Source organism: Glycomyces sp. NPDC021274 (genome assembly GCF_040641195.1).
GTDB lineage: Bacteria > Actinomycetota > Actinomycetes > Mycobacteriales > Micromonosporaceae > Glycomyces.
Map to the genome: position 1 here is coordinate 57,672 of NZ_JBFADC010000001.1, position 56,426 is coordinate 114,097.

The 56,426-nt window shown below is 69.6% G+C and carries 54 protein-coding genes (2 of these 54 cut by a window edge); 8 read left to right on the forward strand and 46 right to left on the reverse strand.

Translation table 11 applies throughout. The features are described from left to right. The 6 genes from yvcK to AB0I03_RS00255 form a co-directional block, all read right to left on the reverse strand. A protein-coding gene (gene yvcK, locus AB0I03_RS00230; RefSeq protein WP_360403909.1) for a uridine diphosphate-N-acetylglucosamine-binding protein YvcK crosses the window boundary here: on the reverse strand, positions 1-441 show its 5' portion. The gene continues 477 nt to the left of window position 1, outside the view; 441 of the gene's 918 nt are visible here — the first part of the coding sequence; it begins with the start codon at positions 439-441; its stop codon lies off the left edge, out of view. A 97-nt stretch (positions 442-538) separates the two neighbouring features. Further along, a complete protein-coding gene (gene rapZ, locus AB0I03_RS00235) occupies positions 539-1,432 on the reverse strand; it encodes an RNase adapter RapZ (RefSeq protein WP_360403912.1) in 894 nt (297 codons plus the stop codon). Between the two features lie 99 nt (positions 1,433-1,531). Further along, a complete protein-coding gene (gene uvrC / locus AB0I03_RS00240) occupies positions 1,532-3,433 on the reverse strand; it encodes an excinuclease ABC subunit UvrC (protein ID WP_360403915.1) in 1,902 nt (633 codons plus the stop codon). A gap of 37 nt (positions 3,434-3,470) precedes the next feature. After that, complete coding sequence (locus AB0I03_RS00245; protein ID WP_360403918.1) at positions 3,471-4,400, reverse strand: RIO1 family regulatory kinase/ATPase; 930 nt, start codon at positions 4,398-4,400, stop codon at positions 3,471-3,473. 221 nt (positions 4,401-4,621) lie between these two features. Continuing rightward, positions 4,622-5,407, reverse strand: a complete 786-nt coding sequence (locus AB0I03_RS00250) for an ABC-2 family transporter protein (RefSeq protein ID WP_360403921.1) — start codon at positions 5,405-5,407, stop codon at positions 4,622-4,624. Position 5,408: 1 nt separating this feature from the next. After that, positions 5,409-6,227: an ABC-2 family transporter protein gene (locus AB0I03_RS00255; RefSeq protein ID WP_360403924.1), complete on the reverse strand. Its 819-nt coding sequence runs from the start codon at positions 6,225-6,227 to the stop codon at positions 5,409-5,411. Positions 6,228-6,401: 174 nt separating this feature from the next. On the opposite strand from AB0I03_RS00255, the gene AB0I03_RS00260 reads away from it, so the two are divergent. Together AB0I03_RS00260 and AB0I03_RS00265 are read left to right on the forward strand one after the other, a co-directional pair. Beyond that, entirely contained in the window at positions 6,402-6,701 is a 300-nt protein-coding gene (locus AB0I03_RS00260; protein ID WP_360403927.1) for a type II toxin-antitoxin system prevent-host-death family antitoxin, read from the forward strand. Further along, the gene (locus tag AB0I03_RS00265; RefSeq protein WP_360403930.1) at positions 6,698-7,090 is read left to right on the forward strand and encodes a type II toxin-antitoxin system VapC family toxin; all 393 of its coding nucleotides are present in this window, start codon (positions 6,698-6,700) and stop codon (positions 7,088-7,090) included. The genes AB0I03_RS00260 and AB0I03_RS00265 overlap by 4 nt, the downstream gene beginning before the upstream one ends. A gap of 19 nt (positions 7,091-7,109) precedes the next feature. Here the strand turns inward: AB0I03_RS00265 and AB0I03_RS00270 are convergent, their stop codons facing one another. The 18 genes from AB0I03_RS00270 to AB0I03_RS00355 form a co-directional block, all read right to left on the reverse strand. After that, complete coding sequence (locus AB0I03_RS00270; RefSeq protein ID WP_360403933.1) at positions 7,110-7,910, reverse strand: ABC-2 family transporter protein; 801 nt, start codon at positions 7,908-7,910, stop codon at positions 7,110-7,112. Then, positions 7,900-8,688: an ABC-2 family transporter protein gene (locus tag AB0I03_RS00275; protein WP_360403936.1), complete on the reverse strand. Its 789-nt coding sequence runs from the start codon at positions 8,686-8,688 to the stop codon at positions 7,900-7,902. The genes AB0I03_RS00270 and AB0I03_RS00275 overlap by 11 nt, the downstream gene beginning before the upstream one ends. A gap of 1 nt (position 8,689) precedes the next feature. Further along, positions 8,690-9,511, reverse strand: a complete 822-nt coding sequence (locus AB0I03_RS00280; RefSeq protein ID WP_360403939.1) for an ABC-2 family transporter protein — start codon at positions 9,509-9,511, stop codon at positions 8,690-8,692. After that, complete coding sequence (locus AB0I03_RS00285; protein WP_360403942.1) at positions 9,504-10,301, reverse strand: ABC-2 family transporter protein; 798 nt, start codon at positions 10,299-10,301, stop codon at positions 9,504-9,506. The genes AB0I03_RS00280 and AB0I03_RS00285 overlap by 8 nt, the downstream gene beginning before the upstream one ends. A 55-nt stretch (positions 10,302-10,356) precedes the next feature. Beyond that, a complete protein-coding gene (locus AB0I03_RS00290; protein ID WP_360403945.1) occupies positions 10,357-11,355 on the reverse strand; it encodes an ATP-binding cassette domain-containing protein in 999 nt (332 codons plus the stop codon). A 51-nt stretch (positions 11,356-11,406) separates the two neighbouring features. After that, positions 11,407-12,360, reverse strand: coding sequence for an MFS transporter permease (locus AB0I03_RS00295; RefSeq protein WP_360403948.1), 954 nt, complete (start codon positions 12,358-12,360; stop codon positions 11,407-11,409). Next, complete coding sequence (locus AB0I03_RS00300) at positions 12,357-12,818, reverse strand: hypothetical protein (RefSeq protein WP_360403951.1); 462 nt, start codon at positions 12,816-12,818, stop codon at positions 12,357-12,359. The genes AB0I03_RS00295 and AB0I03_RS00300 overlap by 4 nt, the downstream gene beginning before the upstream one ends. Before the next feature lie 43 nt (positions 12,819-12,861). Then, positions 12,862-13,779: an MFS transporter permease gene (locus AB0I03_RS00305; RefSeq protein WP_360403954.1), complete on the reverse strand. Its 918-nt coding sequence runs from the start codon at positions 13,777-13,779 to the stop codon at positions 12,862-12,864. Beyond that, positions 13,776-14,237, reverse strand: a complete 462-nt coding sequence (locus tag AB0I03_RS00310; RefSeq protein ID WP_360403957.1) for a hypothetical protein — start codon at positions 14,235-14,237, stop codon at positions 13,776-13,778. The genes AB0I03_RS00305 and AB0I03_RS00310 overlap by 4 nt, the downstream gene beginning before the upstream one ends. A 45-nt stretch (positions 14,238-14,282) precedes the next feature. Further along, positions 14,283-14,672, reverse strand: coding sequence for a DUF393 domain-containing protein (locus AB0I03_RS00315; protein WP_360403960.1), 390 nt, complete (start codon positions 14,670-14,672; stop codon positions 14,283-14,285). 12 nt (positions 14,673-14,684) lie between these two features. Then, positions 14,685-15,518, reverse strand: a complete 834-nt coding sequence (locus tag AB0I03_RS00320; protein WP_360403963.1) for a shikimate dehydrogenase — start codon at positions 15,516-15,518, stop codon at positions 14,685-14,687. After that, a complete protein-coding gene (locus tag AB0I03_RS00325) occupies positions 15,518-16,822 on the reverse strand; it encodes an endolytic transglycosylase MltG (protein WP_360403966.1) in 1,305 nt (434 codons plus the stop codon). Before AB0I03_RS00325 ends, AB0I03_RS00320 begins: the two co-directional genes overlap by 1 nt. Beyond that, entirely contained in the window at positions 16,798-17,277 is a 480-nt protein-coding gene (gene ruvX / locus AB0I03_RS00330) for a Holliday junction resolvase RuvX (protein WP_360403969.1), read from the reverse strand. The genes AB0I03_RS00325 and ruvX overlap by 25 nt, the downstream gene beginning before the upstream one ends. Next, the gene (alaS, locus tag AB0I03_RS00335; protein ID WP_360403972.1) at positions 17,278-19,959 is read right to left on the reverse strand and encodes an alanine--tRNA ligase; all 2,682 of its coding nucleotides are present in this window, start codon (positions 19,957-19,959) and stop codon (positions 17,278-17,280) included. A 29-nt stretch (positions 19,960-19,988) separates the two neighbouring features. Continuing rightward, the gene (locus tag AB0I03_RS00340) at positions 19,989-20,279 is read right to left on the reverse strand and encodes a hypothetical protein (protein ID WP_360403975.1); all 291 of its coding nucleotides are present in this window, start codon (positions 20,277-20,279) and stop codon (positions 19,989-19,991) included. 37 nt (positions 20,280-20,316) lie between these two features. After that, complete coding sequence (locus AB0I03_RS00345; protein WP_360403978.1) at positions 20,317-20,808, reverse strand: DUF948 domain-containing protein; 492 nt, start codon at positions 20,806-20,808, stop codon at positions 20,317-20,319. 284 nt (positions 20,809-21,092) lie between these two features. Further along, on the reverse strand, positions 21,093-21,644 hold the full coding sequence (locus tag AB0I03_RS00350; protein ID WP_360403981.1) for a hypothetical protein: 552 nt from the start codon (positions 21,642-21,644) through the stop codon (positions 21,093-21,095). After that, complete coding sequence (locus AB0I03_RS00355; protein WP_360403984.1) at positions 21,634-23,052, reverse strand: replication-associated recombination protein A; 1,419 nt, start codon at positions 23,050-23,052, stop codon at positions 21,634-21,636. The genes AB0I03_RS00350 and AB0I03_RS00355 overlap by 11 nt, the downstream gene beginning before the upstream one ends. A gap of 163 nt (positions 23,053-23,215) precedes the next feature. Here AB0I03_RS00355 and AB0I03_RS00360 point away from each other — a divergent pair, with 163 nt between their 5' ends. Continuing rightward, positions 23,216-24,961 (forward strand): carbon starvation protein A, encoded by a 1,746-nt coding sequence (locus AB0I03_RS00360; RefSeq protein WP_360403987.1) that lies wholly within the window; start codon positions 23,216-23,218, stop codon positions 24,959-24,961. 51 nt (positions 24,962-25,012) lie between these two features. Here the strand turns inward: AB0I03_RS00360 and AB0I03_RS00365 are convergent, their stop codons facing one another. The 3 genes from AB0I03_RS00365 to AB0I03_RS00375 form a co-directional block, all read right to left on the reverse strand. Continuing rightward, a complete protein-coding gene (locus tag AB0I03_RS00365) occupies positions 25,013-25,867 on the reverse strand; it encodes a hypothetical protein (protein WP_360403990.1) in 855 nt (284 codons plus the stop codon). Positions 25,868-26,057: 190 nt separating this feature from the next. Further along, positions 26,058-26,948 (reverse strand): hypothetical protein, encoded by an 891-nt coding sequence (locus tag AB0I03_RS00370; protein ID WP_360403993.1) that lies wholly within the window; start codon positions 26,946-26,948, stop codon positions 26,058-26,060. Between the two features lie 96 nt (positions 26,949-27,044). Continuing rightward, positions 27,045-29,246 carry an immunoglobulin-like domain-containing protein gene (locus AB0I03_RS00375; RefSeq protein ID WP_360403996.1) on the reverse strand — a complete coding sequence of 734 codons (2,202 nt, stop codon included), beginning with the start codon at positions 29,244-29,246 and terminating at the stop codon, positions 27,045-27,047. 258 nt (positions 29,247-29,504) lie between these two features. Here AB0I03_RS00375 and AB0I03_RS00380 point away from each other — a divergent pair, with 258 nt between their 5' ends. Beyond that, positions 29,505-30,575 carry a PQQ-dependent sugar dehydrogenase gene (locus AB0I03_RS00380; protein ID WP_360403999.1) on the forward strand — a complete coding sequence of 357 codons (1,071 nt, stop codon included), beginning with the start codon at positions 29,505-29,507 and terminating at the stop codon, positions 30,573-30,575. A gap of 49 nt (positions 30,576-30,624) precedes the next feature. On the opposite strand, the gene AB0I03_RS00385 is transcribed toward AB0I03_RS00380, so the two are convergent. The 6 genes from AB0I03_RS00385 to metF form a co-directional block, all read right to left on the reverse strand. Further along, positions 30,625-32,007, reverse strand: a complete 1,383-nt coding sequence (locus AB0I03_RS00385; RefSeq protein WP_360404002.1) for a protein kinase — start codon at positions 32,005-32,007, stop codon at positions 30,625-30,627. A gap of 185 nt (positions 32,008-32,192) precedes the next feature. Beyond that, positions 32,193-33,980 (reverse strand): aspartate--tRNA ligase, encoded by a 1,788-nt coding sequence (gene aspS / locus AB0I03_RS00390; protein ID WP_360404005.1) that lies wholly within the window; start codon positions 33,978-33,980, stop codon positions 32,193-32,195. 374 nt (positions 33,981-34,354) lie between these two features. Then, the gene (locus tag AB0I03_RS00395; RefSeq protein WP_208498367.1) at positions 34,355-34,783 is read right to left on the reverse strand and encodes an SAV_6107 family HEPN domain-containing protein; all 429 of its coding nucleotides are present in this window, start codon (positions 34,781-34,783) and stop codon (positions 34,355-34,357) included. A gap of 348 nt (positions 34,784-35,131) precedes the next feature. Continuing rightward, the gene (locus AB0I03_RS00400; RefSeq protein WP_360404008.1) at positions 35,132-35,512 is read right to left on the reverse strand and encodes a tetratricopeptide repeat protein; all 381 of its coding nucleotides are present in this window, start codon (positions 35,510-35,512) and stop codon (positions 35,132-35,134) included. 271 nt (positions 35,513-35,783) lie between these two features. Continuing rightward, a complete protein-coding gene (locus AB0I03_RS00405; RefSeq protein WP_360404011.1) occupies positions 35,784-36,392 on the reverse strand; it encodes a hypothetical protein in 609 nt (202 codons plus the stop codon). Positions 36,393-36,513: 121 nt separating this feature from the next. Continuing rightward, a complete protein-coding gene (gene metF / locus AB0I03_RS00410) occupies positions 36,514-37,419 on the reverse strand; it encodes a methylenetetrahydrofolate reductase [NAD(P)H] (protein ID WP_360404014.1) in 906 nt (301 codons plus the stop codon). Positions 37,420-37,557: 138 nt separating this feature from the next. Here metF and AB0I03_RS00415 point away from each other — a divergent pair, with 138 nt between their 5' ends. Both AB0I03_RS00415 and AB0I03_RS00420 read left to right on the forward strand, forming a co-directional pair. Further along, on the forward strand, positions 37,558-38,568 hold the full coding sequence (locus AB0I03_RS00415) for a polyprenyl synthetase family protein (RefSeq protein WP_360405861.1): 1,011 nt from the start codon (positions 37,558-37,560) through the stop codon (positions 38,566-38,568). A 149-nt stretch (positions 38,569-38,717) separates the two neighbouring features. Continuing rightward, positions 38,718-39,392, forward strand: coding sequence for a hypothetical protein (locus AB0I03_RS00420; protein WP_360404017.1), 675 nt, complete (start codon positions 38,718-38,720; stop codon positions 39,390-39,392). A 158-nt stretch (positions 39,393-39,550) separates the two neighbouring features. Here AB0I03_RS00420 and AB0I03_RS00425 read toward each other — a convergent pair whose 3' ends face one another. The 8 genes from AB0I03_RS00425 to AB0I03_RS00460 form a co-directional block, all read right to left on the reverse strand. Further along, a complete protein-coding gene (locus tag AB0I03_RS00425) occupies positions 39,551-40,750 on the reverse strand; it encodes a PrsW family glutamic-type intramembrane protease (RefSeq protein WP_360404020.1) in 1,200 nt (399 codons plus the stop codon). Beyond that, positions 40,747-41,340 carry a hypothetical protein gene (locus AB0I03_RS00430; protein WP_360404023.1) on the reverse strand — a complete coding sequence of 198 codons (594 nt, stop codon included), beginning with the start codon at positions 41,338-41,340 and terminating at the stop codon, positions 40,747-40,749. Before AB0I03_RS00430 ends, AB0I03_RS00425 begins: the two co-directional genes overlap by 4 nt. A gap of 176 nt (positions 41,341-41,516) precedes the next feature. Then, on the reverse strand, positions 41,517-42,614 hold the full coding sequence (locus tag AB0I03_RS00435) for a branched-chain amino acid aminotransferase (protein WP_360404026.1): 1,098 nt from the start codon (positions 42,612-42,614) through the stop codon (positions 41,517-41,519). A 180-nt stretch (positions 42,615-42,794) separates the two neighbouring features. Beyond that, positions 42,795-43,832, reverse strand: a complete 1,038-nt coding sequence (locus AB0I03_RS00440) for a 3-isopropylmalate dehydrogenase (RefSeq protein ID WP_360404029.1) — start codon at positions 43,830-43,832, stop codon at positions 42,795-42,797. Positions 43,833-44,049: 217 nt separating this feature from the next. Further along, on the reverse strand, positions 44,050-45,648 hold the full coding sequence (serA, locus tag AB0I03_RS00445; RefSeq protein WP_360404032.1) for a phosphoglycerate dehydrogenase: 1,599 nt from the start codon (positions 45,646-45,648) through the stop codon (positions 44,050-44,052). A 456-nt stretch (positions 45,649-46,104) separates the two neighbouring features. After that, the gene (locus tag AB0I03_RS00450; RefSeq protein ID WP_281846871.1) at positions 46,105-46,530 is read right to left on the reverse strand and encodes a regulatory protein RecX; all 426 of its coding nucleotides are present in this window, start codon (positions 46,528-46,530) and stop codon (positions 46,105-46,107) included. A gap of 85 nt (positions 46,531-46,615) precedes the next feature. Beyond that, positions 46,616-47,668, reverse strand: a complete 1,053-nt coding sequence (recA, locus tag AB0I03_RS00455) for a recombinase RecA (protein WP_344473136.1) — start codon at positions 47,666-47,668, stop codon at positions 46,616-46,618. 151 nt (positions 47,669-47,819) lie between these two features. Next, on the reverse strand, positions 47,820-48,023 hold the full coding sequence (locus AB0I03_RS00460) for a DUF3046 domain-containing protein (RefSeq protein WP_289956048.1): 204 nt from the start codon (positions 48,021-48,023) through the stop codon (positions 47,820-47,822). 112 nt (positions 48,024-48,135) lie between these two features. Between AB0I03_RS00460 and AB0I03_RS00465 the strand changes: the two genes are divergently transcribed. Both AB0I03_RS00465 and AB0I03_RS00470 read left to right on the forward strand, forming a co-directional pair. After that, entirely contained in the window at positions 48,136-48,708 is a 573-nt protein-coding gene (locus tag AB0I03_RS00465; protein WP_289956049.1) for a TetR/AcrR family transcriptional regulator, read from the forward strand. A 262-nt stretch (positions 48,709-48,970) separates the two neighbouring features. After that, on the forward strand, positions 48,971-49,429 hold the full coding sequence (locus AB0I03_RS00470; RefSeq protein WP_360404037.1) for a DoxX family protein: 459 nt from the start codon (positions 48,971-48,973) through the stop codon (positions 49,427-49,429). Between the two features lie 383 nt (positions 49,430-49,812). Here the strand turns inward: AB0I03_RS00470 and AB0I03_RS00475 are convergent, their stop codons facing one another. From AB0I03_RS00475 to AB0I03_RS00495, 5 genes are all read right to left on the reverse strand, one after another. After that, a complete protein-coding gene (locus AB0I03_RS00475) occupies positions 49,813-51,984 on the reverse strand; it encodes a DEAD/DEAH box helicase (RefSeq protein ID WP_360404040.1) in 2,172 nt (723 codons plus the stop codon). Between the two features lie 245 nt (positions 51,985-52,229). Beyond that, the gene (locus AB0I03_RS00480) at positions 52,230-53,264 is read right to left on the reverse strand and encodes a GNAT family N-acetyltransferase (protein WP_360404043.1); all 1,035 of its coding nucleotides are present in this window, start codon (positions 53,262-53,264) and stop codon (positions 52,230-52,232) included. 72 nt (positions 53,265-53,336) lie between these two features. Then, positions 53,337-54,359: a GNAT family N-acetyltransferase gene (locus tag AB0I03_RS00485; RefSeq protein ID WP_360404046.1), complete on the reverse strand. Its 1,023-nt coding sequence runs from the start codon at positions 54,357-54,359 to the stop codon at positions 53,337-53,339. Between the two features lie 94 nt (positions 54,360-54,453). Next, positions 54,454-55,473, reverse strand: a complete 1,020-nt coding sequence (locus AB0I03_RS00490) for a GNAT family N-acetyltransferase (protein ID WP_360404049.1) — start codon at positions 55,471-55,473, stop codon at positions 54,454-54,456. Further along, positions 55,470-56,426, reverse strand: partial view of a GNAT family N-acetyltransferase gene (locus AB0I03_RS00495; RefSeq protein ID WP_360404052.1) — the 3' portion only. Its footprint extends 72 nt past the window's final position; 957 of the gene's 1,029 nt are visible here — the last part of the coding sequence; its start codon lies off the right edge, out of view — the gene reads right to left on this strand; it ends in the stop codon at positions 55,470-55,472. Before AB0I03_RS00495 ends, AB0I03_RS00490 begins: the two co-directional genes overlap by 4 nt.

A 56,426-nucleotide genomic window follows, 5' to 3' on the forward strand; every position in this document is an offset into this window, starting at 1 on the left:
CTGGCCGACGATGGTGCGGGTGCCGCTGCCTTCGAAGAGGTCGGCCTCGATGTCGAGCGGGGTGCAGGACATGGGGAGGACGCGGGTGCGGGAGCCGAGGAGGCGGGCGGCGAAGTCGAGGGCGTCCACGGGGTTGGCGTGGAGTTCGAGGAGGCCGGTGAGGACGACGTTGCCGACAGGGTGGCCGGTGAGGAAGTCCTGGCCGCCGAAGCGGTGGGAGAAGAGGCGGGCGGTCTCGGACTTCGCCGTGTCGGCGGTGGCGATGAGGGCTTTGCGCAGGTCGCCGGGGGGCAGGACCGGGCGGGTGGCGCGAATGTCGCCGGTGGAGCCGCCGTCGTCGGCCACGGTGACCACGGCCGTAATCTCGACGTCGAGCCTGGAGAGGGCGCGGAGGGCGGTCGAGAGGCCCCGTCCGCCGCCGAACGCGACGACGCTGGTCATGCGGTCACCTCGGGAGTGCGGCGCTCGGGGCGGGGAGGTGGGGCGTCCGGGGGACCCGCGTCGGCGGTGGCCTCGGCGGGTCCTGGGGGCGCGTCGGTCACTCGTTGCCCCGGTCGCGGTGGTGGGTGTTCGCGGGGAAGCCGGCGGCGCTGAGGCGCTTCGCCAGCGATTCGGCGATGGCGACGGAACGGTGCTTGCCGCCGGTGCAGCCGATGGCGATCGTCATGTAGCGCTTGCCTTCCCGCTCGAACCCTTGGGTGGTGCCGAGCAACAGGGACGCGTAGGCGGCGACGAATTCCTCGGCGCCGTCCTGGCCGAGGACGTAGTCGGAGACGTCCTGGTCGGTCCCGGTGTGCTCGCGCAGGGTGGGAACCCAGTACGGGTTGGGAAGGAATCTTACGTCGGCCACGTAGTCCGCATCGCGCGGGATGCCGTACTTGAACCCGAATGACATGCAGGTGAACTGGAGTCCCGGGGTGGAGGGCGCGAGGAAGGCCTCCTCGACGCGCGACCGCAGCTGGTTCTCGTTGAGGTGGGTGGTGTCGAACAGGGTGTCGGCCGAGCCGCGGGCCGGTTCGAGGATGCGGCGCTCGGCGGCGATGCCGTCGGCGAGCATGCCGTCGCCCTGGAGCGGGTGGGCTCGGCGGACCTTCTCGAAGCGGCGGATGATGATGTCGTCGTCCGCGTCGACGAACACGAGGTGCGGTTTGAAGCCGCCCTTGCGGAGGTCCTCGATGACGCCCACGAGGTCGGTCATGAACGCGCGCGAGCGCACGTCGAGGACCATCGCGGTGCGCCGCACCTCTTCTCCCCCGGCCGCGGCCAGCTCGGCGGCCTGGCCGACGAGCGATTCGGGGAGGTTGTCGATGACGTAGTAGCCGACGTTCTCCAACGCGCGCGCCACGGTCGAGCGCCCGCCGCCCGAGATGCCGGTGACGATCACGAGGTCCAATTCACTGCGGTCGGTCTTGCCTGCCTGCACTGCTGCCACACCCATAAGTCAAGTATCCCCGAGTTCGTTCCTGCCGCCGTGGTGACACGGCTTCGACGTGCTTGCCGAACTGACAAGCGTATTACTACCCGCCGCGTCTCAAGCCCCGTTGTCGCCGGGATTACGCAGATGTGTCTGCAAAGCCTCCGCCAGTTTCGGGCCGATGCCCGGCACGGCCTCCAGATCGGACAGTTCGGCCTCGCGGATGCGCTTGACGGAGCCGAACTGCTTGAGGAGCGCCTTGCGCTTGGACTCGCCCAGGCCGGGCACGCCGTCGAGGGCGGAGGTGATGAGGCTCTTGCGTCTCCTGGTGCGGTGCAAGGAGATCGCGAAGCGGTGGGCTTCGTCGCGGACGCGCTGCATGAGGTACAGCGCCTCGGAGGTGCGCGAGAGGATCACCGGGTAGTCCTCGCCGGGGAGCCAGATCTCCTCGAGGCGCTTGGCGAGGCCGGCGAGGTTGATCGTGTCGATGCCGAGCTCGGCGAAGACGGCCTCGGCGGCGGCGACCTGCGGCTGGCCGCCGTCGACGACGAGCAGCTGCGGCGGGTAGTGGAAGCCGCGGCGGGGCTCGGCGGCCTCTGCGGGTTCCTCGCCCTCCTCGACGGGCGAGCCGGTGGGCTGCTCCGCGAGTTTGGCGAGGCGGCGTCGCAGGGTCTCCTGGAGGCTCGCGAGGTCGTCCTTGCGCTCGCCCTTGATGACGAAGCGGCGGTACTCGCTCTTGCGCGGCAGGCCGTCCTCGAAGACGACCATCGACGCGACCACGTCCTCGCCCTGGGACTGCGAGACGTCGTAGCACTCGATCCGCAGCGGGGCCTCGGGCAGGTCGAGGGCGTCCGCGAGCTCTTCGAGGGCCTTGGAGCGGGCGGTGAGGTCGCCGGCGCGCTTGAGCTTGTGGCGCTGGAGATTCTCGATCGCGTTCTTCTCGACGGTCTCGGCCAGGGCGCGCTTGTCGCCGCGGCGGGGCACACGCAGGTCGACCTTCGCACCGCGGCGTTCGGAGAGGAGTTCGGCGAGGGCGGGGGCGTCGCCTGGCAGGGCCGGGACGAGCACTTCGCGGGGCACGACCTCGTTCTGCTCGCCGTAGAACTGGAGGCAGAAGCTCTCCACGATGCCGGGGAGGTCGATGGGCTCGGGCTTGTCGATGACCCAGCCGCGCTGGCCGCGGATGCGGCCGCCGCGCACGTGGAAGACCTGCACGGCGGATTGGAGCTCGTCGTCGGCGACGGCCATGACGTCGCAGTCGACGTCCTCGGCGAGGACCACGACCTGCTGCTCGAGGACCTTGTCGAGGGCGGCGAGGTCGTCGCGCAGGCGCGCGGCCCGCTCGAACTCGAGCGCTTCGGAGGCCTCCTGCATCTCCTTGAGGAGGCGGCGGCGGACCGGGGCGTGGTCGCCGGACATGAAGGCGCAGAAGCCGTTCACGAGTTCGCGGTAGTCCTCCGCGGAGATGCGGCCGACGCAGGGGGCGGAGCACTTGCCGATGTCGGCGAGGAGGTTGGGGCGACCGATCCGGTTGCAGCGCTTGTACTCCGAGTCGGAGCAGGTGCGGATCGGGAAGACGCGGGTGAGGAGGTCGAGGGTCTGGCGGATCGCCCACGCGGAGCCGAAGGGCCCGAAGTAGCGCACGCCCTTGCGGCGGGCGCCGCGCATCACCTGGGCGCGGGGGAACTCCTCCCCCACGGTGACGGCCAGCCAGGGGTAGGACTTGTCGTCCTTGAACATGACGTTGAAGCGCGGGTCGTACTCCTTGATCCAGGTCCACTCCAGTTGGAGGGCCTCGACCTCGGTGGCGACCACGGTCCACTCGACGCTGCGGGCGGTGTTGACCATCCGCCGGGTGCGCTCGTGCAGTCGCGTCTCGTCGGCGAAGTAGGAGTTCAGCCGGTTGCGGAGGTTCTTGGCCTTGCCTACGTAGATGACCCGACGGTCGCGGTCGCGAAAGCGGTAGACGCCCGGTGCGGTCGGGATGGTGCCGGGGGCGGGACGGTAATCAACTGCCACACCACAAGGATATGACCCGCCCCCGACACACTGGTGACTACGGCATGGCCGCCAAGGCCTTCAGCTCCGCTTGGAGGTCCTCGACCTCGTCGCGGCCGATGCCGCGCGCGGTGAACCACGAGCCGAGGTTCTCCACGTCACGCTCCAGGAAGCCCATCCCGAGCGGGTTCGCGTAGATGTCCACGACCTGCGGGAGGTCGAGGACGACGAGGCGGCCGTCGTGGACCACGGTGTTGTACGGCGAGAGGTCGCCGTGCGCGAAACCGAGTTCGGTCATGCGCCGCAGCGACTCGCAGGCCTGCTCCCACAGGCTGTCGAGCTCGTCCGCGTCGGGTCTGGTCTCGGCGAGCCGCGGCGCGGCGGTGCGGCCGTCGCCGATGAACTCCATGACCACTTCGCGGCCGAGGACCTGGACCGGGTACGGGACCGCGACCCCGGCGTTGTGGAGGCGCTTGAGCGCGTCGAACTCCGCGGCGGCCCAGCGTCCCGCGGCCTGCTCGAGGCCGAACGTGGTGCGCTTGGCCATGGCGCGGACGTCGCGCGAGCGCTTCGCGCCGCGTCCGGCCATGTAGTCGCCGGCCCGGTTGAACTGGGTGTGCTCGGCGCTGCGGTAGCGCTTCGACGCGAGGATCACGGCCCGGTCGGTGCCCGGGACGGCGCGTTCGATGAGGAAGACATCGGCTTCCTTACCGGTCTTGAGGACGCCGAGTTCGTAGTCGACGGCCCCGTGGTCGGTGATGACCCACGCCGGCCGGGGTTCCGGGCCGCGCTGCAGCGGCTCGGAGTCCCACCAGATCGACCACCGGTCGCCCGTGGGCGGGCCGTCGTCCTGCGGCATGTCGTCGTCGAAGTCGGTGCGCATCTCCTCGAACCGGGCCTGGTCCTCGTCTGAGAAGACCCGCATGTTCTTGGACTTGCGGCTTTTGATGGATTGGAAGGATTCGGAGAAGTCAGACTTGCGTGCCAAGGTGGCGAGCTCCTGGAGGAAGGTCCGTCGCTCGCTGCGGAATCAGCGCGAGCCGACGGGAGGTGAACTGAGTTTCAAGGCATGAACGCGGACAACGACAGCCATCAGTAACACCTCCAATCCTCAAGAGCCCCAAGGCGACACGCCTCGGGCAACAGCGAGAAGCCTAGCGGAACCCTCGCGAGCCGCGCAACTGGTTTTTCAGCGTGTGCCGCGCCACATCAGTGGCCGGCGGACTCGTACCGCTTCATGCCCGCTCTCGCCACGAGGGCGCAGACGCCGACCAGGGCCAGGGCGATCGCGGGCGGGAACGCGAGCCACCACTGCGGGAGCCGGCCGGTGAGGATCCCGACCGGGATGAAGTTGACGAAGGCGAGGGGCACGGCCCAGGTGAGGAGGGCGCGGACCGCCCGCGGGTAGATGGTCAGGGGGAAGCGCGTGGCGGTCTCCTGGGTCTGGGCGGTCAGCCAGGCGAAGATCGGGCTCGGGCCCTTGATCCAGAAGTTCAGGCAGTTCATCGTCGTGATGATCGTCAGCTGCACGGTGACGGCGCAGAGGAGGAGCAGGGCCGCCGCGGGGATCAGCGACGGCGCGATGCCCGCGCCGCTCCAGCCGATGGCGATCATCGTCGCGCCCGTGGTCAGGTTCGCCGCCGACTGCATGCCGATGGCGCTGGCGCCGATCTGCATCATCACCGGGGCGGGGCGGACGACCGCGTAGTCGAGGCCGCCGTCGACGATCTTCCGGCCCACGGTCCAGATGCCGTCCCAGCCGACCTCGGTCACCGCATCGGTGAGGACCATGAAGCCGATGAGCAGGAGCATCTCCGGGAAGCCCCAGCCGTCGAGGGTGGTGATCTGCGCGAAGATCACCGCGATGAAGGCGATCTGGGCGGCCTGCTGGATCAGCGCGACCGAGACCATCGTCCAGAAGTCGGCCGGGTACTCGGTGATCGAGCGGAACTGCGCGGCGATCAAGCGGACGTAGACGGCGGCGTTGTGGCGCATGTCAGCCTCCATGGATGGTGACGGCCCGGACCGCGCGGCTCCACAGCCATCGCCCGAGGAACCAGAGGGCGACCACCCACGCGAGCTGGGCCGCGATGAGCCCGAGCGCGCCGAGGGCGTCGACCCGGCCGAGGTAGATCTGGGACGGGGTGGTCGTGAAGTGGACGAACGGCAGGCACCAGGCGAGGACCTGCATCGGTTCGGGCATGATCGCCAAGGGCACCATGGCCCCCGAGAAGAACGCGACGACGGTCTGCCGGGCCCACATGACGCCCTGGTAGCTGCGGGTCCAGAAGCACAGCATGGTCGAGAGGTAGACGACGCTGAACGCGATGGGCGCGATCAGCGCGATGCTGACGAGCGTGAGCAGCCCCGCGGCGAACGAGGCCGGCGGCAGCGGCGTGAAGAAGATCAGCGCGATGGTGAGCCCGACCGCCATGGTCGGGAGCGACCCGGCGAGGCCGCCGTAGAACTCGGCGGCGCGGGCCCGCTGGAAGTCGACGGGCTTGAGCAGGTCGATCGCGACGCTGCCGTCGAGGATGCGCTGCGCGGTATCGGAGCCGCTGAAGATGAAGGTGCCCGTGACGAAGCCGATCACGTAGTACGTGCGCATGGCGTCCCAGTCGTAGCCGGCGACCGAGCCCTGCTCGGCGAGGATGGTCCCCCACAAGGTGAGCGACACGAGGAGTTCGCCGCCGCCGAGCACGACGCTGAAGACCCAGTTCAAGCGGTAGGCGAGGCGCCGTTTCAGCGCGACGACGGCCAGCGCGAGGTCGACGGAGAACGCGCCTGGGCGCGCTCGGACGGGGATGGCAGTCAAGGGCATCAGCATCCAGGGCTCAAGGGGAAGGCGGCAGACCAGCTTGCACCGCAAGGGATTGCCGAGTCAACGCCATTTCCGCTGACCGGAGCGCGACGGCGCCCGGCCGAACAGACACCGGTGTCGCGCTACCACTCCCGGACTTGATACGCAAATAATGATACGGTTACCAATATGGGACTCAAAGAACCTAGCGAGATCGGTGTTCGCGAACTTCGCCAGAACGCCGGCAAGTACCTGGCCTGGGTCAACCAAGGCCACGAGCTGATCGTGACCAACCACGGCAAACCAGCGGCGAAGCTCGTGCCGATCGACGACACGAGCGGTGACAGGATTCAGGCGAAGATTCGTTCCGGGCGCCTCCTCGCACCCGAAGTCGCCGGGGATCCGATGGACATTCCGATCGTCGTTCCAACCTCTCCGGTGCGGTCCAGCCAGGAGATCCTGGATGAGCTCCGAGAGGACCGGGTGTGATCTACCTCGACACCTCGGCCTTGATGAAGCTGGTCGTCGCCGAGGCTGAATCTCAGGCACTCGTGGACTGGTTGAAGGCACATCCAGGACACGATTGGGCGACCAGCGATCTGACTCGAGTGGAGCTGCTCCGCGGTGTGATGCGGCAGGAGCCAACGGCGTTGCTGCAGGCACAGCAACGACTCTCGCGCATGATCCGCATCCCTCTCTCGGAGAGCATCCTTGAGTTCGCCGCAACCTGTCAGCCTCCGTCGCTTCGATCGCTTGACGCGATACATCTCGCGTCGGTGCTCCGTGAGCGCGAGGACATCGAGTGGATGATCGTCTACGACAAGCGACTCCTCGAAGTAGCGAGCCTCAACGGCATCAAGGTCGCCTCGCCTTCCTGACCATTGCAAAGTGTTCGGATCAGTGCCCGGCGGAGTCGTAGGCTTTCAGGCCCGCCCGGAAGACGAGGACGGCGAGGAGGACGGTGGCCGCCGCCGCGATCGGCGGGGCGATGAGCCACCAGGGGTCGGTCTTGCCGGTGAGGATCTGGACCGGGATGAAGCTGGCGAACGCGAGCGGCAGGCCGAAGGTGAGGGCGATGCGGACCGCGATCGGGAAGATCGTGAGCGGGAACCGCATGGACTCGTTCTGGATCTCGGTGAGCAGGAACGCGACGACCGGGGACCGGCCCTGCATCCAGAAGTTCGCCGCGTTCGCGATCGTCAGCAGCGCCGCCTGGATCACTATGCCGCAGAACAGCAGGAACACTCCGACAGGGACGGCCGCGAGGCCGACGCCCGAGCCGATCCAGCCGTAGACGAGCATCCCCAGGCCGAGCGACACCTCGCCGAAGACCTGCATCCCGACATGCTTGGAGCCCACCTGGATCAGCACCGGCGCGGGCCGGGTGATGCGGTAGTCCAGGTCGCCTTGGACGATCATCGCGCCGGTGTCCCAGATGCCGTCCCACAGCAGCGCGGTCGAGCCGAAGGAGACCGACACGAACCCGGCCAGGAGCAGCATCTCGTGGTAGTCCCAGCCTTGGATGGCGTTCACGTTCCGGAACAGGATCGACAGGAACGAGAAGCTGAGGATCTGCCAGAAGCACCCGGCGATCGCCATGACCCAGAAGTCCGCCGGGTACTCCGCGATCGTGCGGAGGTACGCGCCGATCGAGCGGCGGTAGACGCCGCCCGCGTGTACTGCGTCCTTAACCGCCATGGATGGTCACCTTCTTGACGAGCCGCCCCCAGATGAGGCGGGAGAGGAGCAGCAGGCCGACCGACCAGGCGGCCTCGACCACGATGAGGCCGAGGGCCGCACCGGTGTCGACGCGGCCGAGGTAGATGGACGCGGGTGTGGTTGTGAAGTGCACGAACGGCAGCCACCACGCGATCGTCTGGAGCCAGAGCGGCATGAGCGCGATCGGGATCATCAGCCCCGAGAAGAACGCCAGGATGCAGTCCCGCGCCCACTGGATGCCGAGGTACCGCTGGGTCAGGAAGCAGGCCATGACAGCGAGGTAGTTGATGCCGAACGCCAGCGGGAAGATGAACAGCAGGCTGAGCACGGTGAGGACCGCGGCGAGCGGCGATGCCGGGGCCGCGGGCTGGAAGGCCAGCGCCGCCGCGGCCGTGCCGAGGACCGCCGCCGGGACCGAGGCCGCCATGCCGCCGATGTATTCGGCGGCCCGCGCCCGCTGGAAGTCGACGGGCTTGGTCAGGTCGATGGCGACCATCCCGTCGAGGATCCGGTTCGCCATCTCCCAGTCCGAGCCCGCCCACGCGAGCGTCGAAGTGAGGAAGCCGATGATCAGGTACGCCTTCATCGCGTCCCAGTCGTAGCCGCCCAGCTCGCCGTCGCCGATGAGATGGCTCCACACGGCCAGGCCGGCCAGGAGCGAGAAGCCGCCGAAGAGGACGGAGAACAGCCAGGTGCCCTTGTAGGCGATCTTGCGCTTGAACGCGATCGTCGCGAACGCCAGGTCGATGCTCGCCATGTCAGTGCCCCGCCGAGTCGTAGGCGCGCAGGCCGAGCCGGTACATGCCGGCGGCCAGCGCGACCGCTGCGACCGCGGCGAGCGGCACGCCGACCAGCCACCAGACGTTCATGTGGCCGGTGAAGACCGCGACGGGGACGACGTTGATGAACGCGACCGGCACGATGAACAGCGAGATGATCCTGACCGCCACGGGGAACACGCCGAGCGGCAGCTTCATCGCGCCGCCCTGGAGCTGGATCAGGAGGAACGCGAAGATCGACATCGGGCTCTTGATCCAGAAGTTCAGCGCGCAGAGTGCGGTCACGAGCGCCGTCTGGGTGAGGGCCGCGCAGACGATCGCCAGGGCGCCGACCGGGATCCACGCCAGGCCGACTCCCGCGCCGATCCAGCCGTAGACGAGCATTGCGAGACCGAGTGCCAGTTCGCCGAACGACTGGAGTCCGATGTGGGACGACCCGACCTGGAGGATCACCGGGGCGGGCCGGGTGATCCGGTAGTCGATGTCGCCCTTGATGACCATGCTGCCGGTGTTCCAGGCGCCGTCGAAGCACAGCGCGTTCGCGCCGCCGGCGATGCTCAGGAGGCCCGAGAGCATGAGCATCTCGTGGAAGTCCCAGCCTTCGATGCTCGGGATGTTGGCGAACAGCACGGCGAGGAACGCGAACTGGAGGACGTTCCACACCGCCCCTGCCGTGGCCATGATCCACAGGTCGGCCGGGTATTCCATGACGGAGCGGACGTGCGCCGCCAGCGCGCGCAGGTAGACGCCGGAGGCGTGCCGGATCGGCACGGACCGTTTGATGGGCAGGGCGTCAGCCACCGTGGACCGTCACTTTCTTTACCGCGAACCGGAAGACGAGCCGGCCCGCGTACCAGAGGCCGACGACCCAGGCGGCCTCGGCGGCGAGGAGTCCGAGCGCGCCCGCGGTGTCGACCCGGCCCAGGTAGATCGCGGCCGGGGTGGTCGTGAAGTGCGGGAACGGCAGGGCCCAGGCCGCGGCCTGCAGCCAGCCGGGCATGAACGCGAGCGGGATCATGAGTCCGGAGAAGAAGCTGAGCAGGGCTTCGCGCAGCCACATGATCCCGAGGTACCGCTTGGTCCAGAAGCACACCAGGACCGAGAGGTAGGTGATGCCGAAGGCCAGCGGGAACAGGAGCACGAAGCTGAGGGCGGTGAGCAGGCCCGCCGTCGGCGTGGCCGGTCCGGGCGGGTCGAACAGGATCCAGGCGCCGAGGACGCCGAGCGCGGCGGTCGGGGCGGTGGAGATCATCGAGCCGACGTACTCGGCGGCGCGGGCCCGCTGGAAGTCGACGGGCTTGGTCATGTCGACCGCGATGTGGCCGTCGAGGATGCGGTCGGCGATCTGGAAGTCGGCGGCGCCGAAGACCATGGTGGCGGCGACGAAGCCGATGATGGTGTACGCGCGCATCGAGGCCCAGTCGTAGCCGTTCAGCGAACCGGCGCCGAGCAGGTTCTGCCACATGGCCATCGAGATGAGCATCGAGCCGCCGCCGAGCGCCAGGCCGAAGATCCAGCCGGACTTGTAGGCGAGCCGCCGCTTGAACGCGATGACCACGAGCGCGCGGTCGACCGCGAAGGCGTGGGTCATCTTCGTCTGCTCCGGTTCGGTGCGTTGCGCGGTCGGGTGGGGCGGGGAGTCCGGGTCATTTGGTGAGTTCCCCGGCGTACAGGCGGCGGATGACGTCCTCGATGCTCGGCTCCGAGAGCGAGAGGTCCCGCGGGGAGAGCTGGGCGGTGAGCGAGCCGAGGACCTCGGCGGTGGTGAAGCGGTTCGACTCGTACGTCACGGTGACCTCGGACGGCGCTTCGCCGGCGGTCCACTCGTAGTCGGGGAACTTCTCGGCCAGCGCCGGCACGTCCGCGGTGCCTTCGAGGTAGAGGTTCACGGCCTTGGTGGTGATGTAGTGCGCCTTGAGCCGCTCGATCGAGCCGTCGTAAGCGATGGCGCCCTTGTCGATCACGACGATCCGCTCGCAGACCTCTTCGATGTCGGCCAGGTCGTGGCTGGTGAGCAGCAGCGTGGTGCCGTCGTTGACGAGTTCGCGCAGGAACGCGCGGAGGCGGTCCTTCACGGAGATGTCGAGGCCGATGGTCGGCTCGTCGAGGTAGACCATCTTGGGGTCGTGGATGAGCGCGCACGCCAGGTCGGCGCGCATGCGCTGGCCCAGGGAGAGGGTGCGCGCGAGCGCGGGCATGAACTCGTTCAGGTCGAGCAGCTCGTCGAACCTGGCGATGCGACGCTTGTAGTCGGCGTCGGAGACGCCGTACATGTGCTTGAGGAGCTTAAGGGACTCCTCCACGGGCAGGTCCCACCACAGCTGGGTGCGCTGGCCGAAGAGGACGCCGATGTCGTGGGCGTTGGCGATGCGCTCGGTGTGCGGGTCGCGGCCCATCACCCGAACGGTGCCCTCGGAGGGGCGCAGGATGCCGGTGAGGAGCTTGACCGTGGTGGACTTGCCCGCGCCGTTGGGTCCGACGTAGGCCACCGATTCGCCCGCGTCGATCGAGAGGTCGATGCCGTCGACCGCGGTGTAGTTCTTGTACTTGCGCTGCATCAGGTGCCGCATGGCGCCCTTGAACCCCGAGTCCTTGTCGGGCCTGCGGAAGGTCTTGGTGAGGGCTTGGGCTTCGAGAATCGGCATGCCCCCACCGTATGGAGGTTCGGTGGGAGCGGGCCACTCGTTTTCCGCGGGTCAGGACGCGGGCTCGGCCTCCGGAACCGGGTCGCCGGAGCGTGTCTGCGCTGGTACGGCCTTGCGGGCCTTGAGTTTCCGGCGGATCCGGCCGGGCAGCCCCGGCGCATTGCGAATCAGCTCACGCGGGTTGATGCGCTCCAGCGGGAGGAAGCAGGCCATCGCGACCATGTGGGGCAGGAAGCTGATCTCGACGGCGAGGAACACCGTGAGATGGAAGAGGTAGAAGAACGCGACGATGCCGTACTTGAGCCGTTTGGCGGCCACGAACAAGACGATGGGACTGAGCAGTTCGAAGCCGACCATCCCCCATTGGGAGAGGCGCAGCATCCACGGGTAGTCGAGGAGCCAGGTCGAGAACTCGGTGCCGCGGCGGATGATCGCCCAGGTCATGGTCGCGGAGTTGACCCATTCCCAGCCGCCGTAGCGGATCTTGGCCCAGGCCGCGAAGAAGTAGGTGCAGACCACGCCGATCTGGACGAGGTTGAAGCCCCAGCCGACGTGCTCGGAGAGGTGCTTGCGGTCGCCCCAGCGGGCCTTCGGCATGGTGGGCAGGAGGAACAGCAGGATGAGGAAGCCGAACTTGCCGTGGTCGACCTTCCCGTAGGACATCGCGATGATCATCCACTCGAAGTAGGCGACCGCGCAGATCCAGCCGAACAGGCGCGGGGCCTTGTTGAACATCATGGGGATCGAGGCCGCGAGGAGCACGACGAGGGTCCCGACGACGAGCCAGTAGCTCGGGACGGGGAAGACCGGGAGGACGCGGGCGATGAACAGCGGCTGGTAGAGCTCGCCGGGGACGTGGCGGTGGCCGAGGATCCACGGCATGTACCACCACCAGTCGACCCAGATGAACGCCCCGGCGAGGAAGCGCATCGCGGCGACGCGGCCGAGCGCGACGGGCTGGAAGAACCAGCCGGCGGACTTCTGCGCGAGCGGCAGCGGCGTCATGCATCGGCTCCTTCGCGGGTGTAGGCGGCCTCGACGACCTCGGTGACCTCGCCGGTCTGGTGGCCGTCCTCGAGCCGGTAGCGGCGTTCGATGATCTCGACGGTGACGATCTCGGGCTTGTCGGGGTTGGTGTTCTCGTACGCCTGGGCGATGTACTCCAGGAGGGCGGGGTTCTCGATGAACCGGCTCTTCTGGCCTTCCAGTTCGGCGCGGCGGAAGCCGGTGGCGGCCTCGGTGAGCTTGAACCGCTCGCCTTCTTCGTTGACGGCCTCGACGCGGGTCGATCCGGCCCAGCCGTCGAGCTCCATGGAGGAGGAGTACATCTTGAAGGGCGCGAAGGGGAAGAAGTCGTCGCCGCCCCAGAAGGTGGTGGCGGTGACGAGGGCGACCACGACCAGGGAGATCGTGACTCGCACGGCGCGCCCGCGGGGCCGGACCGTCGCGTACTGGGTATCCACGGCAAGAGTATGGCACGGGTGTGCCACGGTGGACCCGCCCGAGTCAGCCGGTCGCGGTGAGTTCCGGGTCGGTACCGCCGCGTTCGTGCTGGTCGGGACTGCCTTTGCGGCCCTTGAGCTTCGCGCGGGCGCGGCGGGCGAGGTCCTTCGGGTCGACGCGTTCGAGCGGCAGGAAGCAGGCCATCGCGAACAGGTGCGGGAGGAAGCTGATCGTGAGTGCGGCGAAGATCGCCACGTGGAAGGCGTAGAAGAACGCGATGATCGCGTACTGGATCCGCTTCCAGGGGTAGACGAAGAGCACCAGCGGGGTGAGCAGCTCGAACGCGACCATGCCCCACTGGGCGGCGGTGAGGAGCTGCGGGAAGTCCAGCATCCAGTCCGAGAAGACCGTGCCGCGGCGGATGATCGCCCAGGTGAAGACCCCGGAGTCGGCCCAGTCGAAGCCGCCGTAGCGGAACTTGGACCAGGTCGAGAGGAAGTACGTGCACACCACGGCGATCTGCACCAGGTTGAAGCCCCAGCCGACGCGTTCGGAGACGTGCTCGCGATCGCCCCAGCGGGCTGCGGGCATCATGCAGAGCACGAGCAGGAGCACCATGAAGCCGAAGCTCGCGTGGTCCACTTTTCCGTACGAGTTGTAGATGAGCATCCACTCGAAGTACGCGATGAAGAGGATCCACCCGAACAGGCGCGGGCGGTACCCGAACATGACCGGCAGCGCGGCCGCGAGGCACACCGCGAGCGTGCCGGTGACGATCCAGTAGTTCGGGGCCGGGATCGGCAGGACGCGGCCGATGAGCAGCGGCTGGTAGAGGTCCTCGGGCAGGAAGCGGTGCTGGATGATGAACGGCTTGTACGCCCACCATTCGATCCAGACGAAGAGCCCCGCGAGGAAGCGCATCGCGGCGACCCGGCCGAGGGCCACGGGCGTGAAGAAGAAGCCGTTCACGTACCGGGTCATGGCGAGTCCTCGGTCCAGGCGGCGGCGACCTCGACGGTCTCGGCGCCGGTGCGTTCGCCGTCCTTGAGCTCGTAGCGGACGACCACGACTTCGGCGGCCACGATCTCGGGGCTGTCGGGGTGGGCGTCCTCGTAGGCCTCGGCGATGAGCGCGAGGAGTCCGGGGTCCTCGCGGAAGCGGTCCAGCTGGCCTTCGAGTTCGGCGCGGCGGAACCCGGTGTCGTTGTCGCCGATGGGGAAGCTGCGGCCCGTGGCGTCGGTGAGGATCAGGCCGGTGCTGTTGGCCCAGCCGTCGGGGTCGTGCGCGTGCGAGTACATCTTGAACGGCGCGAACGGGAAGAAGTCATCGGTGCCCCACAGCGAGGTCGCCATGAGGGCGAGGGTCATGGCGAAGGTGGCCGCGATGCGCACGAGCTTCCCTCGGCGCGTCAACGGTGGCTCGGCGGCTGCTTTCGGCACCGAGCGAGTATGTCATATCCGGATAATTCCACCCGAGACGGAACGTCACAGGCCGGCGAGGCGGTCCCGTTCGGCCTGCGGCAGCGAGCACGCGGCGGTGCCGCCCGGAAGCTTGTGGCGGTTGCGGGACACGAGCCGGTACACCGGCCAGGCGAGCCACGACACGGGCTTGAGCGAGAGGACCCCGCCGATCGGCTTCCAGTACCACTGGGCGCGGCGCAGCAGCACCGCGATCGCGTCCGGCCCGGCCTGCTTGAAGTCCGGCTCGATCCAGATCACCGCCGCTTCGGCCTCGTCCTGGGTCACGCCGAGCGTGTCGAGGTCGGCCCACTGCCAGGGCGTGACCTTCGCGGTGGTGCGGACGTGCTTCTCCAGGAACTGCGCGGACTGGGTGCAGAACGCGCAGTCGCCGTCGTAGAGGAAGGTGTGGTCCATGCCGGTCTCGATTCAGCGGTCGGGGCGGTTCGTGACTGCCCTCGACGGTACCGCCCCGTAGAGCGCCGCGCGCATCGCCGTGACCGGGGCCTCGTCGAGGCCGGTGAACTGCGTCCACTGCCGCACCGCCTGCGCGAGCAGCAGCGCGAGCCCGTCGAGGACCTGCACCCCTTGGCGTTCGGCCTCGGCGGCCAGCGGCGTCGGCCACGGGTCGTAGAGGATGTCGAACAGGACGGCGCCGGGCTTCCACTTGAGGCGCAGCTCGTCCGTGACGCCCTTCGGGACCGTCGCGATCACGAGGTCGGCGTCGCCTGCGCGCACCGCCTCCTCCCAGCTGCGGGCCTCGAGCCGGAGGCCGAGCGCCGAAGCGACCGGCTCGAGCTCGGCGATCGCCTCGCGACGGCGGGCGTAGACCTGCACGGCGCCCGCGCCGATCGACTGCGCCGCGGCCAGCGCGGCGCGGGCCGAACCGCCCGCGCCGAGCACGGCGACCTCGTCCGCCTCGCGCAGTCCGACCTCCGCCAGCGCGTCCACGATCCCGGGCGCGTCGGTGTTGTCGGCGACGCGCCGCCCGCCGCGCAGGACGAGCGTGTTGGCCGCCCCGATCGCCGCGGCCACGGGCGTCGCCTCATCGGCGACGCTGAGGGCGATCTCCTTGAGCGGCATGGTGAGCGAGAGCCCGGCCCAGGTGTCGTCGAGCGAGTCGACGAAGCGGGCGAGCGCGGGCTCGTCGCACTCGTGGCGTGTGTACGTCCAGTCCGCGAGTCCGGCGGCGACGTACCCGGCGTTGTGGATGACCGGCGAGAGCGAGTGCTCGATGGGCTTCCCGAGGACGGCGGCGCGCACTACTGGATCCCGTTGTCCTCGGCGAGCGGGATGCCCACCTCGTTGTGCTCCTGGAGGGTCTCCGAGAAGTAGGCGGAGCCGTCGGGGTAGGCGGTCACGAAGAACAGGTAGTCGTTCGGCTCGGGACTCACCGCGGATTCCAGCGCGGCCGCGCCGGGGTTGGAAATGGCGCTCGGGAGGTAGCCGGCGTGCTCCGGTGCACTGGGCGACCAGGGGTTGTCGGGGTCGCGCATGACGTCGTACCAGGCGATCTCCTCGCCGGAGGTGATCGCCTCCTCCCCGTTGAGCAGGCGGCCGTAGTTCCAGATGGCCTCGGACTCGAAGCAGTTGCAGTTGGTCTGCTCGTGCGAGTACGGGTTGATGTACATCTTGTTGTACATGACCTGGGCGATCTTCGGGTCGTCGCTGGCGATGCCGGACTCGGACTGGACGATCGAGGCGACCTGGAGCGCCATCCAGGGCTGGATCTTGAACTCGCCGTTGGTCGGCGGGTAGAAGGTCTGGTTCTCGTTGGCGCTCGGGTCGTAGTCGGGGTCGGGGTCCTGGATGCCGGCGAGCTTGTCGAGGAAGCCGATCTCCTCGATGGTCTCGTTGAAGCGCTTGACCATCTCGGTCAGCATCTGCTCGGCGGTCATGGTCTCGTCGAACTCGTAGGCGGAGGGGAAGAGGAAGCCCTCCACGGACTTGACCTGCCGGTCGGAGAACCCCTCGAACCAGATCGGGTCGACGCCGAGCGCCTCCGGGTCCTGCGCGGCGGCCTCGAATTCCTCGACCGGGACGCCGGTGTACCCGGAGAGGATCTCGTAGATCTCGAACGAGCGCTTCCCTTCGGGGACCACGACATGGTCGAGCGTCAGGTTCGCGGGGTCGGTCATGAACTCCAGCGCGGCGGCGGCGGACATCTCCTCCTCCATCGCGTAGGAGCCCGCCTGGATGGACTGCCCTGCGTTGTTCGCGTCCTCGGACGCGTTGAGGAACGCCTTCGCGGAGGCGACCACCCCTTGGGCTTCGAGTTCATCGGCGATGTCGGAGACGAACCAGCCCTCTTCGACGGTGATGACCACCTGGTTGCCGTTGCCGTCGCCGACGTAGTCCTCGGCGACGAAGAAGTCCTTGATGATGTTGTTGTACGCCCACCAGCCGCCGACGCCGACGACGGCGAACAAGGCCACGACCAGGGTCATGGCGATCAGGGACTTGCCGGAGTCCTTGCGGCGGTGGCTCCGGGGAGCGTCCGCCCGCTCGTCCTCGGTCCTAAAATCGCCGAGCATCCTGTTCTCTACCTCCGCCGCTGGTCCAACCATTGCTGGAGGATCTCCACCGCCGCCGCCTGGTCGACGATGGAGCGCTTCCGTCTGCCGCGCACGCCGCCTTCATTGAGTCTGCGTGTCGCGACGGCGGTGGTCATGCGCTCATCGGTCAGGGTCACCGGAACGGGTGAGACGTGGTCGGCGAATCGCTCCACCCAGGCTCGGGTGTGGGCGGCTGCCGGCCCCTCCTCACCCGAAAGAGTAACGGGTAGGCCAACGACGATTTCGACAACCTCGTATTCGCGGGCCGTTTCGGCGATTTCCCGGATATCGCTCGGAATGTCCTCACCAGCGGTTTTGAGGTCGCGACGAACCGTCGCGACTGGAGTGGCGATGAGTCCGTCCGGATCGCACACGGCGACGCCGATGCGCGCTTTGCCCAGATCGACGCCGAGACGGCGGCCCCGCGTCCAAGCGCTGGACGCGGGGCCGTTCGCTGTGTCGCTCATCTAGGAGTTGATCGCGCCGGTGACGGCCGCGAGCAGCTGCGCGGCCTGGTCGGCGGGGACCCCGCCGCCCTGGGCGACCTCGTCGTTGCCGCCGCCCTTGCCGGACAGCGCGGCCTTCACGAGCGCCTGCGCCGAGACGTGCTGCGCCTGCGCGGCCTTGTTGGCCGCGACGACGATGCTGGCCTTGCCGCCGGCGGTCGCGACGACCGCGGCGACACCGGGCTGGTCCTCGGGCAGGTGCCCGCGGATCTGCATGGCGAGGTTGCGGACGTCGCCGCCCTTGGTGCCCTCGGGCGCCTGCACGGCCGCGACCTTGACGGCCCCGACCTGCTTCGCGTTCGCGGCGAACTCCGCGGCACGGCCGGAGACGGCCTTCGCCTGGAGGTTCGCCAGCTCGCGCTCGGCGTCCTTGGTGCGCTGCAGGATCGCGCGCACCCGCTCGAGCACGTCGCCGCGCTGGGCGCCGATCTCTTCGGCGATCTGCGTGACGAGGTCCCGTTCGCGGGCCAGGTACTTGTACGCCTCCATGCCGGTGGCGGCCTCGACGCGGCGCTGGCCGGAGCCGACCGAGGACTCGGCCGTCAGGACGAGCGGGCCGATCTGGGCCGAGCGCTCCACGTGCGTGCCACCGCAGAGCTCGCGCGACCAGGGGCCGCCGATCTCGACGACGCGCACGGTCTCGTCGTAGGTCTCGCCGAACAGCGCGACCGCGCCGAAGTCCTTGGCCTCCGGGAGCGTCATGTACTGCACGGCGACCGGCAGGTCGTCGCGGACGGCGCGGTTGGAGACCTCTTCGATCTCGCTCCTCGTCTCGTCCGAGAGCTTGGAGCGCCACGAGAAGTCCAGGCGCAGGTAGCCGGGGCGGTTGAACGAACCGGACTGGAGCGCGGTCGGGCCGAGCACCTCGCGCAGGGCCGCGTGGACCACATGCGTGCCCGAGTGCGCCTGGCGCGCGCCGAGGCGCCACTCCGGGTCGACCGCGGCCTCGACCTTGTCGTCCAGGACGAGTTCGCCTTCGAGGACGCGGACCTTGTGGACCACGAGCTTCTTGACCGGGCGCTGCACGTCGAGGACCTCGGCGAACAGGCTCGGGCCGACGAGCTTGCCGGCGTCGGCGTGCTGGCCGCCGGACTCGGCGTAGAACGGGGTCCGGTCGAGCACGACCTCGACGATGTCCCCGGCCTTGGCGAGCGGGACCGACTGGCCGTCCTTGAGGACGCCGATCACGCGCGACTCGGTCTCGAGGGTCTCGTAGGCCTTCCAGTCGGTGGGGCCCTGCTCCTGGAGGAGCTGCCAGTACGCGGACAGGTCCGCGTGGCCGGTCTTGCGGGCCGCCGCGTCCGCCTTCGCGCGCTGCCGCTGCTCGGTCATGAGCTTGCGGAAGCCCTCCTGGTCGACCGAGAGCCCCTGCTCCTCGGCCATCTCCAGGGTCAGGTCGATCGGGAAGCCGTACGTGTCGTGCAGCTCGAACGCCTTGGAGCCCGAGAGCGTCCTGCCGCCTTCGGACTTGGTCTCGGTCACGGCGGTGTCGAGGATCGTCGTGCCGTGCTTGAGGGTCTTGAGGAAGGCCTCCTCCTCGCCGTACGCGTAGGAGGAGATCCGCTCGAAGTCGGTCTTGAGCTCGGGGTACGCGGTGGACATGCGCTCCATGGCGACCGGCAGCAGCTCGGGCATCGCCGGCTTGTCGTAGCCGAGGAGGCGCACGGCGCGGATCGCGCGGCGCATGAGGCGGCGCAGCACGTAGCCGCGGCCCTCGTTGGAGGGCACGACGCCGTCGCCGATGAGCATCAGCGAGGAGCGCACGTGGTCGCCGATGACCCGGAAGCGGATGTCGTCCGGGTGGGACTCGGAGGCGGTGTGCGAGGTCGAGACGCCGTAGCGCTTGCCCGTCAGCTCCGAGGCCTTGTCGATGATCGGCCGGACCTGGTCGGTCTCGTACATGTTGTCGACGCCCTGGAGGAGCGCGGCCATGCGCTCCATGCCCATGCCGGTGTCGATGTTCTTCTTCGGCAGGTCGCCGGTGACCTCGTAGCCCTCCTTGGCGGGGCCGCCGCCGCGGATGTTCTGCATGAACACGAGGTTCCAGAACTCGAGGTAGCGGTCCTCGTCGACCTCCGGGCCGCCCTCGGGCCCGTAGTCGGGGCCGCGGTCGTAGTACAGCTCGGAGCAGGGGCCGCACGGGCCGGGGATGCCCATCGACCACATGTTGTCGGCCTGGCCGCGGCGCACGATGCGGTCGAACGGCAGCCCGATCTGCTTGTGCCAGATGTCGATCGCCTCGTCGTCGTCGAGGTAGACCGTGGCCCAGATCCTGTCGCCGTCGAGGCCGAGGCCGCCGGACTCGACCGAGCCGGTGGTGAGGTCCCAGGCGTAGCGGATCGCCTGCTCCTTGAAGTAGTCCCCGAAGGAGAAGTTGCCGTTCATCTGGAAGAACGTGCCGTGGCGGGAGGTCTTGCCGACCTCGTCGATGTCGGGCGTGCGGATGCACTTCTGCACCGACGTGGCGCGGTTCCAGTCCGGGGTCGCCTGGCCCAGGAAGTAGGGCACGAACGGGACCATGCCGGCGGGCACGAACAGCAGGTTCGGGTCCTCGAAGGCGGGCAGCGGTGCGCTGGGGACCACCGTATGGCCGTTGGACTCGAAGAACTTCAGAAACCGGCGTTGGATTTCAGCGGTCTCCATGGGGCACCTCCTTCAAGGGCTCGCAACTGCTAGAACAACCGGCCGCGGGCCGCGTCGTCCGTTTCTTCTTCTTCGCTGAGGAGCGGCGTGATGTCCTCGCCGCGCTCGATCGCGTCGAACAGCTCGGCCTCTTTGGCCTGCTTGGCCTCAGAGACGTCCGCCCAGAACGCTTTGAACGATGCCCTCATTTCAGCACCGGCGTCCCCCACCCGCTCGGCGACCCCGCCGGGAGTGACCGACTCCGCCGCCTTCGTGATCTTGCGGACCGCGACCACACCGACCGCGATGCCGATGCCTACCCAGATCATCCGTTTCAACACGGCTACTCCTCAACCTGATTTACCGCGAACGGGCTGTCTACTCGCCGGCCTTCTGGCGGGCCTTCGCGGCCCGCTTCGCCTGGCGCTTGCTCTGGCGGGAGGCCTCGACCATGCGGCGCACCTGCTGCTCGTCGACGTCCTGGTTGCGCTTCTTCACGGCCGTGCGGAGGCCGAACCCGAACGCGGCGGCCTTGACCAGCGGCGATCCGACGGCCGAGACGACCAGGCTCGTGATGTTGGCGACGTTCGAGGAGATGTGCGCGGCGTTCCCGGTGATCGTGCCGACCTTCTCCAGCTCGCCCTCGACCTGCGCGAGGGAGGCGTTGACGTTGTCGAGGCTCGTGTTCACGTTCCGCAGGATCGGCCCGATCTCGTGGTCGACCTTGTCGAGCGTCTTGTTGACGCGGTTGAGGGTGGCGGTGGCCTTGTTGATGAGGCGGAAGGCGAGCATCACGCACAGGAGGAAGAACCCGAGCCCCGCGAGCAGGACCCCCAGTTCCCAGACGCTCCCGGTCCATCCTGCTGCCACGGTCTCCTCAGGCACGGTCTCCCCCTGTCGCCATCCGGTGGGCCCCACCGGCATTGCTGTGTGGTTGCGTGGTCCTCTCGGACCTGAACGCGCCAGCCGCGCGGTGCCTTCGGCCAGGCCGGGCTCTCGCGCAAAGAGCGGCGCGGTGTCGACCTTACCTTGCGGTACCGGACATCCAGCGCAACGGGGCGGTCAGTCCACACTCCAGTCAACGGCCGCGCAGCACGCGCAGGACAGCCCGCGTGCCGTCACTCGGGAGCCTCAGCGGCCCTGGCGAGCCGTCATCACGCCGAGCGCTCCTCGGCGAGGCGCGGCAGGGCCGCCTGGGCCGCGACCACGGCTGTGACCTCGGATTCGACGCACAGCTCGTACCGGTCCCCGCAGTCGACCGGGACGACCCACAACTCCAGGTACAGCTCGTCGCGCACGTAGCAGCCCTCCTCGCCGAGGCCGCCCACGCACAGCTCCGGGTCGGCCGGGATCCAGCCCGCGTTGAGGATCGCCTGCCAGTACTCGTTCGCCGTGTCGTCCACTGTGCCTTCGGAAGTCCAGGTGCGGATGCGGACCCGGCACTCCCCCAGGCACCAGCGGCTCCCGTAGGTCTCGTCGTGCACGTTGACCGCCGCCCACCCGGGCACCGTCAACTCGTCGGCGGCCCGGCGCGTCGGATCCACGGTGAACGCCCGGCCCAGCCACAGCACGGCCGCGACCAGGAGCACCGCGAGGACCGCGATCGCCGCCACGGTCATGCGCAGCCGCTCGATGCGCGCACCCGACTGCTCCAGGTCCGCCGCGAGGCGGCTGGACGCGCGCCCGGGGCGGCGGTCAGTCGCCATCGGACGGCCTGCGCACGATCCGGCGCAGCTTCTCGAGCCGCTCGCCGATCTCGGCCTCGCGGCCGTGGCGGGTCGGCCGGTAGTAGTCGCGCCCGGCGACCACGTCGGGCGCGTACCGCTGCGGGACCACGCCGCGCGGATCGGAGTGCGGGTAGACGTAGGCCTTGCCGTGGCCGAGGTCGCCGGCGCCCTTGTAGTGGGCGTCGCGCAGGTCGGGCGGGACGGGGCCGATCTTCCCTTGGCGCACATCGCGCATCGCCTCGTCGATCGCGGTGATGACCGCGTTCGACTTCGGGGCGGTGGCGAGGTGCGCGACCGCCTGGGCGAGGTTGATGCGCGCCTCGGGCAGGCCGATCCGCTCGACCGCGGTCGCCGCGGCGGTGGCCGTCAGCAGCGCGGTCGGGTCGGCCATCCCGATGTCCTCTGACGCGAAGATGACCAGGCGGCGGGCGATGAAGCGCGGGTCCTCCCCCGCGACGACCATCCGCGCGAGGTAGTGCATCGCGGCGTCGACGTCGGAACCGCGAAGGCTCTTGATGAAGGCGCTGGCGACGTCGTAGTGGCCGTCGCCGTCGCGGTCGTAGCGGACCGCGGCGGTGTCGATGGCGGCCTCGACGATCGCGACGGTTATCTCGGGCGGGTGCTCATCCTCGGCGGCACTCGCGGAGCCGTGCATCGGCACCGTGGAGAGCGCGGCGGCCTCCAAGGCGGTCAAGGCTTTCCGCGCGTCGCCTGCGGCCGTGCGCACGAGGTGGTCGCGGGCCTCCTTCTCCAGGGCGACCGCGCCGTTGAGGCCGCGTTCGTCCTCCACCGCCCGGTCGACGAGCTCGCCGATGTCGGTGGCGTCGAGTTCCCGGAGGGTGAGGAGCACGCAGCGGCTCACGAGCGGTGCGACCACGGAGAAGTAGGGGTTCTCGGTGGTGGCGGCCAGGAGCGTGATGGTGCGGTCCTCCACCGCGCCGAGCAGGGAGTCCTGCTGGGTCTTGGTGAAGCGGTGCACCTCGTCGATGAAGAGGATGGTCTGGGGGCCGCCGGTGCGGCGGATGCGGCGGGCCTCGTCGATCGCGGCCCGCACGTCCTTCACCCCGGAGTTCAGGGCGGACATCGCGCGGAACCGCCGGTCGCCGGACTGGGCGACGAGGTGCGCGATAGTGGTCTTGCCGGAGCCGGGCGGGCCCCACAGGATCACCGACAGCGGCTGGCGGCCCTCCACGACCTGGCGCAGCGGCGAACCGGCGCCGAGGAGGTGGTCCTGGCCCACGAGCTCGTCGAGCGTCCGTGGTCGCATCCGCACCGCCAGCGGCTCGTCCCCGGTGGCCGAACCGGTGCCCAGAATGCCGCTGCCTCCTGCGGCAGCGCCCTGCGGCCCGGCCGGACCGGGGGCGTCGAACAAACCTGGAGCGTCCATATCCCCATCAGCGTAAGCCATCTGCATGAGCACTCCGCAGATCAGCACCTGAACCGGGAGATTCGTCGCCGAACCCCCAGAAGACATTGACAGGCATGATTCTTCCCCCCTACCGTGGAGGCACCGGTGTTGCCCACATCACAAACCACATTGGGAGGCAAAGATGCCCGCAATGGTCCTGGCGATGGCGGTCCTCGCGCTCTTCGCGTGCGGATTCCTCTTCTACGCCCGATACCTCTCGCAGAAGGTCTACCGGCTCGACCCCGAGTACGTGACCCCCGCCCACCGCTACAACGACGGGGTCGACTTCGTCCCCACCAACAAGCACGTCCTCTTCGGACACCACTTCACCTCGGTGGCCGGAGCGGCCCCGATCGTCGGCCCGGCCATCGCCGTCTACTGGGGGTGGCTGCCCGCGCTCATCTGGATCGTCGTCGGCACCATCGTCGCCGCCGGCGTCCACGACATGGGCGCCCTCGTGCTCTCCGTGCGCCACAAGGCCAAAGGCATCGGCACGATCACCAGGGACGTGATCGGCCGCCGCGCCGGCATCCTGTTCCTCGTCATCATCTTCTTCCTCCTCACCCTCGTGAACGCCGTGTTCGCCGTGGTCATCGGCAACCTCCTGGTCGCCTACCCCGGAGCGGTGATCCCGATCTTCGGCGAGATCCCCATCGCGATCGCCATCGGCTACTACGTCCACAAGAAGCGCGGCGCGGCCCTCGTGCCCAGCCTCCTCGGCGTCGCGGCCCTGTACGTGCTCATCTGGATCGGCGATGCCGTCCCGGTCGACATCACGCCGCTCGCCGAAGGGCTCGGGGTCGACAACGCGCGCAACGTGTGGATCGTGATCCTCTTCGTCTACTGCTTCATCGCCGCCCGCATCCCGGTGTGGATGCTGCTCCAGCCGCGGGACTACATCAACTCGCACCAGCTGTTCGTGGCGCTCGCCCTGGTGCTCCTCGGCGTCGGCGTCGGTTGGAACAAGGTCGTCGCGCCCGCGCTCAACACCGTGCCCGAGGACAGCCCGAGCATGTGGCCGTTCCTGTTCATCACCGTGGCGTGCGGCGCGATCTCGGGGTTCCACTGCCTCGTTTCGTCCGGCACCTCCTCGAAGCAGCTCGACAAGGAGACCGACGCCAAGTACGTCGGCTACGGCGGCGCCCTCGGCGAAGGCACCCTCGCCCTGTGCTCGGTCCTGGCGGTCACCGCGGGCGTCGCCGCGACGCAGGCGGACTGGAAGGCGCTCTACCCGGACTTCGCGACCGCCTCTGGCGGAGCGACCGCCAACTTCGTGAACGGCATCGCCGTGTTCGCCAACAACCTCGGCATCCCGCTCGACGTGGCCGCGATCTTCGCCGCGGTCGTGGTCATCTCGTTCGCCGCCACCACCATGGACACCGGCGTCCGCCTCCAGCGGTACGTGGTGCAGGAGATCGCCGAGATGGCCGGCTGGCGGAAGGTCGCGAACCACCTCACGCTCGCCACGGCCGTCGCCGTCGCCATCCCGCTGGCCTTGGCGCTCATGCCCGGCGGCGAGGACGCCGGTTACGCCTTCGGCGTCCTGTGGCAGCTCTTCGGCACCACCAACCAGCTGCTCGCGGGCCTCGCGCTCGCCGTGATCGCGGTGTGGGTGACCAAGCGGCGCGCCAACCCGATCGCGATCCTCGTGCCGCTGGTGTTCCTGGTCGGCATGACGACCTGGGCGCTCATCGAGAACCTGGGCCGCTTCGTCGAGCAGGGCGAGTGGGTGCTCGCGCCGCTCGACGCGATCATCTTCGTACTGGCGCTCTGGATGATCGTCGAGGCCGCCCGCGGCCTCGCCGCCGCCTGGAACGACCGGCAGGGACCGCCCCGCACGGCCCCGTCGGAAGACGAGGAGCCCGCCGCGGAACCGGCCGCCGAATAGGCGAGAGGGCCGCCGCGCCGAACGCCGGCGCGGCGGCCCTCCCTGCGCGCATCAGGCGCCGAGGATCGCGGCCTCGTACTCCTCATGGGTGTGCAGGTTGGCCGAGTCGGGGGCCTTGATGTCGTAGTCGACGCCGGTCTCGGTGAGCTCGCTGACGAACGTGTAGGCCATGCCGCCGGACTCGGGCACCTCCATCGACATCCGCTTGAACACGCCGTTCTCGTCGAGTTCGATGATCACCGCGCCGTCCACCGGCACGGCCTCCTCGTCGGCGCCCGCGCCGACCAGCTCCTGCATGGCCGCCGAATCAGCGGGCAGGACGGCCGTGTAGACGCCGTCGCCGGTCTCCTTGACGTCGGTGAGCTCGCCGATGATCCCCGCGTTCCCGAAGCCGGCTCCGGCCTCGATGTCGGCGTCGTCCGTCGCGTCCTTCGTGAACCACGCGTCCGCACCGAACTCCTCGGCGATCGCGGCGTCGTCGCTGCCGCTGTACTGCACGTAGACGGTGTCCCCGACGGTGATCATCTCGGTGTGGGAGTCGGTGAAGAAGTCGCCCATGTAGGACGCCTCTTCCTCGGTGAGGCCCATGGCATCGGGAAGGATGCTCCAGTACAGGTCATTGGAGGTTCGGCGCGCGTCGCCGTCCTGTGTCTCGATGAAGACCAGGTAGTCCATCCCGTTGAGGGTCATGGTCGACTCCAGTGTGTAGGAGTCGTCGCCGAGGCCGTCGACCGAGGCGAGCAGGGCCTCTTGCGGTGTGAGGTCCGCGGCGGGGGCTTCCGTAGCGGCACTGTCGCCGGAGTCCTGGTCGCCGGAGCCCGCGTCGTCGCTGCAGGCGGCGAGGACGAGGGCGAGGGCGGCGACGGCTGCGGCACCGGCGGCGCGGTTGAGGGTGTGGACGGACATGTGTGTCCCTTCTGGAGGGTGAGCCGGAGAGTGATGCCATCAGAGAGTCAAAGTGCCACCATGCACTACAAGGTATGACGCACATCCCTTCTCATCGCCGGCATGTATCTGACGGCATCGCGGCGTCCGCCCTGGAACGCGAAAGGGCCGCCGCGCAACAACTGCGCGGCGGCCCTTCTCGTTGCGGGAGTTACATGCCGCCGCCCATGGCTGCGGTGAACTCCGCGAAGTCGTGCAGGTTCGTCGACTCGGGGGCCTTGATGTCGTAGGTCCCGCCGATCTCCACGATCTCGCTGGTCATCTCCATGGCCATGCCCTCGATCTCGGGCATCGTCATGGTCATCGACTTGAGCAGGCCGTCGTCGTCGAGGGTCACGGTCACCTCGGTGCCGTCGACCATCGCGGCCGCGTCGGCGCCGCCCATCGCGGAGCCGGACAGGGCCGACATCGCCTCGGAGTCGCCGCTGAGCGTGCCGGTGTAGACCCCGTCGCCGGTCTCCTTCACATCAGCGAGCTCGGTCAGGATGAGCTCGGTCTGCTGCGCGAGGTCCATGCCGCCGTACTGGGCGTAGGCCTGGGCCATCGCGTCGTCCGAGGTGAGGTCCATGGTGAACCAGGCGTCCTCGCCGTAGCTCTCGGCCATGGCGTCGAACATGCCGCCGGTGAACTGCATGTACATGACCTTGTCGACGACGACGGTCTCGGTGTGCATGTCGTCGAGCATGCCGCCCATCATCGCCTCCTCCTCGGCGGTCATGGTCTCGCCGGAGGCCTCCATCATGGCGCTCATGAAGATGTCGGCGGTGGCCTGCGAGTTCTCGCCCTCGTAGGAGCCGGTCATGGCCATGAACTCGATGCCGTCGACGGTCATCGTGGCGTCCATCTTGTACGAGGAGGAGTTGAGGTTCTCGACGGAGGCGAGGATCGCGTCCTGGGGGCTGAGCGCGGCGACCGCGCCCTCGTCGGGGGCGTCGGAGCCCTCGGAGGCGGGCTTCTCGTCGGCGCCGCAGGCGGACAGGCCGAGGGCGAGGGCGGGCACGGCGAGCGCGCCGAGCAGACGGGTGGCGGTACGGGAAGACATGGGTGCTCCTGAATTTCGGGGAGATCGAGTTCCGATGCCGAGCATAGGGGACGGCCTCCACACCCAAGGTGCGGAGGCCGCCTCGCTATCGGTTCGCTACCAGGCGTTTTGCAGCCGCTCGTACTCGGCGGCAGTGATCGGCAGCACGGTGCCGTGGCGGGGACTCGACGGCAGGTCGTACTCCGCCACCGGGGTCCACTCGCCGGAGGCGAGGTCGGTGGTCTCGAACGGCACGTAGCCGCGCCCGCCGAACTCGTCGATGAACAGGTACCACTTCTCTTCGGTGTTGGACTTGAAGATCAGCGGCCCTTCGCCGGCGCTGATGGCCCCGGACCCGATGCAGTCGGCGAGGAACTGCCATTCGGCGTCGGCCGCAAGGGAGGTGGCGGTCTCGGCGAGGATGAACTTGCCGCACGGGGTCGAGGAGGAGTTCGAGCGCTCGTCCTTGGTGAAGCGGTAGTAGACGCCGTCGGACGCGATCATGGTCGAGTCGATCGTCGAGTACCCCTGGTCGACCCAGACCTGCGCTTCCGAGAAGTTGACGAAGTCGCGGGTCGTCGCGTACATCATCCGGTGGTAGAAGCCCTCGGAGTGGTCCTCGGTGGCGAACAGCGGCGAGGCCCAGTAGACGACGTACGCCTGCTGCTCGGGGTCCCAGTAGGCCTCGGGAGCCCAAGTGGCGCCGGCGTTCTCGGGCGAGACCTCGACGAGGCGGCCCTCGGACCAGTTCACGAGGTCGTCGCTCTCCCACACCATGATCGAGAGGCTGCCGTGGCGCTGGGCCCGGTTCCAGTCGCCGTTGCCGTTGATCTTGAGGTCGGTGGCGATGAGGAAGAACCGGTCGCCTTCGGGCGAGCGGATGAGGAACGGGTCGCGCACGCCCTGCTCGCCTTGGTCGGAGGTGAGGATCGGCTGGGCGTCGTTCAGCTCGGTGAAGCGCAGCGGGTCGTTGCCTTCGCTGAGCGCGCCGTAGACCTGCTCGCCGGTGGGCGTGCCTTCGCCGGTGAAGTAGGTGAAGAAGTAGCCGGTGTGGTCGGCCTCGGCCGGGAGCGGCGGCACCGTCGCGGTGAAGTGCAGCTTCTCCTTCTCGCCGCCGCGCTGGACGGTGGCGGTGAGCTTGACCTTGCGGGTCTTGCCGCCGGGCTCGTCGCGGTTGACGATGCCGTCGGTGTCGACCACATTGGGGTGGTTGGACTTCCAGGTGATCGTGGAGCCGTTGGCGCCCGCGGTGGGCAGGTTGACCGCCGAGCGGACGTCGTCGAGGTTCGGGATCGCAATGGCGGCGGCGTCGAGGGCGACCGCCTCTTCGTCGTCGTATTGGGCGAGCACGGTCGCCGTGAAGTCGCGTTGTTCTTGCACAGTGCCGAGGATAACGGTTGCCGTGAGGGTGACGGTCGCGTCGTCCGCGTCCATGGCCGGGCGGGTGACCGTGCCGTCGGCGGCAATGACCTCGGGTTCGCTTGAGGCCCAGGTGATCTGGGAGCCGTTCGCGCCCCGGTTCGGGAGGTCGAGGTCGGCGGTGACGGCGCTGGTGTCGCCGAGGTCGATCGCGGCGGCGTCCTCGGCGGCCTTCTCGGCGCCGATGCGGGCGGCCTGCTCGCCGATCTCGGCCGGGGCGAGGGCCCCGTCGTAGATCCGGAAGTCCGCGAACCTGCCGTTGAAGTACCGGTCACCGCGGTAGAGGGAGCGGCCGAGGTAGTTGGCGGTGGTCGAGCCGGAGCCGATGTCGCCGGGGGTGATCGTGACGGCCTCGCGGTCCACTTCCTGGCCGTTCAGGTAGAGGACGGCCGTGCCGCCTTCGAGGGTGTAGGCGAGGTGGTTCCAGGTGCCGCGCGCGAGGTTCTGGCCGCTCGAGGCGTTCTGCTCGCAGGTCCAGTGGCACGTGGAGATGGAGGTCCGGTAGCCGTTGCCGGTGGTGAAGAGGTAGCCGTCGCCCCAGTCGCCGCTGGAGTTGCCGAGACCGTAGATGAAGTACGGGCTGGCCTGCGCGGGCTCGATGTAGACCTCGGCGGTGACCGTGATCGCGTCGAGTCCGGCGAGGAGGTCGTCGGGCAGGTCGACGTAGTCGTCCACGCCGTCGAGCGCCAGGCCGCCGCCCGAACCGTCGTCGAGCCAGGTTCCCCCCACAAGGGTGCCGTCGTGGCCGTTGCCGGAGGCGTCGGCGACTACAGCGCCGCCCGCCTCGTCGAACTGGTACCACAGCAGGGGTCCGTCAGCCGGGGCGGCGACCGCCGCGGCGGCGGGAACCGTCACCGCCGCAATGGCGACGACGGCTCCGATGAATCGTTTAGACGTCACTGTCCAACCTTCTTCACTCAATCGATCACGCAGGCCGGAGGCCGAGTGATCGGTAACCAGCAAGGGGCTGGGGTCAGCTTATTCCAACCATCGACATAAGTGAACATCCGAATGTCACGATTCTCGATCGATTCCGGTGGAGCCGCTTGCCTGGACATCCGCCCCGAAGCGTGCTTACGATGGCAATTCAATCGATATTCGTCTATATCATGATTTCTTCGCTTTCTTACCCGGCATCAGGAGAGACAAGGAGCAGCCATGCGACGCAAGTTGACCGCCGTCGGCGCCGTCATCGTCGGAACGGCCCTGGCCCTCGGTACGGCCACCGCATCCGCGCAGGAAGGGCCCGGCGCCGAGCCGGAGCAGACCCCTGAGTTCGACTTCCGCACCGGCGACACGGTCGCCACCGGCCTCACGATCCCCTGGGGGCTTGGGTTCCTCCCGGACGGCTCCGGGATCCTGGCCGAGCGCAACTCGGGCGACGTGCTTCGGGTCGCCGCCGACGCCGACCCGGTGGTCCTCGGGAACCTCGAAGTCGTGGGCGGCACGAGCCAGTTCGACGAGCGGGGGCTCCTCGGTCTGGCCGTCTCCCCCGATTTCGCGACTGACGGGTGGGTGTACGCGTACGTCTCGACCGCGCAGGACAACCGGGTCGTCCGCTTCCACCTCAACGACTTCGAACCCGAGCCGGTCCTCACCGGGATCCCCGCGGCCCTCAACCACAACGGCGGCCGCCTGGCCTTCGGGCCCGACGGCAAGCTGTACATCACCACTGGCGACGCGAACGACACCGCGAACGCGCAGGACCTCGAGAGCCTCGGCGGGAAGATCCTGCGGGTCAACGCGGATGGAACCGTCCCCGAGGACAACCCGATCGAAGGCTCGCCGGTCTACAGCTACGGGCACCGGAACGTGCAGGGCCTCTCGTGGGGTCCGGACGGCGCAATGTACGCGACCGAGTTCGGCCAGAACACCTGGGACGAACTCAACCACATCGAACCCGGTGCGAACTACGGCTGGCCCGACGCAGAAGGGACCAGCGGCGATCCGGAGTTCGTCGACCCGCTCGTCACCTGGAGGACCGCAGAGGCCTCGCCCTCGGGCGGCGAGGTCGCCGGCGACACCATGTACGTCGCGGCACTGCGCGGCCAGCGCTTGTGGACGGTGCCCGTGGAGGGCGGCGAAGCGGGCGCGCCGGTTGCGGTGCTGGAAGGCACGCTCGGCCGCATCCGCACGGTCGAGCTGGGCCCGGACGGCTGGCTGTGGGTGGCCACTTCGAACGGCGGCGGTCAGGACAAGCTGGTGCGGTACCGGCCGATCGGCGGCTAGGGAGGCAGAACGGCCCGCGGCACTGAGTCGCGGGCCGTCGCCGTCACTGTCAGGTGTCTTCGCCGCCTCCACCGCCGGCGGCTTCCGACGTCGGTCCTTCAGTCGGATCGGTGGTAGTCGGTCCAGCTGAAGTCGGCTCCTCAGATGTGGGCTCCTCGGAGGTCGGCTCCTCAGTGGTCGGTGTCTCGGACGGCGTCTCGCTGGGCGTCTCCGAGGTCTCCTCGTCGGTGGTCGGGTTCCAGTCGGTGTCGTCGTCGTCATCATCGTCGTCGGCGCTGGTCTCGGCCTCGCTGGTCGGCGCCTCTTCGCTGGTCGCCGGGCTCGACGGGGCCGGGGTTGGGTCTTCGATCCGGGCGTTCGGCCCCTGCGTGTAGTTCCACCAGATGATCAGTCCGATGATGACCAGCGCGGCGACCACGGCGGCGGTGATGAGCCACGGTGCGACGCTGCTCTTCTCCTCTTCCTGCGCCATCGCGCCGGTGGGCTGCTCGGCGGTGTTGCCGCCTGGGCCCACACCTGCGCCGAGGAGGGCGGTCTGGTCGGAGCCGAAGTACTGGGTCTGCTGGCCGTCGGGCGGGGTGGCGGGCGAGACGGGGATGCCGCCGGTGACGACGCGGCCCTCGCGGGCGGATCGGGCCATCTCCGCGGCGGAGGTGTAGCGGGCGCGCGGGTCCTTCTGGAGGGATTGGAGCACGACTTGGGCGACTCCGGCGGGGATGTCGCGGGAGAGCGGCGGCGGGGCCTGGGTCATGTGGCCGTTCATGACCGCGACGGGCGTGTCGGAGACGAACGGCGGGCGGCCCATGAGCATTTCGTAGGCGACGATGCCGAGCGAGTAGAGGTCGCTGGCGCCGGTCAGCTCCGCGCCGTTGAGCTGCTCGGGCGAGGCGTACGCGAGGGTGCCCATGACGGTGCCGGTCTCGGTGAGGCCGGAGGCGCCGCGGGCGGCGGAGATGCCGAAGTCGACGATCTTGGCCGCGCCGGTCTCCTCGTCCACGAGGAGGTTCGCGGGTTTGATGTCGCGGTGGATGATGTCGTGGCGGTGGGCGGTCTCGAGGGCGTCTGCGGCGGCGGCGACGATCTGCATGACCTCGGCGGGCGGCAGGGGTCCGCGGTCGCGCAGGATCTCGGCGAGCGAGCGGCCGCGCACGAGTTCCATGATGAGGTAGGAGACCTCACCGTCGTCGTTGGTCTCCTCGCCGTAGTCGTAGAGCGCGACGATGCCCGGGGACTGCAGGGCCGCAACGGCTCGGGCCTCGAGCTGGAAGCGGGTGCGGAACTTGTCGTTGCTCGACAGTCCCGCGTGGAGGATCTTGATGGCCACGGCGCGGCCGAGGCGGGTGTCGGTGCCCTTCCAGACCTCCCCCATGCCACCTGCGGCGATCCGCTCGTCCAATCGATAGCGACCCGCCACCAAGGTCCCGCTCTGCACGTCGAACCCGCTCCTCTTACTCCTGCATCGGCCGGATGTTACATATAGCAGCCGTCAGCGGGCCGCGGCCGCCGCCTTCACGGACTCCTGCCAGTCGGAATTGGCTGAGGGGCAACCGGGCACGCATCGAACGAAGACGGCGGCCCGGGCCGTAGGCCCGGGCCGCCCACTACGACATCGTAGGGCTAACCGGCAACCGCTTCGGTACCCGCTTCCTCTTCCGGTACGAAGTCGATACCGGCCTCGGCGCGCTGCTCGGGCGTGATGGTGGTGGGAGCCGAGGTCAGCGGGTCCATGCCGCCGCCCGACTTGGGGAACGCGATGACGTCGCGGATCGAGTCGGTCTTGGCGAGGAGGCCGCAGACGCGGTCCCAGCCGAGGGCGATGCCGCCGTGCGGCGGGGTGCCGTACTTCAGGCCCTCGAGGAGGAAGCCGAACTGGTCCTTGGCCTCTTCGTGGGAGAGGCCGAGCAGGTCGAAGACGCGGCTCTGGACCTTGGCGTCGTGGATACGGATCGATCCGCCGCCGAGCTCGTTGCCGTTGCAGACGATGTCGTACGCGTAGGTGAGCGCGTTCGCCGGGTCGGTCTCGAACTTGTCGATCCACTCCGGGTTGGGCGAGGTGAACGGGTGGTGGACCGCGGTCCAGCCGCCGTTCTCGGTGGGCTCGAACATGGGCGCGTCGACGACCCAGCAGAACGCCCAGGCGTCGGGGTCGATGAGGCCGACGCGCTTGCCGACCTCGAGGCGGGCCGCGCCGAGCAGTTCCTGGGCCTCGCGGCGGTCGGTGGCGGCGGCGAAGAACACGGCGTCGCCGGCTTTGGCGCCGACGGCGTCGGCGAGCCCGGCCAGGTGCTCCTCGGAGAGGTTCTTGGCGACGGGGCCCTTCGGCTCGCCGGTCTCGGCGTTGAAGGTGATGTAGGCGAGGCCCTTGGCGCCGCGCGCCTTGGCCCAGTCCTGCCAGCCGTCGAGCTCCTTGCGGGTCTGGGAGGCGCCGCCGGGCATGACGACCGCGCCGACGTAGCCGCCGGCGTCGATCGCGCCCGCGAAGACGCGGAACTCGGTGCCGCGCAGGTAGTCGGTGAGCTCGACGAGTTCCTGGCCGAAGCGGAGGTCGGGCTTGTCCGAGCCGTAGCGGTCCATGGCGTCGTGCCAGGTCATGCGCGGGATCGGCAGCTGGATCTCGTGGTCGGCGAGCTCGGACCAGAGGGCCTGGACGACGCGCTCGCCCAGGTCGATGATGTCGTCCTGGTCGACGAAGGAGGCCTCGATGTCGAGCTGGGTGAACTCGGGCTGGCGGTCGGCGCGGAAGTCCTCGTCGCGGTAGCAGCGGGCGATCTGGAAGTACTTCTCGAAGCCGCCGACCATGAGGAGCTGCTTGAACAGCTGCGGGGACTGCGGGAGGGCGTACCAGGTGCCAGGCTGGAGGCGCACGGGGACGAGGAAGTCGCGGGCGCCCTCGGGGGTGGAGCGGGTCAGCGTCGGGGTCTCGATCTCGACGTAGCCGTCCTCGACGAGGAGGTTGCGTGCGATGTGGTTCGCCTTGGAGCGCAAGCGGATCGCGTTGTTGGGGCCGGTGCGTCGCAGGTCGAGGTAGCGGTGGCGCAGCCGGATGTCCTCGGAGACGTCCACGTGGTCGTCGATCTGGAACGGCAGCGGCGCGGCTTCGGAGAGCACCGTGAGGTCGGTCGCGGTGATCTCGATCTGGCCGGTGGGCAGCTCGGGGTTCTCGTTGCCTTCGGGGCGGCGCGCGACGGTGCCGGTGACGGAGACGCAGTACTCGTTGCGCAGCTTCTGGGCGGCCTCGGCGGCCTCCGAGTCGCGGAAGACGACCTGGACGACGCCAGAGGCGTCGCGCAGGTCCACGAACTCCACCCCGCCGTGATCGCGGCGACGCGCCACCCATCCGGCGAGGGTGACTTGCTGGTCGACGTCAGCGGCACTCAGCGTGCCGGCGAGGTGTGTCCGATACACGGGTTCAAAACTCCTCGAAGGAAACGATTGGTCGATTGACCGGCGGAGCCGGTCCGCGGCCCGCAGGACTCGCCCGGAACGCCGCGCCGAGGCCCGCTTCGCGGGCCGGGGCCAATGACATTCTCTCGAGAACTCGGTGCCGGCAGCAATCGTATAACCGCCCGTGCCGCAGCGAGTCGGCCGTGCCGCCCGCCACGGCGGACGTCACGCAGGTCACGCCGCAGAGCCGCCGCGGCTGCTCCGCGCGGCGCGGGTTGCTCAGCGCGCGAGCGCGCTACTGCGCCCCTGAGCGCATTGCTGCCCCCCTGCTTCAGTGCGCGAGCGCACTACCGCACCGCTCCTTCAGCGCGCAAGCGCGCTACTGCACCTCCACTTCAGCGCGCAAGCGCACTGAAGCCGAGCAGCCTCACCACCACGTCGAGGAAGCGGCGGGCGTCGGCGACGATCGCGTCGGCTTCCTCCGGGGTGACGATGTCGGGGATACCGGCCTGCGCGAGCACCCGTTTGCGGGCGGTGCGGGCGAAGTGCGAGGCCCACTCCTCCAGCTCCGGGGCCACGCCCCGCAGCAGCTCCCAGGTGCTCGAGGGGCGGCCGGGCCGCCGCCTGCCCGTGGCGTCGCCCGCCCGCACGGCGAGCACGGCCACGGCCACCCGGAGGGCGGCCAGATGGGCCTCGGCGTAGCGCTCCCCGGGGCGGGTGCGCTCCGCCGCATCGTCGAGGTCGACGCGGGCGGTGGCGAGGAGCTGGAGCGGGGAGCGGTTGGGGAGCTGGTCGGCGGGAATGCGCAGGCGCGAGTTCTGCACGGTGCCCGCTTGCACCAATCGGGGCCCGCTCGCGCCGCGGGTTCCCACGGGCGAGGCGGATCGGGTAGCGGCGGGTCGAGAAGCTGCCATGACGTGGGCCTCCTAAACCTTGTTCGAACTTGCGTTCGAGAAATATGGAACCACACGGGTCCGACATTTCCAACCCCCATCGTCGCCCGAAATCAGCAATTGGCTACGGAGTGTCGCCCATCCGACAGCATTGTCATTGCCCGGCAACGGAAAAGGGGCCGCGAACCTGACGGTTCACGACCCCTTCCGATTGCCTGAGGCACACCGGGTGTTCGAAAAAACGCGGGCGCCTGCGCTTCGCGGCCCGCGCTCGTCGGGCTACTCGGCGATCTCGTGGACCATGCGGAGGTGGCCCCGGGCCTCCTCGGCGCGGCCCAGCCGCTGGAGCGTGCGGCCCAGCAGCAGTCGGGCGTAGAAGTCCGCCGGGTTGGCCTCGACCATCTTCTCGGTGAGCTCGAGCGCCTTGTTCAGCTGCGCCGACTTGAAGTAGGCGCGCGCGGCGACGAGCATGACGTCCGGGTGGTCCGGGTGGTCGCGCAGGAGCGGCGCGAGGAACTGCAGGGCCCCGAGCGGGTCCTTGAGGGCGAGCATCTCCTCGGCGTCGCGCAGCCGCCGAGTCTCCTCGGGGATCTGGCGCGGCCTCGAGTCGGAGTCGATGAAGGCGGCGATCTGGTCGTCGGTGATGTTCTCGTAGCGCATTCTGTGGACAACGCAAGTGCGCCTCGGATCATTCCCGGCCGGAACGATCCCCGCATTTCCGGCCCTGCCCTTCAAAACGGGCATCGCTGGGCCCCCGATGACAAGGGTGGCACCGGGGTACGACAGTTCCGCCACGTCAGTCGCGTGCCGTGCTGGCCATAGGCAGTGCGCCGGAGTACGACAGTTCCGCCGCGCCGGACGCGGCGTACCGGCCAGACGCGATGCGCCGGGGTACGACAGCCTCGCCGCCCCGGTCGTGGCGCGCGCCGGTTCAGTCGTTGCGCAGCGCCGTCGAGACCACGATGACCAATTGCAGCAGGCCCAACGCCGCCAGCAGCATCCAGGCGGTCACCGCGATGGTGATCGCGCCGCCGATCCACTGCTCGTACTGCCCGCCGCCCGCGACGGCGATCACACCTGCCGCGCCGAAGCCGAGGGCGACCACGAGTTCGCGGACGGACCGCTCCCCCATCGTGGTCATGCCGAGGTCGCGCAGGCCCACCTGCCGGGACCGGTTGCGGGTCAGCACGTACATCCAGCACAGCCCACCGGTGATCGTGACGGCCCAGCCGGGCGCGCCGAGGAGCCACAGCGCGACGAGCCAAGCGCCCTCCGAGAGGCGAGCGGCGAGCGGCTCGAACACCAGGACCCGCCGGGAGAGGCTCGTCGAGCGGGCTGCCAGGAGCGCGTACGAGGAGTCGGCCAGCGCCGTGATCCCGATGAGCGGCAAGGTGACCAGGATGACCGGGCCGCCGAGGAGGACGCAGAGGGGGATGAGGAGGCTCGCGACGAGTCCGACGCCGACGACGGCCCCGGGCTGGAATCGGGTGGAGAGGATGACCCTGCCTACAAGGGAGTCGGCGGGCACACGGGTGCGCATGGATGTTGTTGTAGCAGACGGCACCAACCGCGCATTCGCAGCATCGAACATAGAAGAGGACTCTACGTGTCTGTGCGGTGACTGCCATCCCTCGATCGGGTAGCCGACAGCGGCCGCCGCGTCACGGGCGGAGGTTCTGCCAGACGCGACGGGTGGAGCGGGAGTGGTTGAGGGTGGTGAAGTGCAGTCCCGGGGCGCCTTCGGCGAGGAGCCGGGAGCCCATGTCGGTGGCGACTTCGACGCCGATGTCGCGGATGGCGTCGCGGTCGTCCGCGACGGCGCGGAGGCGTTCGGCGAGCGCTTCGGGGAAGCTCATGCCGGTGAGGACCGCGAACCGCTCGATCTGCTTGATGTTGGTGACGGGCATGATGCCCGGGACGATGGGGATGTCGCAGCCGGCGGCGGCGACGGCGTCGCGCAGGCGCAGGTAGTCGTCCACGTCGTAGAAGATCTGGGTGATCGCGAAGTCGGCGCCGGCGCGGCACTTCTCGACGAAGTGGCGCACGCCGGTGTCCCAGTCGGCGTCGCGCGGGTGCCCTTCGGGGAAGGCGGCGACGCCCACGCTGAAGTCGCCGGACTCCTTGATGAGTTCGACGAGTTCGCGGGCGTGGAGGACGCCGTCGGGGTGCTTGACCCAGTCGGCGCGCGGGTCGCCTGGCGGGTCGCCGCGCACGGCGAGGATGTTGCGCACGCCGACGTTCGCGAAGTGGCCGATGAGGTTGCGCAGCTCGGCGATGGAGTGGTTCACGGCCGTGCAGTGGGCCATGGTCAGGAGGGTGGTCTCGGAGTTGATCCGCTCGGTGGTCTCGACGGTCTTCTGCCGGGTCGAGCCGCCCGCGCCGTAGGTGACGGAGACGTAGTCGGCGTTCTGGCCTTCGAGGGCGCGGATGGTGCGCCAGAGGACGGCGTCGGCCTGCTCGTCGCGGGGCGGGAACATCTCGAAGGAGAACTTCGGCATGCCCGAGCGCAGCAGATCACCGATCTTGGCGGTCTTCTGCGGCATCACGCTGGGCACTCCGAGAGTCATGCCTGCAAATGTAACGGCCTGGGTACACGTGTGCTGACCTGCACTGGCGACCACCCAATAGTTGGGATGGAACGGTGTGAGCCTAGGGTTCGAACCGTGGAGCTCAACGACCGCATCGACGCCGCCCTGACCGTCTTCCTGGACCGGCAGGCCGCCGTGATCTGCGGGATCGACCCCAGTCTCGGTGCGTATGCGGACGCGGTGCGCGATTTCGTGCTGCGGGGCGGCAAGCGGCTGCGGCCGGCGTTCGCGTACTGGGGTGCGCGGGGTGCGGGGCTCGCCGATTCCCCTGAGCTCGTGGCGTGCGTGGCGTCGCTGGAGCTGCTGCAGGCGTCGGCGCTGATGCACGACGACCTCATCGACGGTTCGGACACGCGCCGCGGGATGCCCTCGATCCACCGGCGGTTCGCGGCGCTGCACGAGAGCGAGGGCTGGTCGGGACGGCCCGGCGGGTTCGGTGCGGCGGCGGCGATCCTGCTCGGGGACCTGTGCCTGGCGTGGTCTGACGAGCTGTTCTGCTCGGCGGGGATGCCGTTCGCCTTGGTGGCCGCCGCGCGGCGGGACTTCGACCTGATGCGCACCGAGGTGAGCGCCGGGCAGTACCTCGACGTGTTGTCGGAGGTGCGCCGGGACGTCTCGGAGGCGACGGCGGCGAAGGTGGCGCGGTACAAGTCCGCGAAGTACACGATCGAGCGGCCGATGCTGATCGGCGCGTCGCTGGCCGGCGCACCGGAGCGGGTGCGGGAGCACTACTCGGCGATCGGGCTGCCGCTGGGCGAGGCGTTCCAGTTGCGCGACGACGTGCTCGGGGTGTTCGGCGACCCGGCGCAGACGGGCAAGCCGGCCGGGGACGACCTGCGGGAGGGCAAGCACACGTTCCTCATCGCGCGGGCCTCGGCGGCGGCCGACGCGGCGCAGCGGGCGGCCTTGGACGCGGGGCTGGGCGACCCGGAGCTCGACGAGGCCGGGGTGCAGCGGCTGCGAGCGGTCCTGATGGACACGGGGGCACTGGCCGACACGGAAGAGCGCATCGCGTCGCTTGCGGCGGAAGCCGAAGCGGCGCTGGAGGACTCGCGCGCCGATGTCGACCCGGCCGCGCTGCAGGTCTTCGCCGGACTGCTGGTCAAAGCCGTGAAGCGCGACTTCTGAGGACCCTCCACGTTGGAATTCGGGTTTTCGGTCGGCACGGGTTCACCCGAACGGGCCGATTGACACCCGCACGGGTGACCCAACGGTTACCACCGGTCGCCTCGCTCGTTGATACGAGTGAAGGACATGAAACGGACGGTGGGACAACAGTGGGACTCTTCGGCGCCATCGGGCGCGAGACCAGGGGCGCATTCCGTTCCCTCGGTTACGATCTGCGCCAGTCGCGGCGCTTCCGGCGGGCCGGTGCGATCGCGGTGGTGGCGGTCGCGGGCGGCATGATCGCGACCGGCGCGCTGCTCCGCGAGCCCGTGCCGGGCCTCCAGGACCTGGCCGACGAAGGCTCGGACATCACCGACGGCTGGTTCGGCCTGGGCGCGGACACGACCGGTCAGGACGCGGAGGAAGGGGCCTCGTCGTCGCCTTCCGCCGCAGACGAGACCGCCGATCCTGCGGCGTCGGCCCCGGCATTGGGCGAAGCGTCGAGCGAAGCGCGGAGCCGGAACACCGGCGAGTCGCCCGGGCTGGTGCCGATCGGCGAGGAGACCTCGCGCCCGGTCGAGGAGGGCAGCACGTCGCCGACGCCCACGCAGGAGCCGACGGAGGAACCGACCGACGAGCCGACCACGGACGAGCCGACCGAGACGCCCACCGAGGAGCCGACCACTGACGCGCCGACGACGGCGGAGCCGACGCCGAGCGCTTCAGTGCCCACGACCGACACCCCGACCACGGACCCGACCGCCGCGCCGACGACCGAGTCGAGTGCCGACCAGGCCCTGCGGGGCTCCAGTGCGCCGGTCCCCCGCAAGAGCCGCATCGACTGAGACCGCTTGCGGCGCTTGGCATCCGCTGACCTCTCGCACGATCTCGGTGAGGCGACGCCCGCGGCACCCGCGCCGAAGCGCCGTGACCGTGAGGTCCGGGCTGTTCATTGAGCGACGCCCGCGGCGCCCGAAGCACCATGACCGTGAGGCCGGGCCGTTCACTGCGCGGCGCCCACGCTGACGGCGCGTCGCCCCTTCGCTTCGTCGAGCTCGGCCCTGATCGCGGCGATGTTGCGCTTCACGGCGGCCACGTCGGGCCCGTCCTCCAACGTCTCACCGCGTCGCTGGTCGCGGGCGACGAGCGTCGCCAGGTTCACCAGCTCCCGGTGCAGCTGCCCGAGCAGGCTCGAGGCCTCCTTGCCCCACTCCTTGTGCGCGTGCTGCCGGGCCTTGCGCCTGCTGCGCAGCGACCGCATCTCGGTGAGGTCGTCGGCCGTGATGATCCCTTCGTCCTGATCGGACATCGTGGTCACGAACCAGTGCCATTCCGCGCGGGCCGCGAAATGGTAGAGCACGAAGAACAGGCCCAGGATGATCAGGCCCTTGCCGTAGCTGAGCGGGATCCCCAGCGCGGGCGGCATGCTCGAGGGCAGCGGCATGTTCCACAGGCCGTGCATCGCCAGGGCCAGCGCGTACAGGCCCGCGGCGACGCCGATGCGGGTGCTGAGGCGCCGCCGGGTCTGGGTCACGAAGAACGCGATGCCGAGCCCGGCCGCGCCGGTGTACAGCGGGTGGGACCACGGCCCGGCGACGAGGACGCGCGTGAACGTGACGGTGAGCGCGCCGGTGAGGTCGGAGTTCGGGTTCATGACCGCGTACTTGATGGCGTACGTGAGGTTCTCGACGACCTGGAAGCCCAGGCCCACGAGCGCGCCGTAGATGAGGCCGTCGATGGAGCGGTCGAAGTGCTCGCGCACGATGAGGACGAGCATGACCACTCCCATGGCCTTGAGCCACTCCTCGTTGAGCGGCCCGACGATGGGCGGGCCCCAGGTGCGGGCCCACTGGGCGTCCGTGAACTCGGCGAGGACGACGATCGCGGCGTCGTTCGCGAACATCGCGAAGGCAACGGCGGCGAGGCCGCCCCAGCACATGGCGGCGGCACGCACCGTGGGCGGCTCGCGCTCGAAGAGGTCGAGGCGGGCCAGGATGTCGAGGAAGAAGTACGCGAGCACGGCGTTCACGCCGATGGAGGCCCACAGGGCGGTCGCGATGTCGCCGTAGTCGGGCGAGAGGACGCGGCCGAGTTCGAGCAGGCCGTAGACGAGGCAGGCGACGAAGAGCCAGTAGGCGGGGCGCCGGATGCGGACGAAGGCGCCCTGGCTCTCGACTACTACGCGTTCGGTCCGGACGTTCACTCGCCCTCCAGTCGGAACGCGTCGATGAACGGGTCCGGGTCGACGGTGGCGCTGCCGGGGTCGTCGCCCGGGGCGATGAGGATGAGGATCGCGGCCGCGCCGCCGTCCTCGCCGACGACGGTGATCGATCCGGCGGTGTCGAGGCCGACGATGTCGGCGCGGTAGCCCGAGAGGCCCGAGGCGGCGTTCGTGTAGGGGCGCTCGTTGTTGTAGGCGTAGCCGCGTTCGGCGGTGATCGGGTCGGCGCGGCGGACGAGGAGGTTCTCGAGGCTCTCGACGTGGGTGTCGACCTCGACGGCGGCGGTGAGGGCACCGTGGCGGAAGTTCTGGCGCTGGTCGGCCATGTGGATGCCCGGGGAGGTCCAGCCCTCGCCGGGCAGCGTGAACTCGAGGCTGGCGCCGGTGACGGGGTAGGACTGGAGGTAGAGGGTCTCGCCGGCGTCGATCTGCTGCACGGAGTCGCCGAGGGCGCGTTCGATGCCGATCCAGAACACCAGCGGCAGCGCGATGGCCAGGGCCGCGACGACGGCCTGCCACATGCGGCCGCGTTCGACCCCGAACCGGTTCAGGTCGATGGTGACGTCGCCCAAAGTCCCCTCCCCGAGCCTTGACACGCGTGGATATCAAGGTACGGGAAGGGGACCGGGAATGGTCCCGATTTCCGGCGACGGGCAACGGCAGGAGGGCGTCAAGCGACCGTCTGCTCGGCAGTGCCATCTTGACGACAGTGCCGATCGTGACGGCGGTGCCGCTGACCGGCCTGCCGCTAGGCGACCTTGGTGGTCCAGCCGTGGGTGTCCTCGACGCGGCCGTGCTGGAGGTCGAGGATGGTCTGGCGCAGCTGCATGGTGAACTTGCCGGCCTCGCCGCCGTTGACCTTGAACTCGCCGCTGCGGCCCTTGACGGTGCCGACCGGGGTGATCACGGCGGCCGTGCCGCACGCGAAGGCCTCGGAGAGGGCGCCGTTCTCGGCGTCCTCGCGCCAGCGGGCGAGCGAGTAGTCGGTCTCGCGGACCTCCCAGCCCGCCTCGGTCGCGAGCGTGAAGATCGCGTCGCGGGTGATGCCGGGGAGGATCGTGCCGAGCTTCGGCGTGTACAGGACCCGGTCGTTCTCGTAGGCGAAGAACAGGTTCATGCCGCCGAGCTCGTCCACGTTCTCGTACTTGACGGCGTCGAGGAAGACCACCTGGTCGCAGCCGTGCTCGATGGCCTCGGCCTGCGGCAGCAGGCTCGCGGCGTAGTTGCCGCCGCACTTGGCCGCACCGGTGCCGCCGGGCCCGGCCCGGTTGAACTCCTCGGAGACCCACAGGTTGAGCGGCTTCGGGCCGTTCTTGAAGTAGGCGGCCGCCGGGGAGGCGATGACCAGGTACGTGAACTCCTTGGCCGGGCGCACGCCGAGGAACGCCTCGGACGCGAACATGTACGGGCGCAGGTAGAGGCTGGCCTCCTCCTGGCTCGGCACCCAGTCGCCGTCGACGGCGAGGAGCTCGCGGATCGAGGCGAGGAACCACTCCTCCGGCAAATTCGGCATGGCCATGCGCTGCGCCGAGAGGTTGAGGCGGCGGGCGTTGGCCTCGGCGCGGAACAGGCCGATGCCGCCGTCCGGGTACCGGTAGGCCTTGAGGCCCTCGAAGATCTCCTGGGCGTAATGCAGGACCGCCGCGGCCGGGGAGAGCGTGAGCGGGCCGTAGGGCTTGACGGTGGCGCTGTGCCAGCCGCGTCCCTCGGTCCAGGTCATCTGGAACATGTGGTCGGTGAACACGGTGCCGAACACGGGGTCGGCGATGAGCGCGGCGCGCTCGGCGGCCGGGGTCGGGTTCGGGTGCGGCTCGTGCCGCAGGTCGGGAAGACCGTCGCTGGTCATTGATCTGTCCTTCAGTGCAAGTGGCTCGGGTGTGGTGCTGTATTTGGTCCTGATGCCTAACTTACCGCTCGTTCAGGTGGTCGGGCGGCGCGCGGCCCGGTCGTCGCCGACACGGAAAAACGCCCGGCGAGTCGCTCTTGTCGGAGCGCTGGCCCGCCGGGCGTCGAAGCTGCTTGGGTGCTAGCTGAGCTGTCCGGCGACGTCGGCGGCTACTCGGTCGCCTACCTCGCCGGTGCGGATCTTGGTGCCGGAGTCGCGTCCGGCGAGTTCGCGCTCGACCGCGGCGTTCACCGCGGCGGCGGCGTCGGGGCGGCTCAAGTGCTCGAGCAGGAGCGCGGTGGAGGAGATCGCGGCGACCGGGTCGGCGATGCCCTGACCGGCGATGTCGGGCGCCGAGCCGTGCACGGGCTCGAACGTCGACGGGTGCGTGTGGTCGGGGTTGATCGAACCGGTGGCGGCCAGGCCGATACCGCCGGTCACCGCGGCCGCGATGTCGGTGAGGATGTCGCCGAACAGGTTGTCGGTGACGATCACGTCGAACGTGTGGGGCCGGTTCACCAGGAACATGGCGGCGGCGTCCACATGCTGGTACTCGGTGGTGATGTCCGGGTACTCGGCGGCGACCTCGTCGAAGGTGCGCTTCCAGAGCCCGCCGGCGTGCACGAGCACGTTGGTCTTGTGGACCAGCGTGAGGTGGCCGCGGCGGCGCTTGGCGCGCTCGAAGGCGTCGCGGATGACCCGCTCGGTGCCGTAGCGCGTGTTCAGGGACTCCTCGGTGGCGATCTCGGCCGCCGATCCGGTGTGGAGGTTCCCGCCGGCGCCGGTGTACAGGCCCTCGGTGCCCTCGCGGACGACCACGAAGTCGATGTCGCCGGGCTTCACGTCGGCCAGCGGCGTGGGCGCGCCCGGGTAGAGGCGGCTGGGCCGCAGGTTCACGTACTGGTCGAACTCGAAGCGGAGCTTCAGCAGCAGGCCGCGCTCGAGGACGCCCGGCGGGACCGACGGGTCGCCGATGGCGCCCAGGAGGATCGCGTCGTGCTCGTCCAGTTCGGACAGGACGCCCTCGGGGAGGACCTCGCCGGTGCGGTTGTACAGGCGGGCGCCCAGGTCGTACTCGGTCGACTCGTAGCCGGGAAGGGCCACGGCGAGCACCTTCTGCGCCTCGGCGATGACCTCTTGCCCGATCCCGTCGCCCGGGATGACCGCGATCCTGCTCATGCTGCCTCTCTGATTCCGTCCTCAGTCGCTGACGCGAACTGGTGCGCCGCTTCCGGTCTGGGACCGGCCGGTTCCCCATCGGTCAGTACTTCCCGGGGAAACGCGGAATGCGGGCGAGTGCGTTCACCTTAACGCACCCGTCCCGCATTCCGACGAACGACTCTCAGCAGGTGGAACCGGACCGGCGAACGCCACAAAAGCGGACACCGGACAGGCGCTAGTCCTGCAGGGTCACCGACTTGACGCCGCTCGCGCCGACCGACGCCTTGATGCGGCCGAGCAGCTCGGACGGCACCGGAGCGTCCAGGGCCATCGCCATGACCGCCTCGCCGCCGGCGGCCTTGCGGGCCACCTGCATCGCGGCGATGTTGATGCCCAGGTCGCCGAGCGCGCCGCCGATGAGGCCGACGACGCCGGGACGGTCGGTGTAGCGCAGGAACAGCAGCGAGCCGTCCAGGTCGATGTCGAGCTCGAAGCCGTCGATCTCGGTCAGGCGCAGGCCGCCGTGCGGACCCGGGCTGATCGTGCCCGAGACCGTGAGGCTCCGGCCGTCGACGAGCGCACCGCGCAGCGTCAGCAGCGTCTGGTACTCCGGCGACTCCTTCGAGGTGAACAGGCCGACCTCGACACCGCGCTGGTCGGCCACGAGCGGCGCGTTCACGTAGGTGACCGAGTCGGCCACGTCCACGAACAGGCCCTTGGTGGCCGCGAGCTGCAGCACCGTGACGTCGTGGTCGACGACGTCGCCGCGGACCTCGACCGTGAGCGACTGGACCGGCGCGCCCGTGAGCGCGTTGAACGTGCGGCCCAGGCGCTCGGCGAGCGGCAGCAGCGGGCGCACGTCCTCGTGGACGACACCCCCGGCCTGCACGTTCGCAGCGTCCGGCACGAACTCGCCGGAGAGGGCGAGGCGGACGCTCTTGGCGACCGCCAGGCCCGCGTTGTCCTGCGCCTCGCGCGTGGACGCGCCCAGGTGCGGGGCGGCGACCACGTTGTCGAGCGCGAACAGCGGCGAATCGGTGCACGGCTCCTTGACGAACACGTCGAGGCCGGCGGCGGCCACGCGGCCGTCCTGCAGCGCGACCGCGAGCGCCTCTTCGTCGATGAGCCCGCCGCGCGCGGCGTTGACGATGCGCACACCCGGCTTGACCTTGTTGAACGCGTCCTCGCCGAGGATGCCCACGGTCTCGGGCGTCTTCGGCAGGTGGATCGTGATGAAGTCCGAGGCGGCCAGCAGCGTGTCGAGGTCGACGAGCTTCACGCCGAGCTTCGCGGCGATCGCGGGCTGGGCGTACGGGTCGTACGCGACCACGTCCATGTCGAAGGCCTGCATGCGGGTGGTGACGAGCTGCCCGATCTTGCCGAAGCCGATGACGCCGAGGGTCTTGCCCTGGATCTCGACACCGGTGAACTTCTTGCGGTCCCAGCGCCCGGCGCGCAGCGAGGCGTCGGCTCGGGCGATGTGGCGGGCGCTGGCGAGCAGCAGCGTGATGGCCTGCTCGGCGGCGGAGACGATGTTGGAGGTCGGCGCGTTGACGACCATGACGCCGCGTTCGGTGGCGGCGGGCAGGTCGACGTTGTCGAGCCCGACGCCGGCGCGCGCGATGACCTTGAGTTTCGGCGCGTGCTCGAGCGCGGCCGCGTTGATGGTGGTGGCGGAGCGGACGATCACGGCATCCGCCTCGACCAGCGCGGCGTGGAGGGACTCCACGTTCGTACCGTCGATCTCCCGGACGTCGAAGTCTCCGGAGAGGACTTCGACCGCGGCGGGCGCTAGCGGGTCGGCAATGACCACGACGGGTTTCGGTTCGGTCATGGATACCTCGCAAAGGTAAGGAGAGACGGAGGACCGGGCGCGGCGCTGCGTCGTCGCGGCCAATGGTATGTCCAACGCGTTAACGGCTCCTTACCGACCTGCCGCATTCCGAATCCTGGAACACCGCTCGCATGTCAGACCCCACAGGTCACGGCCGAGACGGTGCGCTCCGCACGAGCGGCCGCCCGCTTTGTGAGATTCGCGGCCGAGCGCCGCTTGCGACTCTGACGCGAGGGCGGCTCGGCTTCGCAGTCGCCCCCGGTTTCGATGGTGCCCGGCCCCACCGACATGTCGTACCCTTGCGCCACACTGGAATCGGGGGCGCAGCGGATGCCCGATTTGTAGGCGAGCGCCGTGTTTGGACAGACGGCCGCGGTTGTAGGCGTGGCGCAGGTCGGCGAGCATGGCCTCGATGAGCTGGCGGTCGCGGAGGCGGCGCTCGCCGCGATTGCGGGGCTATTCGAAGTGGGCGTCCTCGTCCAGGAGCTCGGCCGCGTCGCTCTCCGCCTCGGCGAGCACCTGCTTGACGACCGGGATCGCCACGCCCGAGCCGTAGCCTTTGCGAGCGAGCATGCCCACGAGCTTGCGGAGCACCGCGTCATCGGTCTGGCCCGCCAGCGACCGGTAGCGGCGCCTCGCCAGCTCCAGCGCGGCCGCGCGCTCGTCGTCGTCGCTCACCTGCTCCACGGCGGCGTCCACGAAATCGGGGTCGACGCCCTTGCGGCGCAGCTCCCCCGCGAGGCTCCGCTTGGAGAGGCCGCGGCTGCGGTGGCGGGACTCGACCCAGGCGCGGGCGAACACCGCGTCGTCGATGAGGCCGACCTCGGCGTAGCGCTCCAGGATATCGGTGACGATCTCCTCCTCGAAGCCCTTGCGGCGCATCGAGTCCCCGAGTTCAGAGCGCGTGCGGGGCCGGCCCGACAGCAGTTGGAGACAGTACTGCCGGGCCGCCTCGGGGTCGTTCGGCTTAGAAGTCGACCGGGGGTTCTTCAATCTCGACCTCGATCGGGGCGTCGGCCGCGGCCGCGTCGACGCCGAGCTTCTCCTTGATCTTCTTCTCGATCTCCAGGGCCAGGTCCGGGTTCTCCTTGAGGTTGGTCCGGGACTTCTCCTTGCCCTGGCCGAGCTGGTCGCCCTCGTACGTGTACCAGGCGCCCGACTTCTTCACGATGCCGTGCTCGACGCCCATGTCGATGATCGACCCCTCCTTGGACACGCCGTGCCCGTAGAGGATGTCGAACTCGGCCTGGCGGAACGGCGAGCCGACCTTGTTCTTGACGACCTTGACGCGGGTGCGGTTGCCGACGGCCTCGCCGCCGTCCTTGAGCGTCTCGATCCGGCGGATGTCCAGGCGCACCGAGGCGTAGAACTTCAGCGCCTTGCCGCCGGCGGTGGTCTCGGGCGAGCCGAACATGACGCCGATCTTCTCGCGCAGCTGGTTGATGAAGATCATCGTGGTGCCCGTGTTGTTCAGGCCGCCGGTGATCTTGCGCAGGGCCTGGCTCATGAGCCGGGCCTGCAGGCCCACGTGCGAGTCGCCCATCTCGCCCTCGATCTCGGCGCGCGGCACGAGCGCGGCCACCGAGTCGATGACGATGAGGTCGACCGCGCCGGAGCGGACCAGCATGTCCGCGATCTCCAGGGCCTGCTCGCCGTTGTCGGGCTGGCTGACCAGGAGGTCGTCGACGTTGACGCCGAGCTTCTCGGCGTAGATCGGGTCGAGCGCGTGCTCGGCGTCGATCATCGCCGCGACACCGCCCTCGGCCTGCACGTTCGCCATGGCGTGCAAGGCGATCGTGGTCTTACCGCTGGACTCGGGGCCGTAGATCTCGATGATGCGGCCCTGCGGCAGGCCGCCGACGCCGAGCGCCACGTCGAGCGCGATCGAGCCGGTCGAGATGGTCTTGATGTTCTGCTTCGGCTTCTCGCCCAGCCGCATGACCGAGCCCTTGCCGAACTGCTTGTCAATCTGGGCCAAGGCGAGATCGAGCGCCTTGGACTTGTCCTGAGCGGAGTTCATCCCGCCTCCCCTGGTTCCTGTCTGCTTAGCCATGGTGAACACGGTAGTCGCACCCACCGACAACCTAGGTCAACGGCATGTTCGAACAGGGCGCATCTCGCAGAGATGAGGAGCCCGCGGGTCCCAGGGCGAGCGGTGAGCGCGCAGTCCGTCAGCGAACGAGGCGCGAGGGGATCCGCTCGGGCCAGGCGCGGCAGACGGCCATCCAGACGGCCTTGGCGTTCTCGCCCTCGGCGAGCGCCTGGTCGATCGTACGGCCGCCGAGCTGCCCGAGGGAGTGGTCGGCGGCGACCGACCGGGCGTACGCGGCCCCGAAGGTCTCGTTCATCCGGTCCCAGAAATCGCTCAGCTTCATGCGCCGCTCCCCCGCTCCCCGCACCTTCCGGTGCGGCGTTCCCGCCGTTGTACCGGGACAACGGTAGGCGACTCCGTGGGCTGGGGCCAATCATGGGTGGCAAGATTGCCGGGTGCCTCGCGTCAGCCAAGAACACCTCGACTCCCGCCGCCAGCAGATCCTGGACGGCGCCCGCTCGTGCTTCGCCAAGTACGGATACGAGGGCGCGACGGTGCGGCGGCTGGAGGAGGCGACGGGGCTCTCCCGCGGGGCGATCTTCCACCACTTCCGGGACAAGGACGCCCTGTTCCTCGCCGTGGCCTCCGTCGATGCGGCGGAGATGGCGGCGACAGTGGCCGAGCGGGGCCTGGTGGGCGTGATGCAGGACCTGACGACGGGCGCGGACAAGCCCGAGACCGCCGGCTGGCTCGGCACGCAGCTGGAGGTGGCGCGGCGGCTGCGCACGGACCCGGAGTTCGCCGAGGCCTGGGGGCGGCGGCGCGAGGCGATCGCCGAGGCGAGCCGGGAGCGGCTCGAGCACCAGCGCGAGATCGGGGTGCTGCGCACGGACGTCGACATCGAGGTCCTGGCCGGGTTCCTGCACCTGATGTACGACGGCCTGGTGCGCTACCTCGCGACCGGCCGCGACGACCTCGACATCACCCGCATCCTCAGGCTCGTGGAAGAGGCCGTGCGCCGCCACTGAGCGGGCCGGGTCGACAGTGACGGGAGGGCGGGGCATGGTGCCCGCCCTCCCGTCACTTTGTCACTGCCGCATTGCGCCGCAATACGCGCACAGCATTCCTAGCCAGCAGACATTTACATTCATCATTACATTTTGCTAAACTCTTTCCTTAGTTGAAAACGCAACCAAGTCGCCCCGGGCTCCTCCGCCGCACGGTCGACCGACCGCATCGCAGTGCCGCTCACAGGCCGGTCCGGGATCTCACCCCCCTTGGAGGGCATACATGATCACCCGACTCCAACCGATCGGACTCCTCATCGGACGCGTCGTACTCGGCGTCGTCTTCATTGCACACGGCTGGCAGAAGTTCAGTGAGAACGGCATGGACGCGACCGTCCAGGGCTTCGAGGGTTTGGGCATCCCGGCACCCGCGCTCTCGGCCTACTTCACCGTGGGAGCCGAACTCATCGGCGGCGCAATGCTTATTGTGGGAGCGCTCCTACCTCTGGCGGGGCTGGCGCTCGCCGGCGTCATGTTCGGCGCGATGTACTTCGTGCACCCGCTCGACGGCGCGTTCTTCTCCCAGGAGGGCGGCTACGAGTACGTGCTGCTGCTGGCCGCGATCGCCATCGCCATCGGGTTCTCCGGCGGCGGCGCGCTCGCAGTCGACTCCTTGTGGCTCAACAACATCGGCGACAAGAAAGCGGAGGACGAGCCGGTTCGCGCCGAGAGCATGGCCTGACGCGACAACGCCGGGGCCTCTGAGCGGACACCGCTCGGAGGCCCCGGCGGCGGCACCTCGGCGGCGTGGACGTCAGCATTCGGCGGCGACCTTCGCGGGCGGCGTCGCGGCCGACGAGGATTGATGCCTCGCTGTCGAGATATATTCCTGAATGCAGCAGTGGGGCGCCCTCGAAAGAGCAGCTGGTGGCGGCGGCCGTCGTCGCGGAGCACCGCCCGGTGCGGCGAATGCCCTGGACGTCGCCGTCCGCGCCGGCGCGGAGCCGGTGGTCCTCTTCGTCCACTCGGCCGCGTCACGATGGTCATGTGAGACGCCAAGCGGCCCTGAGGAAACGAGTTCCTCAGGGCCGCTTGCTCAGTCAGTTCGGACCGACGCTGCGCTGCTTACCAGCGGTCGCGACGCTCGCGGTCGCCGCGGAAACCGCCGCCTTCACGGCTGCCGCGGTCGTCGCCGCGGAAACCGCTGCGGGTGCCGCGGTCGTCGCTGCGGAAGCCGCCGCCACCGCGGTTGTCGCGGTCGCCGTAGCTGCGACGCTCGCCGCCACCGCTGTAGCCGCCGCTGCGGTTCTCGCCGCCGCGGTAGCCGCCGCCTTCGCGGTTGCCCTGGTAGCCCCCACCGGAACCGCCCTCACGGTTCCCGCGGTAGCCGCCTTCACGATTGCCCTGGTAGCCGCCGCCGCTGCCGCCACGGCTGCCGCCGTAGCCGCCGCCGTCACGGCTGCCCTGGTAGCCGCCGCTGCGGTTCTCGCCGCCGCGGTAGCCGCCGCCTTCGCGGTTGCCCTGGTAACCGCCACCGGAACCGCCTTCGCGGTTCCCGCGGTAGCCGCCGCCGGAGCCGCCTTCGCGGTTGCCCCGGTAGCCGCCGCCGCTGCCGCCACGGCTGCCGCCGTAGCCGCCGCTGCGGCGCTCGCCGCCACCGCGGTCGTCACGCTCGCGGCGCGGGCCGCGGTCGTCGCGCTCGCGGCGCTTCGGCGGGTCGAGGATCTCGCGCTCGGCCTGCTCGCGCAGACGGGCCGCCTGGGCGCGCAGGCCCTCGGCGTCCTCCTTCAGGCGCTGGATCTGCTGCTCGAGGCGCGCGGCCTCGGCGTCGTTCTGCGAGGCCTGGTGGTCCGCCGCCACCGCCCGGAGGTCGGTGAAGTTGCGGGCGCCCATGAGCGCGGCCAGCTCGGTGTCGAAGTTGTCGCCGACGTGGTGGCGCTGGGCCTCCACGCCCGCACGCTCGATCAGGCTGAACATGCTGCGGTTCTGGTGCGGCAGCACCAGGGTCGCGACGTGCCCGGACTGGCCGGCGCGGGCGGTGCGCCCGGCGCGGTGCAGGTAGTCCTTGTGGGTCTTCGGCGGGTCGACGTGGAGGACCATGTCGACACCGTCCACGTGGATGCCGCGGGCCGCGACGTCGGTGCAGACGAGGGCGTCGAGGCGCCCGTTCTTGAAGCGCTCCAGGACCTTGGAGCGGTCGACCTGCGACATGCCGCCGTGCAGGCCCTCGGCCTTGACGCCCTGCTCGCGCAGTTCCTCGGCGATCCGGTCGACGGCGAGCTGCGTGCGCACGAACACCATCGTCAGGCCCGGCCGGGCGGCGACGGCGGCCGTCATCGTGGCCTTGTCGCGCGGGCCGATGAGCAGCAGGTGGTGGGTCATGGTGGTGACCGAGCCGGCCGACGGGTCGACCGAGTGGGTGACCGGGTCCTGCAGGTACTTGCGCACCAGGACGTCGATCTCCTTCTCCAGGGTCGCGGAGAAGAGCATGCGCTGGCCGCCGACGGGGAGCATGTCGAACAGCTCCTCGACCTCGGGCAGGAAGCCCATGTCGGCCATCTGGTCGGCCTCGTCGAGGATGGCGAGCTCGACCGAGTCGAGCGAGCACTCGCCGCGGCGGATCAGGTCGCGCAGGCGGCCCGGGGTGGCGACGAGCATGTCGACTCCGGAGCGCAGCGCGTCGATCTGGCGGTTGAACGCCGTACCGCCGCAGACGACCTTCATGTCGATGCCCACGGCGTCGCCGAAGGTCTGGAGCGACTCGGCGACCTGGATGGCCAGTTCGCGGGTCGGGGTCAGGATGATCGCGCGGGGCCGCTTGGCCTTGGTGCGACCGCCCGCGGCGAGGCGGGCCAGGGTCGGCAGACCGAAGGCCAGGGTCTTGCCCGAGCCGGTCTGGCCGCGGCCGAGGATGTCGCGCCCGGCGAGGGCGTCGGGGATCGTCGCGGCCTGGATCGGGAAGGGCGTGATGATGCCCTGCTCGGCCAGCGCGGCGGTGATCTTCTCGGGCAGGCCGAGTTCCTCGAAGGACGGACCGGTGTAGGCCGGGACCTCATCGGCTTCGACGGAGAACGCCGCGTCGGGAGTCGCTTCCGCCGCAAGGGCTTCGGTGGTCTCGACGGCCGGGGCCGCTTCGACGGCCGCAGCGGTCTCGACGGATTCGAGGGTCTCGGCAGCGGCCTCGAGAGCGGCTTCGACCGTGGCGGGAGCCTCGGTCGCGGCGGCGGTCTCGACGGCCTGCACGTCAGTGGTTTCGGGGGTTTCGGGGGTTTCGAGCGCCGTGTCGGATCCACTCATGGCAGTATCCGGCACAGTTTTGTCAAGGGTCATGGTTCGCCTTCCGCGAGAACGACTTCGTAAGTGACGCACGTTCCGCGGAGATTTGGTTCACCATGAGCCGACGGTGATAGGGCGGGACGCGCCTGATCGGGCCACAAAGAGGGCCAGCTATTGACAATAGCCGACCGCGGAGCGGGCTCGCCACCTCCGCGGTCGGCTTGTGCCTAGGGACACCATTTCGAGGCCGTGTCCCCGGGCGGGTCCTACTCGGATCGGGCCTCGAACTTGCGCTGGAATTCGCCTCCGGCGTCGACGATCTCGTACCCGAGGGTGACGTTGATGTCGATCATGGGGGCGTTGACGTCGGCGTTGTCCGTCCAGATCGCACGGATGTGCGGGAAGTTCTCGCGCACCAGCCGGAGGTTGACGATCTTGAGGAGCAGGCCGAGGCGGTGGCCGCGGTGGTCCTTGTCGACGATCGTGATGCCCTGGTAGGCGTCCGGGAACTCGCCGTCGTCGTGGATGAACACGCACGTGTTGGCGACGACCTCGCCGGTGCCGCGGTAGCGGGCGACGGTCTGGACCATCGTCATGCCCATGGCATCGTTGCGGTCCTGCCTGGCGGTCTTCAGCTCCGCGTCGATGGTCTCGGGCTCGAGCTCGAGGTCGCCCAGCGGGACCTCTGCGAGGATCGTGGAGTCGATGCGCGCCATCGTCTCGATGAGCTCCGCGGGGGTGCGGCCGACCCACGAGATGATCTCGTAGTCGTCGCCGGCGGCGGCTTCGGCCTTCTCGAGGAGGGCCTGCTCGGTGGCGGCGTCGAGGGCGTCCACGGCGCAGCGGCGGTTGATCCAGGTGAGTGCGAGCTTGAAGCCGTGCTTCTCCAGGAACTGCTGCCCGGCCTTGGAGCGTTCCAGGCCGCCTTCCCAGCTCATATGGGTGTCGAGGGTGAGTTCGGTGCGGCCGCGCTCGCGCGCGTACGCGATGAAGGTGTCGACCAGGGCCGAGCCGATGCCCTTGCGGCGGTGGTCGGGGTGGACGTTGATCCAGGCCCAGCCGAAGTGCAGGTTGGCGCGGGTGGGGAGGCCGATGCCGAGGACGGCGACGACCTGGCCGTCTTCGACGGCGACGAAGTGGGCTTCGTCCTCGTCCGGCGGCGGGTAGCCGAGGCCGGCGACGAAGGTGGCCCGGTGCGGGGCGGGGTTCTCGGGGTGGTCCGCCGCGTGGACGGCGCACATGACGTCGAATGCGCCGGAGACGAGGTCGCCGTCAGCGGAGTCGAGTTCGATGATTTCCATCTCGTCAGTGTGGACATCGGCGGTGACCTGCGGCAACCGAATATCGGATTCGGCGGGCGCCGCCGCCCCGGTTCAGGCGTCGACGGCCCGCCGGTGGATGCCGATGCGTTCCACGGGCTCGAAGCCGAGGCGCTCGTTGACGGCGATCATCGGGGCGTTGGAGGCGGCGTTGGCGGTCCACAGCTCGGTGACGTCGGGGTGGTGTTCACGCAGGTGGCGCAGGTTGGCGAGCTTGACGAGGAGGCCGAGGCGGCGGCCGCGGTGGGCCGGGTCGACGATGGTGATGAGGACGTGGCCGTGCCGGGCGTCGGGGACGTCGTACACGTCGACGCGGGTGTGCGCGGCGACCTCGCCGGTGGCGCGGTGGACGGCGACAGTGTGGACGGCGGTCATGCGGTGCGCGGCCGTGACGGCCTCCTTGGCGCGCAGGCGCGCGGCGTCGACCTGCTCGGGCGCCATCTCGAGGTCCCCCATCGGCACCTGCGCGAGGATCATGGCGTCCATGCGGCACATGTCGTCGAGGAGGTCGTCCGGGACCGGACCGGTCCAGCTCCGGACCTCGTAGTCGCGGGACGCGGCCAGCGCCTCGTCCCAGAGGCGGGTTTCGACCGCGTCGCCCGGGGTGTGGACGGGGAGGCGGCGGCGCACGAGGTCGAGGGCGAGGGTGAAGCCGTGGCGTTCGAGGAAGCGGGTGCCGTCGCTGGAGCGCTGCGGGCCGTCGTCGCCGAGGGCGCGGATGGTGCTGAAGGTGAGGGTGCTGCGGTCTTCGGCGCGGCAGGTCGCGAGGGCGTGGTCGAGGAGGGCGGTGCCGTGGCCTGCGCCGCGGTGGCCGGGGTGGACGAGGAGTTCCCCGGAGGCGGTGCGCGGGTTCTCGGGCGCGACGTCAAGCCGCAGGTAGCCGATGACGTGGTCGTCGACGGCGGCGGTGTAGTGCCTGACATGGTGGCCCGGCCGGGGATGGGCGATGGTGGCCGCGTAGTTGGCGGCGATGATCGGCTGGCCGCCGGGGGCGTCGGCGGCTCTGACGGTGGCGGCGAGCCCGGCGGCTTCGGTCATGCGGGCGTGGTCGGCGGGTCCGATCTCGGCGATGTCCATCGGGCGAGTATAGGAGGACGAGTGTGAATTATTGGGGTGCAATCGATGTCGGGCCGGGCGGGGCGCCCGGCCCGACGGTGCGGCCAGGGGTTCGTCAGTCGAGTCGGCGCTGGTAGGACACGACGGCGTCGACGGGGCGGAAGCCGAGCTGGTCGTTGATGGCGACCATGTTGGCGTTGGTGTCGGCGTTGCCCGCCCAGATGGTGGTGACCCCTGGGTGGTGCTCGCGCAGTTGGCGGAGGTTGGCGAGCTTGGTGAGCAGGCCGAGGCGGTGGCCGCGGTGGCCGGGGTCGACGATGGTGATGGCCTGGTTCGCGTGCGCTTCCTCGCCGTGGACGTAGATGAGGGTGTTGGCCGCCACGTCGCCGCTCTGCTTGTGGACGGCGAGGGTGCGGACCATGATGTCGCCCTGGGCTTCGGCGCGTTCTTCGCGGGCGGTGACGTACGCCGCGTCGATGGTGCGGGGGCGCAGGTCGACGTCGCCGAGGGGGATCTCGGCGAAGATCTGGGAGTCGATGCGGCCGAGTCCTTCAAGGTAGCGCTCGGGGGTGCGGCCGGTCCAGGAGACGATCTCGTAGTCGGCGGCGGCGGTGATCGACTCGTCCCAGAGGCGGGTTTCGGCGTCCCGGTCGGCCTCAGTGAGGTCGAGGCTGCGGTGGACCTCGGTGAGGGCGGCGGTGAAGCCGCGCTTCTCGAGGAACCGCGCGCCGGTGTCGGGGCGGTCCGGGCCGCCGTCGACGGCATTGCGGACGGTCACGACGATCTCGCTGCGCCGCTCGTCGCGGGCGAGCTGCAGGAGGTGGTCGAGGAGTGCGCTGCCGATGCCGCGGCGGCGGTGGGCGGGGTGGACCGCGAGCTCGACTTCGGTGTAGTGCGCGTTCTCGTCGTGCGGCAGGTAGACCCAGGTCTGGCCCCGGACGGCGCCGTCCTCTGTGGCGGCGTGGCAGCGGAACTCGGCGTTCGGCGGGGGGTGCTCGAGGGCGCCTGCGTAGCGTTCCGCGGGGACGGGCGCGAGTTCGGGGGTCTCGGCGGCGCGCACGGCCTCGAAGGCCTCGTGGACCTGCTGCAGGAGCTCCCGGTCGGCGGGGAGGACGCGGCGGATCTCCAGTGTCATTCGGCCTCCAGCTTGAGCTGGTACTCGGCGTTGGCGTCCACAGTGGTGTAGTTGAGGAGTTCGTTGATGGCGATCATCGGGGCGTTGACGTCGGCGTTGTCCGTCCAGATGTACTCGATGTGCGGGAAGCGCTCGCGGATCTGGCGGAGGTTGGCGAGTTTGAGGAGCAGGCCGAGACGGTGGCCGCGGTGGCCGGGGTCGACGATGGTGATGGCCTGGTGGGCGTCCCGGTAGTCGCCGTCGTCGATGCCGACCTCGGTCCATGCCACGATCTCGCCGGTGGCGCGCTCGATGGCGACGGCGTGGGCGATGAGCCGGCCTTCGGCGGCGTAGACGGCCTCGCGGCCGCGCAGCTTCTCGGGGGTCATCTGCTCGGCCTCCATCTCGATCTCCCCCAAGGGGATCTCGCTGATGATCATGGTCTCCATGCGGCACATGGTGTCGAGGAGGTCGTCGGGGACGGCGCCGACCCATCGGCGCACTTCGTACGCCTCGCCCGCGGTGGCCAGCGCCTTCGCGTACTGCTCGGCTTCGCGTTCGGGGCCGAGGGGGTCGACGGGGCTGCGGCGGTTGACGGTGGTGAGGGCCTTGGCGTAGCCGCGTGCTTCGAGGAGCCGCGCGAAGGCCTCGTCGCGTGCGGGGCCGTGCTCCCAGTACACCGGGGCGCTGGTGAGGGCGGTGGTGCGGCCGTACTCGGCGCTGAAGCGCTCGGCGTGGTCGAGGAGGGCGGTGCCGACGCCGCGGCCGCGGTGGTCGGGGTGGACGGCACCGAAGCGGAGCATCGCGAGTTCGCGGTTCTCGTCGGTGAAGAAGGTGACGCGGAGGTGGCCGAGGAGGGCGCCGTCCTCGACGCACGCGAACCAGTGGTTCTCGCGGCCGGGGAAGGCGTGGGTGAAGAGGGTCGCGAAGAAGCGCTCGACGGGCGCGGGGTTCTCGGGGGTGTCCGCGCGGTG

What these genes read in the sequence shown, in the direction of transcription:
- ruvX (WP_360403969.1), bottom strand. Translation starts at nt 17,277, where the DNA reads ATGAGCGACACAGCGAACGGCCCCGCGTCCAGCGCTTGGACGCGGGGC.
- AB0I03_RS00370 (WP_360403993.1), bottom strand. Translation starts at nt 26,948, where the DNA reads ATGTCTTCCCGTACCGCCACCCGTCTGCTCGGCGCGCTCGCCGTGCCC.
- AB0I03_RS00450 (WP_281846871.1), bottom strand. Translation starts at nt 46,530, where the DNA reads ATGCGCCGCAAGGGCTTCGAGGAGGAGATCGTCACCGATATCCTGGAG.
- serA (WP_360404032.1), bottom strand. Translation starts at nt 45,648, where the DNA reads ATGACCGAACCGAAACCCGTCGTGGTCATTGCCGACCCGCTAGCGCCC.
- AB0I03_RS00295 (WP_360403948.1), bottom strand. Translation starts at nt 12,360, where the DNA reads ATGACGCCGCTGCCGCTCGCGCAGAAGTCCGCCGGCTGGTTCTTCCAG.
- AB0I03_RS00480 (WP_360404043.1), bottom strand. Translation starts at nt 53,264, where the DNA reads ATGGAAATCATCGAACTCGACTCCGCTGACGGCGACCTCGTCTCCGGC.
- AB0I03_RS00435 (WP_360404026.1), bottom strand. Translation starts at nt 42,614, where the DNA reads ATGACCAGCGACGGTCTTCCCGACCTGCGGCACGAGCCGCACCCGAAC.
- AB0I03_RS00460 (WP_289956048.1), bottom strand. Translation starts at nt 48,023, where the DNA reads ATGAAGCTGAGCGATTTCTGGGACCGGATGAACGAGACCTTCGGGGCC.
- AB0I03_RS00305 (WP_360403954.1), bottom strand. Translation starts at nt 13,779, where the DNA reads ATGACCCGGTACGTGAACGGCTTCTTCTTCACGCCCGTGGCCCTCGGC.
- AB0I03_RS00260 (WP_360403927.1), top strand. Translation starts at nt 6,402, where the DNA reads ATGGGACTCAAAGAACCTAGCGAGATCGGTGTTCGCGAACTTCGCCAG.
- AB0I03_RS00275 (WP_360403936.1), bottom strand. Translation starts at nt 8,688, where the DNA reads ATGGCGAGCATCGACCTGGCGTTCGCGACGATCGCGTTCAAGCGCAAG.
- AB0I03_RS00250 (WP_360403921.1), bottom strand. Translation starts at nt 5,407, where the DNA reads ATGCGCCACAACGCCGCCGTCTACGTCCGCTTGATCGCCGCGCAGTTC.
- AB0I03_RS00270 (WP_360403933.1), bottom strand. Translation starts at nt 7,910, where the DNA reads ATGGCGGTTAAGGACGCAGTACACGCGGGCGGCGTCTACCGCCGCTCG.
- AB0I03_RS00285 (WP_360403942.1), bottom strand. Translation starts at nt 10,301, where the DNA reads ATGACCCACGCCTTCGCGGTCGACCGCGCGCTCGTGGTCATCGCGTTC.
- AB0I03_RS00325 (WP_360403966.1), bottom strand. Translation starts at nt 16,822, where the DNA reads ATGGTTGGACCAGCGGCGGAGGTAGAGAACAGGATGCTCGGCGATTTT.
- AB0I03_RS00400 (WP_360404008.1), bottom strand. Translation starts at nt 35,512, where the DNA reads ATGCGCTACGAGAACATCACCGACGACCAGATCGCCGCCTTCATCGAC.
- AB0I03_RS00365 (WP_360403990.1), bottom strand. Translation starts at nt 25,867, where the DNA reads ATGTCCGTCCACACCCTCAACCGCGCCGCCGGTGCCGCAGCCGTCGCC.
- AB0I03_RS00485 (WP_360404046.1), bottom strand. Translation starts at nt 54,359, where the DNA reads ATGGACATCGCCGAGATCGGACCCGCCGACCACGCCCGCATGACCGAA.
- AB0I03_RS00440 (WP_360404029.1), bottom strand. Translation starts at nt 43,832, where the DNA reads ATGAGCAGGATCGCGGTCATCCCGGGCGACGGGATCGGGCAAGAGGTC.
- AB0I03_RS00360 (WP_360403987.1), top strand. Translation starts at nt 23,216, where the DNA reads ATGCCCGCAATGGTCCTGGCGATGGCGGTCCTCGCGCTCTTCGCGTGC.
- AB0I03_RS00490 (WP_360404049.1), bottom strand. Translation starts at nt 55,473, where the DNA reads ATGACACTGGAGATCCGCCGCGTCCTCCCCGCCGACCGGGAGCTCCTG.
- AB0I03_RS00470 (WP_360404037.1), top strand. Translation starts at nt 48,971, where the DNA reads ATGATCACCCGACTCCAACCGATCGGACTCCTCATCGGACGCGTCGTA.
- recA (WP_344473136.1), bottom strand. Translation starts at nt 47,668, where the DNA reads ATGAACTCCGCTCAGGACAAGTCCAAGGCGCTCGATCTCGCCTTGGCC.
- AB0I03_RS00380 (WP_360403999.1), top strand. Translation starts at nt 29,505, where the DNA reads ATGCGACGCAAGTTGACCGCCGTCGGCGCCGTCATCGTCGGAACGGCC.
- AB0I03_RS00475 (WP_360404040.1), bottom strand. Translation starts at nt 51,984, where the DNA reads ATGAGTGGATCCGACACGGCGCTCGAAACCCCCGAAACCCCCGAAACC.
- AB0I03_RS00405 (WP_360404011.1), bottom strand. Translation starts at nt 36,392, where the DNA reads ATGCGCACCCGTGTGCCCGCCGACTCCCTTGTAGGCAGGGTCATCCTC.
- AB0I03_RS00350 (WP_360403981.1), bottom strand. Translation starts at nt 21,644, where the DNA reads ATGGCGACTGACCGCCGCCCCGGGCGCGCGTCCAGCCGCCTCGCGGCG.
- AB0I03_RS00315 (WP_360403960.1), bottom strand. Translation starts at nt 14,672, where the DNA reads ATGGACCACACCTTCCTCTACGACGGCGACTGCGCGTTCTGCACCCAG.
- alaS (WP_360403972.1), bottom strand. Translation starts at nt 19,959, where the DNA reads ATGGAGACCGCTGAAATCCAACGCCGGTTTCTGAAGTTCTTCGAGTCC.
- AB0I03_RS00355 (WP_360403984.1), bottom strand. Translation starts at nt 23,052, where the DNA reads ATGGACGCTCCAGGTTTGTTCGACGCCCCCGGTCCGGCCGGGCCGCAG.
- AB0I03_RS00290 (WP_360403945.1), bottom strand. Translation starts at nt 11,355, where the DNA reads ATGCCGATTCTCGAAGCCCAAGCCCTCACCAAGACCTTCCGCAGGCCC.
- metF (WP_360404014.1), bottom strand. Translation starts at nt 37,419, where the DNA reads ATGACTCTCGGAGTGCCCAGCGTGATGCCGCAGAAGACCGCCAAGATC.